This is a genomic window from Mesorhizobium sp. M1227, assembly GCF_040318315.1.
Lineage (GTDB): Bacteria > Pseudomonadota > Alphaproteobacteria > Rhizobiales > Rhizobiaceae > Mesorhizobium.
The window spans coordinates 55,374-106,071 of record NZ_JAMYLZ010000019.1 but is presented as its reverse complement, the minus strand read 5'-3'; the positions used below and the strand labels follow the sequence as shown (position 1 = coordinate 106,071).

57 protein-coding genes and 1 tRNA gene (1 of these 58 running past the window's edge) are annotated in these 50,698 nt (G+C 63.2%); 29 read left to right on the top strand and 29 right to left on the bottom strand.

Annotation, left to right across the window (positions count from 1 at the left end; translation table 11 throughout):
- Positions 1 to 199: 199 nt before the first annotated feature.
- From NKH28_RS21390 to NKH28_RS21380, 3 genes are read right to left on the bottom strand one after another with little or no spacing between them, the layout of a single operon-like run.
- Positions 200 to 997, bottom strand: coding sequence for a C40 family peptidase (locus tag NKH28_RS21390; RefSeq protein WP_352980352.1), 798 nt, complete (start codon positions 995 to 997; stop codon positions 200 to 202).
- A 41-nt stretch (positions 998 to 1,038) separates the two neighbouring features.
- Positions 1,039 to 1,980, bottom strand: coding sequence for a CHAD domain-containing protein (locus NKH28_RS21385; protein WP_352770216.1), 942 nt, complete (start codon positions 1,978 to 1,980; stop codon positions 1,039 to 1,041).
- Positions 1,977 to 2,450 carry a CYTH domain-containing protein gene (locus NKH28_RS21380; RefSeq protein WP_352473606.1) on the bottom strand — a complete coding sequence of 158 codons (474 nt, stop codon included), beginning with the start codon at positions 2,448 to 2,450 and terminating at the stop codon, positions 1,977 to 1,979. Before NKH28_RS21380 ends, NKH28_RS21385 begins: the two co-directional genes overlap by 4 nt.
- A gap of 88 nt (positions 2,451 to 2,538) precedes the next feature.
- Here NKH28_RS21380 and NKH28_RS21375 point away from each other — a divergent pair, with 88 nt between their 5' ends.
- The 4 genes from NKH28_RS21375 to NKH28_RS21360 are packed head-to-tail and all read left to right on the top strand — an operon-like array spanning position 2,539 to position 6,267.
- Positions 2,539 to 3,255: a CerR family C-terminal domain-containing protein gene (locus NKH28_RS21375; RefSeq protein WP_352817952.1), complete on the top strand. Its 717-nt coding sequence runs from the start codon at positions 2,539 to 2,541 to the stop codon at positions 3,253 to 3,255.
- Positions 3,252 to 4,205, top strand: coding sequence for an HlyD family secretion protein (locus NKH28_RS21370; protein ID WP_352817890.1), 954 nt, complete (start codon positions 3,252 to 3,254; stop codon positions 4,203 to 4,205). The genes NKH28_RS21375 and NKH28_RS21370 overlap by 4 nt, the downstream gene beginning before the upstream one ends.
- Positions 4,202 to 5,122, top strand: coding sequence for an ABC transporter ATP-binding protein (locus tag NKH28_RS21365; RefSeq protein WP_023679007.1), 921 nt, complete (start codon positions 4,202 to 4,204; stop codon positions 5,120 to 5,122). The genes NKH28_RS21370 and NKH28_RS21365 overlap by 4 nt, the downstream gene beginning before the upstream one ends.
- Positions 5,123 to 5,130: 8 nt before the next feature.
- Positions 5,131 to 6,267: an ABC transporter permease gene (locus tag NKH28_RS21360; protein WP_352473617.1), complete on the top strand. Its 1,137-nt coding sequence runs from the start codon at positions 5,131 to 5,133 to the stop codon at positions 6,265 to 6,267.
- Between the two features lie 36 nt (positions 6,268 to 6,303).
- Here the strand turns inward: NKH28_RS21360 and NKH28_RS21355 are convergent, their stop codons facing one another.
- The 3 genes from NKH28_RS21355 to NKH28_RS21345 form a co-directional block, all read right to left on the bottom strand.
- On the bottom strand, positions 6,304 to 6,957 hold the full coding sequence (locus NKH28_RS21355) for a glutathione S-transferase family protein (protein ID WP_352980351.1): 654 nt from the start codon (positions 6,955 to 6,957) through the stop codon (positions 6,304 to 6,306).
- Between the two features lie 92 nt (positions 6,958 to 7,049).
- A complete protein-coding gene (locus NKH28_RS21350) occupies positions 7,050 to 8,027 on the bottom strand; it encodes a threonine ammonia-lyase (protein WP_352980350.1) in 978 nt (325 codons plus the stop codon).
- 196 nt (positions 8,028 to 8,223) lie between these two features.
- Positions 8,224 to 8,541, bottom strand: a complete 318-nt coding sequence (locus NKH28_RS21345; protein ID WP_352451855.1) for a hypothetical protein — start codon at positions 8,539 to 8,541, stop codon at positions 8,224 to 8,226.
- Between the two features lie 178 nt (positions 8,542 to 8,719).
- On the opposite strand from NKH28_RS21345, the gene mbfA reads away from it, so the two are divergent.
- A complete protein-coding gene (mbfA, locus tag NKH28_RS21340) occupies positions 8,720 to 9,703 on the top strand; it encodes an iron exporter MbfA (protein WP_352473594.1) in 984 nt (327 codons plus the stop codon).
- 6 nt (positions 9,704 to 9,709) lie between these two features.
- On the opposite strand, the gene NKH28_RS21335 is transcribed toward mbfA, so the two are convergent.
- The 3 genes from NKH28_RS21335 to NKH28_RS21325 all read right to left on the bottom strand — a co-directional run bounded on the left by NKH28_RS21335 (position 9,710) and on the right by NKH28_RS21325 (position 10,695).
- Positions 9,710 to 10,054 carry an antibiotic biosynthesis monooxygenase family protein gene (locus NKH28_RS21335; protein ID WP_352684018.1) on the bottom strand — a complete coding sequence of 115 codons (345 nt, stop codon included), beginning with the start codon at positions 10,052 to 10,054 and terminating at the stop codon, positions 9,710 to 9,712.
- Positions 10,051 to 10,383, bottom strand: coding sequence for an NIPSNAP family protein (locus NKH28_RS21330; protein WP_352684016.1), 333 nt, complete (start codon positions 10,381 to 10,383; stop codon positions 10,051 to 10,053). The genes NKH28_RS21335 and NKH28_RS21330 overlap by 4 nt, the downstream gene beginning before the upstream one ends.
- Before the next feature lie 96 nt (positions 10,384 to 10,479).
- On the bottom strand, positions 10,480 to 10,695 hold the full coding sequence (locus NKH28_RS21325; RefSeq protein WP_352683672.1) for a DUF1127 domain-containing protein: 216 nt from the start codon (positions 10,693 to 10,695) through the stop codon (positions 10,480 to 10,482).
- A gap of 68 nt (positions 10,696 to 10,763) precedes the next feature.
- Between NKH28_RS21325 and NKH28_RS21320 the strand changes: the two genes are divergently transcribed.
- Positions 10,764 to 11,438 (top strand): ArsR/SmtB family transcription factor, encoded by a 675-nt coding sequence (locus tag NKH28_RS21320; protein ID WP_352539797.1) that lies wholly within the window; start codon positions 10,764 to 10,766, stop codon positions 11,436 to 11,438.
- Positions 11,439 to 11,558: 120 nt separating this feature from the next.
- On the opposite strand, the gene ligD is transcribed toward NKH28_RS21320, so the two are convergent.
- The 3 genes from ligD to NKH28_RS21305 all read right to left on the bottom strand — a co-directional run bounded on the left by ligD (position 11,559) and on the right by NKH28_RS21305 (position 15,547).
- A complete protein-coding gene (gene ligD, locus NKH28_RS21315) occupies positions 11,559 to 14,060 on the bottom strand; it encodes a DNA ligase D (RefSeq protein ID WP_352980349.1) in 2,502 nt (833 codons plus the stop codon).
- Positions 14,061 to 14,069: 9 nt separating this feature from the next.
- Positions 14,070 to 14,921 carry a non-homologous end joining protein Ku gene (gene ku, locus NKH28_RS21310; RefSeq protein WP_352980348.1) on the bottom strand — a complete coding sequence of 284 codons (852 nt, stop codon included), beginning with the start codon at positions 14,919 to 14,921 and terminating at the stop codon, positions 14,070 to 14,072.
- Between the two features lie 119 nt (positions 14,922 to 15,040).
- Positions 15,041 to 15,547 carry a YciE/YciF ferroxidase family protein gene (locus tag NKH28_RS21305; protein ID WP_352473615.1) on the bottom strand — a complete coding sequence of 169 codons (507 nt, stop codon included), beginning with the start codon at positions 15,545 to 15,547 and terminating at the stop codon, positions 15,041 to 15,043.
- A 407-nt stretch (positions 15,548 to 15,954) separates the two neighbouring features.
- Here NKH28_RS21305 and NKH28_RS21300 point away from each other — a divergent pair, with 407 nt between their 5' ends.
- From NKH28_RS21300 to NKH28_RS21290, 3 genes are all read left to right on the top strand, one after another.
- Positions 15,955 to 16,101, top strand: a complete 147-nt coding sequence (locus NKH28_RS21300; RefSeq protein ID WP_023718851.1) for a hypothetical protein — start codon at positions 15,955 to 15,957, stop codon at positions 16,099 to 16,101.
- A gap of 194 nt (positions 16,102 to 16,295) precedes the next feature.
- Positions 16,296 to 16,739, top strand: a complete 444-nt coding sequence (locus tag NKH28_RS21295; RefSeq protein ID WP_352473583.1) for a thiol-disulfide oxidoreductase DCC family protein — start codon at positions 16,296 to 16,298, stop codon at positions 16,737 to 16,739.
- Between the two features lie 61 nt (positions 16,740 to 16,800).
- Positions 16,801 to 18,552, top strand: a complete 1,752-nt coding sequence (locus NKH28_RS21290) for a saccharopine dehydrogenase family protein (RefSeq protein ID WP_352980347.1) — start codon at positions 16,801 to 16,803, stop codon at positions 18,550 to 18,552.
- Here NKH28_RS21290 and NKH28_RS21285 read toward each other — a convergent pair.
- From NKH28_RS21285 to NKH28_RS21275, 3 genes are all read right to left on the bottom strand, one after another.
- On the bottom strand, positions 18,441 to 18,824 hold the full coding sequence (locus NKH28_RS21285) for a DUF1850 domain-containing protein (RefSeq protein ID WP_352451865.1): 384 nt from the start codon (positions 18,822 to 18,824) through the stop codon (positions 18,441 to 18,443). The genes NKH28_RS21290 and NKH28_RS21285 overlap by 112 nt on opposite strands.
- Positions 18,821 to 20,917, bottom strand: a complete 2,097-nt coding sequence (locus NKH28_RS21280; protein WP_352980346.1) for a TRAP transporter permease — start codon at positions 20,915 to 20,917, stop codon at positions 18,821 to 18,823. The genes NKH28_RS21285 and NKH28_RS21280 overlap by 4 nt, the downstream gene beginning before the upstream one ends.
- 158 nt (positions 20,918 to 21,075) lie before the next feature.
- Positions 21,076 to 22,035, bottom strand: a complete 960-nt coding sequence (locus NKH28_RS21275; RefSeq protein ID WP_352473580.1) for a TAXI family TRAP transporter solute-binding subunit — start codon at positions 22,033 to 22,035, stop codon at positions 21,076 to 21,078.
- Between the two features lie 253 nt (positions 22,036 to 22,288).
- Here NKH28_RS21275 and NKH28_RS21270 point away from each other — a divergent pair, with 253 nt between their 5' ends.
- Complete coding sequence (locus NKH28_RS21270) at positions 22,289 to 22,642, top strand: YciI family protein (protein ID WP_352684006.1); 354 nt, start codon at positions 22,289 to 22,291, stop codon at positions 22,640 to 22,642.
- Complete coding sequence (locus NKH28_RS21265) at positions 22,642 to 23,898, top strand: RNA polymerase sigma factor (protein WP_352473579.1); 1,257 nt, start codon at positions 22,642 to 22,644, stop codon at positions 23,896 to 23,898. The genes NKH28_RS21270 and NKH28_RS21265 overlap by 1 nt, the downstream gene beginning before the upstream one ends.
- Before the next feature lie 15 nt (positions 23,899 to 23,913).
- Here NKH28_RS21265 and NKH28_RS21260 read toward each other — a convergent pair whose 3' ends face one another.
- From NKH28_RS21260 to hrcA, 6 genes are all read right to left on the bottom strand, one after another.
- Positions 23,914 to 24,537, bottom strand: a complete 624-nt coding sequence (locus NKH28_RS21260) for a glutathione S-transferase family protein (RefSeq protein ID WP_352539792.1) — start codon at positions 24,535 to 24,537, stop codon at positions 23,914 to 23,916.
- Positions 24,538 to 24,711: 174 nt separating this feature from the next.
- Positions 24,712 to 25,692, bottom strand: coding sequence for a cysteine synthase A (gene cysK / locus NKH28_RS21255; protein WP_023718844.1), 981 nt, complete (start codon positions 25,690 to 25,692; stop codon positions 24,712 to 24,714).
- Between the two features lie 165 nt (positions 25,693 to 25,857).
- Entirely contained in the window at positions 25,858 to 26,475 is a 618-nt protein-coding gene (locus NKH28_RS21250) for a LysE family translocator (protein WP_352614746.1), read from the bottom strand.
- 87 nt (positions 26,476 to 26,562) lie between these two features.
- Complete coding sequence (locus NKH28_RS21245; RefSeq protein WP_352473575.1) at positions 26,563 to 27,918, bottom strand: PQQ-dependent sugar dehydrogenase; 1,356 nt, start codon at positions 27,916 to 27,918, stop codon at positions 26,563 to 26,565.
- Between the two features lie 100 nt (positions 27,919 to 28,018).
- A complete protein-coding gene (locus NKH28_RS21240) occupies positions 28,019 to 28,216 on the bottom strand; it encodes a hypothetical protein (protein WP_023678983.1) in 198 nt (65 codons plus the stop codon).
- A gap of 36 nt (positions 28,217 to 28,252) precedes the next feature.
- A complete protein-coding gene (hrcA, locus tag NKH28_RS21235) occupies positions 28,253 to 29,365 on the bottom strand; it encodes a heat-inducible transcriptional repressor HrcA (protein ID WP_502893799.1) in 1,113 nt (370 codons plus the stop codon).
- Positions 29,366 to 29,511: 146 nt separating this feature from the next.
- On the opposite strand from hrcA, the gene rph reads away from it, so the two are divergent.
- Genes rph through NKH28_RS21210 form a run of 5 tightly spaced genes read left to right on the top strand, consistent with a single transcriptional unit; the run spans position 29,512 to position 32,822 of the window.
- On the top strand, positions 29,512 to 30,228 hold the full coding sequence (gene rph, locus NKH28_RS21230) for a ribonuclease PH (protein WP_352684003.1): 717 nt from the start codon (positions 29,512 to 29,514) through the stop codon (positions 30,226 to 30,228).
- Between the two features lie 33 nt (positions 30,229 to 30,261).
- Positions 30,262 to 30,672 carry a VOC family protein gene (locus NKH28_RS21225; protein ID WP_352473571.1) on the top strand — a complete coding sequence of 137 codons (411 nt, stop codon included), beginning with the start codon at positions 30,262 to 30,264 and terminating at the stop codon, positions 30,670 to 30,672.
- A gap of 14 nt (positions 30,673 to 30,686) precedes the next feature.
- On the top strand, positions 30,687 to 31,334 hold the full coding sequence (gene rdgB / locus NKH28_RS21220; RefSeq protein ID WP_352614790.1) for an RdgB/HAM1 family non-canonical purine NTP pyrophosphatase: 648 nt from the start codon (positions 30,687 to 30,689) through the stop codon (positions 31,332 to 31,334).
- Positions 31,331 to 32,494, top strand: coding sequence for a radical SAM family heme chaperone HemW (gene hemW, locus NKH28_RS21215; RefSeq protein ID WP_352770195.1), 1,164 nt, complete (start codon positions 31,331 to 31,333; stop codon positions 32,492 to 32,494). The genes rdgB and hemW overlap by 4 nt, the downstream gene beginning before the upstream one ends.
- 4 nt (positions 32,495 to 32,498) lie before the next feature.
- Positions 32,499 to 32,822, top strand: a complete 324-nt coding sequence (locus NKH28_RS21210; protein ID WP_023678977.1) for a low molecular weight protein tyrosine phosphatase family protein — start codon at positions 32,499 to 32,501, stop codon at positions 32,820 to 32,822.
- 72 nt (positions 32,823 to 32,894) lie between these two features.
- On the opposite strand, the gene NKH28_RS21205 is transcribed toward NKH28_RS21210, so the two are convergent.
- On the bottom strand, positions 32,895 to 33,080 hold the full coding sequence (locus NKH28_RS21205) for a hypothetical protein (protein WP_023678976.1): 186 nt from the start codon (positions 33,078 to 33,080) through the stop codon (positions 32,895 to 32,897).
- 7 nt (positions 33,081 to 33,087) lie between these two features.
- Entirely contained in the window at positions 33,088 to 33,273 is a 186-nt protein-coding gene (locus tag NKH28_RS21200) for a hypothetical protein (protein ID WP_352473567.1), read from the bottom strand.
- Positions 33,274 to 33,449: 176 nt separating this feature from the next.
- On the opposite strand from NKH28_RS21200, the gene rsmI reads away from it, so the two are divergent.
- The 4 genes from rsmI to NKH28_RS21180 all read left to right on the top strand — a co-directional run bounded on the left by rsmI (position 33,450) and on the right by NKH28_RS21180 (position 36,229).
- Positions 33,450 to 34,376 carry a 16S rRNA (cytidine(1402)-2'-O)-methyltransferase gene (gene rsmI, locus NKH28_RS21195; RefSeq protein WP_352980345.1) on the top strand — a complete coding sequence of 309 codons (927 nt, stop codon included), beginning with the start codon at positions 33,450 to 33,452 and terminating at the stop codon, positions 34,374 to 34,376.
- On the top strand, positions 34,369 to 34,746 hold the full coding sequence (locus NKH28_RS21190; RefSeq protein WP_352451879.1) for a YraN family protein: 378 nt from the start codon (positions 34,369 to 34,371) through the stop codon (positions 34,744 to 34,746). The genes rsmI and NKH28_RS21190 overlap by 8 nt, the downstream gene beginning before the upstream one ends.
- Before the next feature lie 192 nt (positions 34,747 to 34,938).
- On the top strand, positions 34,939 to 35,910 hold the full coding sequence (locus NKH28_RS21185; protein WP_352539784.1) for a complex I NDUFA9 subunit family protein: 972 nt from the start codon (positions 34,939 to 34,941) through the stop codon (positions 35,908 to 35,910).
- An 82-nt stretch (positions 35,911 to 35,992) separates the two neighbouring features.
- On the top strand, positions 35,993 to 36,229 hold the full coding sequence (locus NKH28_RS21180; RefSeq protein WP_352926009.1) for a metallothionein: 237 nt from the start codon (positions 35,993 to 35,995) through the stop codon (positions 36,227 to 36,229).
- 322 nt (positions 36,230 to 36,551) lie between these two features.
- Here the strand turns inward: NKH28_RS21180 and NKH28_RS21175 are convergent, their stop codons facing one another.
- Positions 36,552 to 37,802: a flavin-containing monooxygenase gene (locus NKH28_RS21175; protein ID WP_352980355.1), complete on the bottom strand. Its 1,251-nt coding sequence runs from the start codon at positions 37,800 to 37,802 to the stop codon at positions 36,552 to 36,554.
- A 93-nt stretch (positions 37,803 to 37,895) separates the two neighbouring features.
- The gene (locus NKH28_RS21170) at positions 37,896 to 38,702 is read right to left on the bottom strand and encodes an undecaprenyl-diphosphate phosphatase (protein ID WP_352473563.1); all 807 of its coding nucleotides are present in this window, start codon (positions 38,700 to 38,702) and stop codon (positions 37,896 to 37,898) included.
- A gap of 162 nt (positions 38,703 to 38,864) precedes the next feature.
- On the opposite strand from NKH28_RS21170, the gene NKH28_RS21165 reads away from it, so the two are divergent.
- The 9 genes from NKH28_RS21165 to NKH28_RS21125 all read left to right on the top strand — a co-directional run bounded on the left by NKH28_RS21165 (position 38,865) and on the right by NKH28_RS21125 (position 47,565).
- Positions 38,865 to 39,557 carry a glutathione S-transferase family protein gene (locus NKH28_RS21165; RefSeq protein ID WP_352476844.1) on the top strand — a complete coding sequence of 231 codons (693 nt, stop codon included), beginning with the start codon at positions 38,865 to 38,867 and terminating at the stop codon, positions 39,555 to 39,557.
- Positions 39,538 to 40,698 (top strand): tRNA epoxyqueuosine(34) reductase QueG, encoded by a 1,161-nt coding sequence (gene queG, locus NKH28_RS21160; RefSeq protein ID WP_352473562.1) that lies wholly within the window; start codon positions 39,538 to 39,540, stop codon positions 40,696 to 40,698. Before NKH28_RS21165 ends, queG begins: the two co-directional genes overlap by 20 nt.
- A complete protein-coding gene (locus NKH28_RS21155) occupies positions 40,695 to 41,603 on the top strand; it encodes an SDR family oxidoreductase (RefSeq protein ID WP_352614731.1) in 909 nt (302 codons plus the stop codon). Before queG ends, NKH28_RS21155 begins: the two co-directional genes overlap by 4 nt.
- Positions 41,604 to 41,659: 56 nt before the next feature.
- The gene (gene mepA, locus NKH28_RS21150) at positions 41,660 to 42,754 is read left to right on the top strand and encodes a penicillin-insensitive murein endopeptidase (RefSeq protein ID WP_352980344.1); all 1,095 of its coding nucleotides are present in this window, start codon (positions 41,660 to 41,662) and stop codon (positions 42,752 to 42,754) included.
- A gap of 121 nt (positions 42,755 to 42,875) precedes the next feature.
- Positions 42,876 to 43,901 carry a glucokinase gene (locus NKH28_RS21145; protein WP_352473558.1) on the top strand — a complete coding sequence of 342 codons (1,026 nt, stop codon included), beginning with the start codon at positions 42,876 to 42,878 and terminating at the stop codon, positions 43,899 to 43,901.
- A gap of 118 nt (positions 43,902 to 44,019) precedes the next feature.
- Positions 44,020 to 45,879, top strand: a complete 1,860-nt coding sequence (locus tag NKH28_RS21140) for an ABC transporter ATP-binding protein (protein WP_352980343.1) — start codon at positions 44,020 to 44,022, stop codon at positions 45,877 to 45,879.
- Positions 45,876 to 46,709, top strand: a complete 834-nt coding sequence (dapB, locus tag NKH28_RS21135) for a 4-hydroxy-tetrahydrodipicolinate reductase (RefSeq protein ID WP_352683980.1) — start codon at positions 45,876 to 45,878, stop codon at positions 46,707 to 46,709. Before NKH28_RS21140 ends, dapB begins: the two co-directional genes overlap by 4 nt.
- Positions 46,710 to 46,786: 77 nt before the next feature.
- On the top strand, positions 46,787 to 47,407 hold the full coding sequence (locus NKH28_RS21130) for a 2,3-bisphosphoglycerate-dependent phosphoglycerate mutase (protein ID WP_352473555.1): 621 nt from the start codon (positions 46,787 to 46,789) through the stop codon (positions 47,405 to 47,407).
- A gap of 73 nt (positions 47,408 to 47,480) precedes the next feature.
- Positions 47,481 to 47,565, top strand: a tRNA-Leu gene (locus tag NKH28_RS21125).
- Positions 47,566 to 47,694: 129 nt separating this feature from the next.
- Here the strand turns inward: NKH28_RS21125 and NKH28_RS21120 are convergent.
- The 4 genes from NKH28_RS21120 to NKH28_RS21105 form a co-directional block, all read right to left on the bottom strand.
- Entirely contained in the window at positions 47,695 to 48,066 is a 372-nt protein-coding gene (locus tag NKH28_RS21120; protein ID WP_352980342.1) for a DUF4087 domain-containing protein, read from the bottom strand.
- Positions 48,067 to 48,144: 78 nt separating this feature from the next.
- Positions 48,145 to 48,618 carry a hypothetical protein gene (locus NKH28_RS21115; protein WP_352980341.1) on the bottom strand — a complete coding sequence of 158 codons (474 nt, stop codon included), beginning with the start codon at positions 48,616 to 48,618 and terminating at the stop codon, positions 48,145 to 48,147.
- A 142-nt stretch (positions 48,619 to 48,760) separates the two neighbouring features.
- The gene (locus tag NKH28_RS21110; RefSeq protein WP_352473552.1) at positions 48,761 to 49,168 is read right to left on the bottom strand and encodes a lysozyme inhibitor LprI family protein; all 408 of its coding nucleotides are present in this window, start codon (positions 49,166 to 49,168) and stop codon (positions 48,761 to 48,763) included.
- A gap of 100 nt (positions 49,169 to 49,268) precedes the next feature.
- A protein-coding gene (locus tag NKH28_RS21105; protein WP_352980340.1) for a lysozyme inhibitor LprI family protein crosses the window boundary here: on the bottom strand, positions 49,269 to 50,698 show its 3' portion. 865 nt of this gene lie beyond the right edge of the window; 1,430 of the gene's 2,295 nt are visible here — the last part of the coding sequence; the start codon falls outside the window, past its right edge; it ends in the stop codon at positions 49,269 to 49,271.

Here is a 50,698-nt window from a genome sequence, read left to right as displayed (position 1 = left end):
CGCGTCATCCGATGCTGGCCTCCACTCCAGCCAGCATCTTGAATCACAAAACCGACTGATCCGGAATCCCCTTCGATTCCGTCAAATCAGGAACCGCTCTAGGTCAAAATGCAGAACGACCGAGTCCGGGCTGTTGGCGGCAGCCAGTCTGACTGAGCTTCTTACCCCTGAGTATCGGCCGCAACACAAGATCGAGCCGCTATTCGGCGGTCTTGTTCGCCACCTTGTCATCCCAGACCATCTGCCGGTAGTCGAAGCCGTATTCCAGCGTCGGCTTGACAATACGGAAATAGGGCGACAGGTCGAAATCGCGCGGCGTGTAGAGCGAGTGATGGCGGATGTGCAGGATTTCCCTGCGCGAATAGCTCGACTGGGCCGAGGCACGGCCAGGCGCCCGGGTAATCTCCGGCAGGATCGGGTAGCGGATCAGGCCATACGCCTCGGCGATCAGCGACGAGCAGATGGCGCGCGTCGGGTCGCCGGAACCGAAAGCCAGCATGCGGCGGCGCCAGCGCACCGGCACCGGCGGCGTCGGCAAGAAGTAGCGCAGCATGTCGAATATGTTCCTGAGATCGTATCTGAGACCGAGCCTGCCGATCATGAACGCGACGACCGCTTCGCGGTCATCTGGAGCCAGGCCACTCGCACGGCAGATGCGGGTGTTGTAGCTGCGATAGCGCGACAGCGGCACGGCGATGCAGCCATCGCCGAGCGTGACCTCGATCAGGCGCCGCCGCTCCGATCCGTCCTCCGGCTCCGGTAATGCATCGCCGACATAGAAGGCGGCATGCGACCAGGTCGACTGGGTGAGGTATTTGATCGCCGCCGAGATCTTCTGGTTGCCTTCGATGAGCAGGATGTCGCCGGGCTCGAGCGTGCGGCGCAACGTTTCGGCGTCCGACGGCGTGTAAGGCTCGTAGCCGGACGATTCCTCCTGCAGCCGGCCGGCAAGCCAGCGGCCAAGTCGGTCCAGAAGCGTGTCGCCGGGCTCGGTCATGCCAGACGGCGATTACCACAGGGCGGCAAGTTAGACCATGATCAGCCCACGCCAGGCGTGCCGGCGTCTTCGTGCGCAACTGTGAGATCTTCGCGCGCCTTACGGGCGAACTTCCTCGTCGAGCGCTTCGGGCTGTCGCCGAAAAGCTCGGCCGCCTCGGCGAGACAGGTCTTTTTCAGGCTCTTTTCCGAACGCTTCAGCAGCTTGGCAAGCAACCGCGTCTCTTCAGCAGGACCGAGTGGCTGGTCCTCGGCATCGAGAAGCGCGCGCATGACGAACACATCGTGCAGCTCGCCGAGCCGCTCGCCCAATTCGTCGACGGCCCTGCGCCGCGTTTTGATCGGCGTCGGCCACAGCCGGCCGAGCAGCGACAGGTGCATGCCATGCGTCTTGGCCGCCTTGCGCAGGTCGTGAAAGTCATCGGCTTCGCCGCGCGAAGCCGCCTTGTCCAGCGCTTTCCTGGCACGGCGCAAAGTGGTGCGCGCGCCTTCGGCGAGCACGTCGGCAGCCTGCTCCGGCTTGTCGGGCAGAGCGAGCTTGTCGATCCGGGCGACACCTTCCTCGCAAGCGGAAATCGCCGCGCCTATCGCAGCATCGAGGCCTGCTCCGCCATGCAGTTCATGCTGGCGCGCGACGAGCCTGTCACGGACGGCACCGAGGCCATCGCCGGCACTTTGCTCGGGAAAGCTTGCCGCCAGCCGGTCGATTGTTTCGACCAGCGCGGTCGCCTCGCGCGGGCCGGCAAGCAGGGCCGCCACCTGGCGGTAGCACTGATTCTCCGTCACGCAGAATGTTTCGTCTCCGGAACGGACAAGGCGCAGCAAGGCGCGGACGTTCTTCAGCCGTTTGCGGCATTTGTGCAGCCCCGGTTCGGGCCTGTCACGCGCCGCGTTCAGATGGTCGATCACCTTGCCGATCTCCTCGGCGAGGATGCGCCTGACCTCTCCGGTCAGCGACATGCGCGGATCGATACGAAAGCTCATGCGACGATCTCCGGAATCCCCCCAAGGGCGAGCGACGCGTTGTAAAATCTCGGCTCGCCGGTGACTTCACGGCCGAGCCAATGTGGCAGCATTTCGTCCTGTATATCATCCGGCGTCTCGAGCTCGGCGATCACCAACCCCGCAAGCGTCCCGCCGAAGACATCGACTTCGTAGCGATAGCCGCGATGTTTAACATGGTGGCGTGTCTTCTCGATGACATGTCCGATGGCAAAGGCCTGCATCTCCTGCGCCTCCGCCAAAGGTACCGGATATTCGAATTCATCGCGCTCGCGTGCCTGGCTGCCGAACTTGAGCGTCAGCTTGGCGGCCGCATCGTTGCTGATGCGAACACGAACCGTACGGCTGGGTTCGGCGACAAGATAGAATTGACGGATATGAATGTCCGCCTCGACCATTGCCCGCCATTCCTCACCTGAGACCAGGAATTTACGCTCGATTTCCTTGCCCATGGCCAGGCACTAAAGCGCGCACGGCCAGAGTTGGCAAGCCGCTTGACCGCACTTGACTTTAATCATTCGATTGATTAAATTGTTGGCCATGATCAAATCGCCCAGCGCCAGCGGCCTTCCTCATGAGGCGCCCAAGACCGCCGCCGATATGACGCGGGCGGCACTTGTCCGCGCGGCGTTGAAACTGTTCGGACGGCAAGGTTTCGACGGCACCTCGACGCGCCAGATCGCGGCGGAGGCCAAGGCCAATATCGGCTCGATCGCCTATCATTTCGGCGGCAAGGAAGGGCTCCGCAACGCGGCGGCCGACTACATCGTCGACACCATCCAGACCGTTGCCGGCCAGGCGATCGGCAATCTGCAGGCGCCGGTCGCGGCATTGGCCGACACCGAGGCCGCGCGGGCACATTTAGCCGTCGCACTGGAGCGGATGGTCGCCTTCATCGCGGCAAGGCCGGAAGCCGGCGAGATTGTACAGTTCGTCCTGCGCGAGCTGTCGCATCCTACCGCGGCGCTCGACCGTATCTATGACGGCGTGTTCGAACCGGCGCATAACCGGCTCTGCCTGATCTGGGAACAGGCGACGGGCGAGCCGGCCGAGAGCGAGCGCACAAAACTCACCGTGTTCACGCTGATTGGCCAGGTCGTCTATTTCCGCATCGGCCGCGAGGCGGTTATGCGCCGCATGGGCTGGCGCGAGATCGGCAATGACGAGGCCGGAAAGATCGCGGCGGTGGTGACGGATAATCTCAGCGCGATTTTGGCTCGGCGCGATTTGGCTGTCCGGAAGGATCGTGGATCATGAGCCTGCTCTGTTCTTTGCCGCTTGCCGCCCAGCTTTTCAGCGCCTGCGCGCCGGGAGCACCGCTCGCCGTCGGCTACGTCGAGGGCGACTACGTCCTGCTCGCGCCGATCGAGGTGGCGCAGGTCGAGACGATTGCGGTCAAGCGCGGCGACCGCGTCGCGCCCGGCACGCCGGTGGTGACGCTGGAAAACGCCGACGCCAAGATCGCCATCGCACAAGCCGAGGCGGCCCTTGCGCAGGCCCAGGCGCAACTTGCCGACCTGCAGGTCGGCAAGCGGCCTGAAGAGATTGCGGTGCTCAAGGCGCAGCTCGACATGGCCAAGGCGCAAGCCGCCGACGCCAAACGCCGTTACATCCGCGCCAGCGATCTGTTCAAACGCGGCACCGGCACACAGGCCGACTACGACACGGCTTCCGCGACGCTGGAGACGGCCAACGCGCAGGTCGGCCAGGCGGAGGCCAATCTCGCCGTCGGCGGCCTGCCGGCACGGCCGGAGACGATCAAGGCCGCCGACAATCAGGTCAGGCAGGCGCAGTCGGCGCTGGAGCAAGCGCAATGGCGGCTGTCGAAGCGCGTGCTGACGGCGCCCTCGCCCGGCCGGGTCAACGATGTCATCCGCTATCCTGGCGACACGGCCGGGCCGACCGCGCCGGTCATCTCCATGCTGCCGGATGGCGCGGTGAAGCTCAGCGTCTATGTGCCGGAAAGCGCGTTCTCCTCGGTCGACGTCGGCACGCTGCTCAACGTCCATTGCGACGGCTGCGGATCGGGCGTGAAGGCTCGCGTCAGCTACGTGTCGCCGGATCCGGAATTCACGCCGCCGGTGATCTACTCGCTCGAGACCCGGCAAAAGCTGGTCTATCTGGTCGAAGCGCGGCCGGAGGGCGACGCCAGCGCATTGCAGCCCGGGCAGATCGTCGACGTCGATCTGGCGGACATCGGAAAATGAACGTCATCGACGTGCACGGCCTGGTCAAACGCTTCGGCGACAAGACCGTCGTCGATCATGTGACTATGGCTGTGGCCGAGGGCGAGATCGTCGGCTTCCTCGGGCCGAACGGCTCGGGCAAGACGACGACCATCCGCATCATGTGCGGCTTGCTGACGCCGGATGAGGGCGAAGGCACCGTTCTGGGCTTCGACATCCGCACCGACAGCCTGCGGATCAAACGCGAAGTCGGCTACATGACGCAGAGATTCTCGTTCTACGAAGATCTCACGATCGGCGAGAATCTCGAATTCGTGGCACGGCTCTACCGGCTGAAGCCGCTCGACGAGCACGTTGCTAAGACGCTTGAGGAGCTCGGCCTGACATCGCGCAGGAACCAGTTGGCCGGCACCCTGTCCGGCGGCTGGAAGCAGCGGCTGGCGCTGGCCGCCTGCATCATGCACAAGCCGAAACTGCTGCTGCTCGATGAACCGACGGCGGGCGTCGACCCGAAAGCGCGACGCGAATTCTGGGACGAGATCCACCGGCTGGCGAGCGGCGGCCTGACCGTGCTGGTCTCCACCCACTACATGGACGAAGCCGAGCGCTGCCACCGCATCAGCTACATCTCCTACGGCAAGATGCTGGCCACCGGCACGGTCGAGGACGTGGTGAGGAATGCCGGGCTGACCACCTTCGTCCTGCAAGGGCCGCGGCTCGATCAGGTCGCTGCCGCACTTCATGGCCGCCCCGGCGTCGACCAGGTGGCGCCGTTCGGCGCGACGCTGCATGTCGTCGGCTCCGACAGGACGGCACTTCAGGCAGCGCTCGCCGATGTCGAGAAAGAGCACGAGGGCGTTACGGTGACGCCCGGCGAGACCAGCCTGGAAGATGTGTTCATCCAGTTCATGTCCGGTTCGAAGGACAACATGGGATGAAAAATGGGATAGACAGCATCTTTTCGTTCGCCAGGCTAGGCGCGCTGCTGATCAAGGAGTTCATCCAGATGCGGCGCGACCGCATCACCTTCGCCATGATGCTCGGCGTACCGCTGATGCAGCTGGTGCTGTTCGGCTATGCTATCAACAACGATCCGAAGAGCCTGCCGGCAGCGCTGGTGACGATGAGCAGCGATCCTTACACGCGGGCCATGGTTTCGGCGCTGCAGACCACCGGCTATTACCGCTTCGACCATGTTGCGCAAAGTGCCGCCGAAGCCGAATTCCTGATGGCGCGCGGCGACGTCGCCTTCGTCGTCACCATTCCCGCCGATTTTGCCCGACGGGTCGAGCGCGGCGACAGCCCGCAGATCCTGATCGAGGCGGATGCGACCGACCCGGCCGTCGCCAGCGGCGCCATCTCGACGCTCGGCACCGTCGCCAATCAGGCGCTGCTCAGGGCACGCGGTATGCAGGAGACGGCGGCCGAAGCTGCCCGGGGCCAGCTCCAGGTGGTGGTGCACCGGCGCTACAATCCGGAAGCCGTCTCACAATACAACATCGTGCCCGGCCTGCTCGGCGTCATCCTGCAGATGACGATGGTGATGATGACCTCGATCGCGCTGACGCGCGAGACCGAGCGCGGCACGATGGAGAACCTTCTGGCGATGCCGTCCAGCCCGCTCGAGATAATGCTGGGCAAGGTGCTGCCCTATCTGGCGGTCGGCGCCGTGCAGGTACTGGTGGTGCTGGCAGCCTCGAAGCTTCTGTTTGCCATCCCCTTCACCGGGTCGATGTCGCTGCTGTTGACGGCGGTCCTTATCTTCGTCTTGGCGCTGGTGCTGCTCGGCTACACGATCTCGACGATCGCCCGCACGCAAATGCAGGCCCTGCAGCTCACTTTCTTCTTCTTCTTGCCGTCGATCATGCTGTCCGGCTTCATGTTTCCCTATCGCGGCATGCCGGACTGGGCGCAGATTTTCGGCGAGGTGCTGCCGCTGACGCATTTCCTGCGCATCATCCGCGCGGTGATGCTGAAGGGCGCCGAGCTGCCGGCGGTGGCAACGGAAATCGGCTGGCTGGTGGTGTTCGTGGCGCTGTTCGCCGGTATTGCGCTGGTGCGGTTCCGCCGGACGCTGGATTAGGGTCGAACTCGATCCGCTTGTGCAAATGATCGAGATTTACACGGACTTGGCCTGGCCCGGGACCGGTGTCAATTCAGGCGCATTGAGCCCTTCGAAGGGATCGCGCCAGGCGTCGATTTCTTCGAGTTTAAGATACCAGCGACTGACAGAGGGATAGTCATCGAGCGGCAATCGGGCGACATCGTTGAAGGGCAGAAACGTCGCCATTCGAAAGTCGGCATAGGAAACCGAAGCGCCGACCAGCCATTCTCGCTGGGAAAGCTCGGCATCAAGTATGGCAGCGGCCGTGCGGAAGTCGCTCAGGCCCTCCTCAACCCGCGCCTGATCGATCGGGCCGAGCCCATAGCGCTGTTTGGTCCCGCGTTCGAAATGCACGACATCGCAGGCTCTTGCGAAGTTCTCTTTCCCCCAACTCAGCCATCGGATCATCTCGGGCTCGTCGTCGCCAGCGCGCCAGAAATCCGAATGCATATCGCGCGAAAGCCGACAGGCTATGGCGTCGGCCTCCCATAGGCTTTTTCCCGAACCTATAAGGATGGGCAATGAAAGATTTGGATTGAGCGGCCGAAATCGCTCGGCCTGGCCCGGAGCGAAGGGAGAGGCGAATTCAAACTCGACCTTGACGTTGAGATACCGTGCCACCGCGACCGCGAGGCGAGGATTGGGATTGCGGCTGAAGAACAGTTTCATTGATCTCAGTCTTTGAAGGGTACCGGTTCGGCTGGGCGCAACGGAGGCTCGAGCGCCTCGAACCGGCACATGACCTGGAATTGGTTGCTATCTTAGCTGGCAGCAATGATCTCGGCATAGGTGCTGAGATCGACATTGCCGCCGGAGAGCACCACGGCAATGCATTTCCCGGCAAGGTCGATCTCGCCTGACGACAGCGCGGCCAAGCCGACGCAACCGCCGGGTTCGACCACCAGCTTCAGACAAGCCATCGCATCGCGCATCGCCTGTGCCACCGCCTTGTCGGAAACGGCGATGGCGCCCGCGAGATTCTTGCGGTTAATCTCGAAAGTGATGGCGCCCGGCTCGGCGACGAGAAGGGCATCGCAGATCGAGGTGTGGCCGGGCGCGTTCGACACCCTGGCGCCTTTGATAAGCGAGCGGCGTGTGTCGTCGAAATACTCGGGTTCCACGGCCCAGACGGCGGTGCCCGGCGGGACATCCTTGACCGCGATCGAAATGCCGCTGCTCAACCCGCCGCCGCCGCAGGGAACCACTACCGCATCGAGGCTGACGCCAAGCGCTCTTGCTTGGCGCATCAATTCGAGGCCGATCGTGCCCTGGCCGGCGATGATGGCCGGATCGTCGTAGGGCGGCACCAGGACCATGCCCTTTTCCACGTAAGAACGGACGACGGCAGTGCGATCGTCGCGGACCCGGTCAAAGATGATCACTTCCGCGCCCATCTTCCTGACATTGCCGACTTTCATCGCCGGCGCATCGGCGGGCATGGCGATGACGGCCCTGACGCCGAACATCGCCGCTGCGGCGGCAACGCCTTGCGCGTGATTACCCGACGAGAAGGCGACGACGCCGCGGGCGCGTTCTTCCGCCGAGAGCGAGGAGAGCTTGTTGTATGCACCGCGGAACTTGAACGAGCCGGTGCGCTGCAACGTCTCCGGCTTGAACAGGATCCTGGCGCCGAAGCGATTGTTCAACTCCGGCGATTCGATCAGCGGCGTTTCGACGATCAGTCCGGACAATCGCGCTGCTGCACTGTGAATATCGGCGATGCCGGGAGGGCTGATCATGGCTGGGTCCTGCAAGAGATGAGACTGCCTATGGTGCACGGAAAGGGAGGCCGCGCACCAATGAAAAATGTGACCGTTACAATTCGACTTGGAGGCAGGAGTGGGGCGTGACTGTCACCCACCTCTCCTCCGCCCTCCGCCATGCATTCGTCATTTCGACAAATCGCTGCCGATTTACCGGCATTGCCGGCCGCCCCTACCCCAACAGCGTCTTTTGCCGTTTGGGGCCGCCGATCTTGCGCCAGGTGTTGAAGCGATGGGTGGCAGCGGCGAAGGAGATCTTCATCTGTTGGGCGACCGAATAGCGCGACTTGCCCTCGTCGAACAGGCGATAGCAGCACTCGACGCCCTCCTCGGTCAACTTGCCGTCGGGAGCCTTGTTATGCGGATTGGCGGGATCAAATTTTTCGACCTGCTGCTCGACCAGCCCTTTCAGGCGCTGCAAGTCCGCCTCGATGTTAGCGATCAGGTCGAGAACCGGCTTGGGGTCAAACGGCTGCTGTTTTTCCAGCATCTGCGGGTTCCTTTCTCTTGGTTCAGATTCGATTATATAGGTGAACGTTTGCCGATAGCAACGATGCCTCGTTCGGTTTCGAAGTCGATACTTTTGAGCAGATGAGTGGAGCGCACACGATTGACCGGCGACGCGCGAAGCCATAGTTAGAACTATTCTAAACTAGGGTGAATTTCTCATGCTTTCCCGCGTTTTCGGCTTCGGCCGCCGTCCCTTCGAATCGCTCTCGGAACAGGAGATCCTGGCGCTCGCCATCTCCTCCGAGGAGGATGACGGGCGCATCTATCGCGCCTATGCCGACGGGCTGGCGGAGAGCTTTCCGCAATCGGCCAAGGTGTTCGAGGAGATGGCGGAGGAGGAGGACGGCCATCGCGATTCGCTGATCGAGCTTTACCGCAAGCGCTTCGGCGAGCGCATACCGCTGATCCGGCGCGAACATGTGAAGGGCTATTACGAGCGCAAGCCGGACTGGCTGGTGAGGCCGCTCGGCATCGATCATGTGCGCAGCCAGGCCGAGGCCATGGAGCGCCAAGCCTACCTGTTCTATATCGAGGCGGCCAAACGCACAGGCGATGCGTCGACGCGAAAGCTGCTCGACGACCTGGCGATCGCAGAACAGGGCCACGAGACACTGGCGCAGCGGCTGGAGCAAAAGCATGTGCCGGGCGCGGTCAAGGACGAAGAGGCGGCGGCCGAGCAGCGCCAGTTCATCCTGACCTATGTGCAACCGGGGCTGGCCGGGCTGATGGATGGCTCGGTGTCGACGCTGGCGCCGATCTTTGCCGCCGCCTTTGCCACGCATGATACGTTCCAGACCTTTCTGGTCGGGCTTGCCGCCTCGATCGGCGCTGGCATCTCGATGGGTTTCACCGAGGTGGCTTCCGACGACGGCAAATTATCTGGCCGCGGCTCGCCGGCAAAACGCGGGCTGACTGTCGGCGTCATGACGACGCTGGGCGGGCTCGGCCATGCACTGCCCTATCTCATCCCGCTTTTTTGGACGGCGACCATTGTCGCCGCCGTGGTGGTTTTCTTCGAGCTGTGGGCGATCGCCTTCGTGCAGAACCGCTACATGCAGACACCATTCTGGCGCGCCGCCTTCCAGGTGGTGCTAGGTGGCGCGCTGGTGTTTGCGGCAGGGGTGCTGATCGGGAATGCTTAACAGTCCTTAACCATTCATCGCCTGGCTGTCCTGAGGCGCCTCGGCGCGTTCGGTCAGGCCGTAATCGCGCACGACATGAGCGATGCGCAAACGATAGTCCGCAAAGATACCGCCGCGCCCGGCCTTCTGCGCCTGCCGATGTTCCTGCGTGTTGCGCCAGGCCTTCACCGCATCCTCGTCGCGCCAGAAGGACAGCGACAGGATGCGGTTCGGATCGGCAAGGCTCTGGAAGCGCTCGATCGACAGGAAACCGTCGATGCCGTCGAGCAGTGGGCGCAGATCGGCGGCGATGCCGAGATAGGCATCGCGCATGCCCGCCGCCGGCTCGACCTCGAAGATGACGGCGATCATGGCTTCACCAAAGGAGCATGTGGCCCGGAGGCCAGCTTGAGGAAGGTGCGGTCCTCCTTCAGGATGAATTTTTCCCGCCGGGCGAACTCGTAATTCGCCTTACCGGCGGGATCGGCGGCGAGCCGGGCGCGGTAGGCTTCGTAGGCCGCAAGACTGTCGATGTTGTAGGCGGCATAAGCCGTGGTGGCCGAGCCTTCGTGCGGCGCGAAATAGCCGATCAGATCGGCGCCGCAGCGCGGGATCGCCTGCCCCCAATTGCGTGCATATTCCTCGAACGCCGCCTTGCCGAACGGATCGATCTCGTAGCGGATGAAGCAGGTGATGGTCATTTTCGCCTCCTTGGCGGTGGATGTTTTCTTGCGGTCACAGTTCGAGCCGGATCGAAACGTTCCGAAGATCGATATGCTAGGCAAATCCTTCGCTGATCATGCCTGCCAGAACGATTTCGCGCATTCGCGGCGGACGTCTTCAGGTGTCAGGCCAAGGTCCCGCAGCAGATGATCGTCGATCTCGGCGAGGTCGAGACGCTGCAGATGACGGTCGTACCACCGCTTCAGGAGCCGCAGCCGCAAGCGCCGCAAGACAATGAACGGGAACGGCCGGCGAGCAGGCGCGGCGCCGAGAATGGTCCTTGCAGGCATCGTTGTCTCCTTGATTTGCATCGAGACTAATGCTTTTCTGACGAGGATGCTTCGATGAGGAACGAACCATGCGCGAAGGACCTGACATAGCCCGCATTGCCAGCCTGGTGGGCGATCCAGCGCGGGCAAACATGCTGTCCGCACTGATGGGCGGCACGGCACTGACGGCGAGTGAACTGGCACTCGAGGCCGGGGTGTCGCTTCCGACAGCGAGCTCCCATCTGTCGAAGCTGATGGAAGGCGGGCTGCTGACGCTGGCAAGCCAGGGACGGCATCGCTACTACGGCCTCGCCGGCCCGCAGGTAGCAGGCATGATCGAGGCGATCACAGGTGTTGCCGCTGCGGCCGGGCCGCAACGAGTGCGGCCTGGCCCACGCGACGCGGCCATGCGCGTGGCGCGGGTCTGCTACGACCACCTCGCCGGCGAGCAGGCGGTGGCGATGCTGGACCGTCTCGTCGCTCGACAAGTGCTCCTGCGAGATGATGAGGAGATTCAGCTTGGGCCGTCGGCCGCCTCGCATTTCGCCGCGATCGGCATCGATGTCGAGGGCAAGGCGCGGCGACCGGTGTGCCGGGCCTGCCTCGACTGGAGCGTGCGGCGTTCGCACCTCGCCGGCACGCTGGGCGCCGCCATTCTCGACAAGATCCTCGCCGAGAAATGGGCGCGGCGCGAGAAGGACAGCCGTGCGGTGATTTTCTCGCCGACAGGCAAGCAGGCGTTCGAGAAGACGTTTCTCGCCTGACGGCTCGCTTCGACGCACTAGAACGGCTCGTCGTTTCACGGAAACACCGAACCGCTCTATCTTTTTTGTTTTGACGCAATCCCAGACGGAAAACCGTTCCACACTTTTCCTGGAATTGCTCTAGCCGCGCTTGAGCGGCTTGGCCTGCTTGAAAAAATCCTCCCAGGGATCGGCTTGCCCAAGCCGCTTCAGCGTCGTCTTGTCGCCGATCGGAAAGGCGTTCGGCGGCAATCCGGCCTCGATTTCCGCCCAGGTCACCGGCATTGATACCGTGGCGCCTTTTTTGGCGCGCGACGAATAGGGCGCGACCGTGGTCGCGCCACGGCCATTGCGCAGATAATCGACGAATATCCTGCCGGTGCGCGCCTTCTTAGACAGCGTCGCCGTGTAGCGGTCGGGTGCGGCTTGCTCGAGCGCTCGGGCGAACTCATGGGCGAAGCCTTTGACCTCGTCCCAGTCCGCCGACGGCTTCAGCGGGACGAGGACATGATAGCCCTTGCCGCCCGAGGTCTTGACGAAATTAGGCAGGGACAGTTCGTCGAGCCGGCTGCGGATATCGAGCGCCGCGGCACGCACCGCCTTCACGTCGACACCCTCGTCGGGATCGAGATCGAAGATGATCTGGTCTGGTTTTTCCAGCTCGTCCGTGGTCGAGCCCCAGATGTGGATCTCGACGACGCCGAGTTGAACGAGGGCCACGACACCGTCGAAATCGCGGATGAACAATATCTCCTCGCCGTCGGTGGGGTCCTTCATCACGGCGATCTTGTCGTGCATGCCGGCCGAGGCATGCTTCTGGAAGAACCGTTGGCCGCCAACACCGTCCGGCGCCCGCACGAGGCTGAGCGGCCGGTTGATGACGAATTGCTTCATGCGCGGCCAGACCAGCGCGTAGTGATCGACCAGATCCTGCTTCGATACGTTCTCCTGCGGCCACAGAAGCTTGTCGGGGCGGGACAGCGTAACCGAGGTTTTCGCCGTGGCCGCGGGTTTGGCGGGCTTTGGCGTCGACTCTGCCGGAGCTGAGCGTGCTTTCGGTTTCTCCTGCACGACTTCCTCCGCCGGCTTGTCCTCGCGCAATCCCTGGAACGACGCGTGGCGTATTATACGGTCCGACGTCCAACTGCGAAACTCCACTTCGCCAACAAGTTCGGGCTTGACCCAGACCAGCCCCTTGCCCCTTGGCACCGCCCTGTCGAAGGGCGAGGTTGTCGTCTTCAGCGCATCAAGCCTCCTCTTCAGCTCGTTGGTGCTTTTGGCCGTGAAGCCGGTGCCGACGCGGCCGGCATAGCGCAGCTTGCCGCCCTCGTGATAGCCGACCAGCAGCGAGCGCAGGCCCCGCCCGGTCTTGTCCGACGGCATGTAGCCGCCGATGACGAATTCCTGGCGCGCCGTACATTTCGACTTCACCCAGGACGGGACACGGCCGCTGCGATAGGGCGCATCGGCGCGCTTGGAGACGACGCCTTCGAGCCCCAGCCGGCAAGCATGCTCCAGCATGATCTTGCCGGGCTCGGCAAAGTGGTCGCTGAAGCGCACGGCCTGATCCTCGGCCTGTCCGGCGAGCAAAGTGCGCAGCCTTTCCTTGCGCTCGACCAGCGGCTCTGAACGGATATCCTCACCGTTGAGACGCAACAGGTCGAAAACGTAGTAGATGAAACGATCCGTACGGCCCGCCGACAGATCTTGCTGCAGCAGCGAGAATGACGACACGCCATTATGCGCCAGCACGACGATTTCGCCGTCGATGATAGCATCGGTGCATTTCAGGCCGCCAAGTGCCGCGACAATTGCGCCACCGAATTTGTCGGTCCAGTCGAGGCCGGCGCGTGTCAAAAGCCGCACCTCGGTGCCGGCAAGCTGCGCCTGCATGCGATAGCCGTCGAACTTCACCTCATGTAGCCAGTCCTTGCCAGGCGGGGCGTCCCGCTCCAGCGTTGCGAGCGCCGGTTCGATGAATTCCAGCCGCCTTGCCGCGACGGCCTTCGCTTTGCTGGCGGCCGGCCTGTCGGACTGCCAGACGCTTGGCTTCTTGCCGTCGGCGGTCTTGCCTTCGCCGACCTCTTCGATGGTCAGGCCGGATTTCACCGATTGCGGCGCCTCCTGCAAAATGTCCTCGCCCGGACGCGCGGCGGCATCGTCGGATTTGATCAGCAACCAGTTGTCACGCTTTTCGCCCCGACGCGGCTTCAGCCGCACCAGATGCCAGGCGCCATGCAATTTGTGGCCATACAGTTCGAAACTGATATGGCCTTTCTTCATCGCCCTTGCCGGTTCGCCATCGGGGACCCAAGTTCCCTCGTCCCAGACAATGACCGAGCCGCCGCCATATTGGTCCTTCGGGATAGTGCCTTCAAACGGCGCATAGTCGATCGGGTGGTCCTCGACGTGCACGGCGAGCCGCTTTTCGTGCGGGTCGAGGCTCGGGCCTCGCGTCACGGCCCAGCTCCACAGCACGCCACCATGCTCGAGACGAAGGTCGTAGTGGAGCCTGGTGGCGGCATGCTTGTGGATGACGAAGATGCCACCCGCCACGGCTTTCTTGCCGCGCGAAACCTTGCCGGCTGGTTCGGCCGTCTTCTTGAAATTGCGCTTGGCGTGATACTGCTCGAGGCTGGCCATGGGCGGATCCTAAGCAGATTTGCGCCGGGCGGCTTTGGACTTGGCGCCTTTTCCCGGGCGTCCGGTCTTTGCCGGCGCACCGGCTTCCGACGAAAGGCTCTTCTTCAGCGCATCGAAGAGGTTGACGACGTTGGAGGGCCGTGGTTCCGCCTTGGCCTTCGGTGCCTTCTTGCCGGCCTTCTTGGCGCGGACCAGCTCGATCAGGGCATTTTCGTATTTGTCCTCGAATTCGGAAGGATCGAATGCCGCCTGTTTCTCATCGACGATGTGTTCGGCCAGCCTGATCATCTCGGCGTCGGTCTTCACCGTCTTGATGTCGCCGAACACTATCTCGGGCCTGCGAACCGTATCGCCATAGCGCAAGGTCGTCAGCAGCAGACCCTTGCCCAACGGCTCGATGACCACCGGACGTTCGCGGCGATAGAGCACAATGCGGGCTAGCCCCGCCGTCTTCTTGGCGGCCATGGCGTCGCGGATGACGGCGAAGGCCTCTTCCGAGACCTCGTCCGCAGGCGTCACATAATAGGGCGCGTCGAGATAGATCTGTTGGATCGAGGATTTTTCGATGAAACCATCGAGGCTCATCGTGTGCGAGGATTCGATCTGCACGGCTTCGATCTCCTCCTCCTCGATTTGGACGAAGTCGCCGTCGCCGATTTCGTAGCCCTTGATCTCGTCGCCTTCATCGAGCGGCTTGCCGCTTGCCGAATCGACATAGACGCGCTTGACGGTATTGCCGGTCTTGCGGTTGAGCACGCGGAATGAGACTTTCTCCGCGTGGGTGACGACATTGGTCAGTTCGACGGCGCAAGTGACCAGCGAAAGCTTGAGATACCCTCTCCAGGCCGGGCGCGGCGCCATGACAAACTCCCTGCACGACAATGTTCAACCGAGAACGGGCAAAGTCCGTTCCGGTTCCGGCGGCGCAAAAGGCAAGTCCGGGCTTTCAACCCAGCCTTGCCTTGTTCTCGCTCACTGCGCTACTCGGCGGCTTGCAGGTTGACCTTGCTTTCCGCTATCTCGGTAAGCTTGCGGTCGGTTGCCTGCTCCTCCTTGAGGTTGTTGGCCAACACATTGGCGCAGTCGCTGCGGCCCAGTTGCTTGGCCCAAGCAATCAGGGTGCCGTAACGGGTCATCTCATAATGCTCGACCGCCTGGGCGGAGGCGATCAGCGCAGCGTCGAGGACCTCCTTGTCGGCGATGTCGCCGCTGACGTCGTCGGCTTCTTCGAGAATGCCGTCGATGGCTGGGCAGTCGACCTGCTTGGCCTTCACGCCGTGCAGTTCGAACACCTGCTCGACACGCTGGATATGACCCTTGGTCTGAGCGAGATGTTTCTCAAAGCCGGCTTTCAGCTGCGGATCACTCGCCTTGTCGATCATCTTCGGCAGCGATTTCTCGATCTGTTTTTCAGCGTAATAGATGTCGCGCAGCGTGTGCACGAAGAGGTCGTCGAGGGTTTTGATATCCTTCGAAAAGAAACCCATGGCCTTTGCCTTTCCATTGCTCTTGCGGTTTCGGATTTTTTGGCTGCGGCCCACCCGAGCACCACAGCCTGCGGAGCCGGTTCGTCCCGGCACTGGGAAATCAACGTGCGGCTGACGGGCCGGTTCCTGGTTTTCCGGCCGCGTGCACGGAAATTTCGCGGTCCGGCAAAACCTGAAACAAAACCGCGCCTCTGCGACATTCAGGCGAAACATATGTGATGCAAAAGTCACACTGGACGAAATGCCGACGGACTGCATGGAAACACCGCGAATCAGCCGCATTCCAGCCATGAACAAAGGCATTTTCGACCAGAGATTAACATCGCGTTCACCGACTATTCACGCCTGGACGCTATGATCCCCGCAATTCGGAAGGGACATCCGAAGCGGGACAGGGACCGAGTAAAATGAGCTTCTGGAATCAAATCGCCGGCTATGCCGCCGCCATCCGCGAATTCGTCGCTCCGACCTATCGGCCTGAGCGCTATTATATGCGCGGCCCAGGCCCCGCCTGCGCGCGCCGTGGCAACACGCTTGGGATCAGCGTGCACTGATGATGACCACGGAAAGCCGTCACGACAGCCGGATCTGCCGGCCCGACGCCGACAACCGGTCAACGACCTATCGCGCCGAGCGCCCTGCGCTGACCGACAGACGGCGTGCGACAACGCCAAGGCCCTGACATTCCGGGCTTTGATCCAGCCGCCGGCAGGCCTAGTTTCATCTGACACCAGCTGTCAGGCGCCACGTGACCGTCAAGCCGAACCATTCTCCTGAACCGCCGGAATTCGATGCAAGTCGCCCGTTGATCGTGTTCGACGGCGTCTGCGTGTTGTGCTCGGGCTTTGTGCGCATGGTGGTGAAGCTCGACCGCAAGGGCCACTTCCATTTCGTAACGGCGCAGTCACCGTTCGGCGAGGTGCTGTTCAAGAAATACGGGCTGCGGACGGATCGCTACGAGACCAATCTCGTCATCGTCGATGGCGCGGCTTTCACCCGCCTGGACAGTTTCGTTGCCGTCATGGCCGAACTCGGCTGGCCGTGTCGGTCGGCGCGGATCCTGCTGCTGTTGCCGCGCCCGCTTCGCGACTGGCTCTACGGCCGCATCGCAAAGAACCGCTACGCCCTGTTCGGCAAGAAAGACAATTGCGAAATCCCTTCCGCCGAGGTGAGGGCAAGATTGATCGGCTAGATTCGTTGCCGTGGCCGGGAGCGGGCGGGGCATTTTGGGGGAACTGTTGGGGGAACTGCGGATGAAGGTTCTTGTCGTCGGCGGCTATGGCACCTTTGGCGGTCGCACTGTCGAGCTTTTGGAGGGCGAGCCGCATCTGATCCTCTTTGTCGCCGGGCGCTCGCTCGCCAAGGCTGACGCGTATTGCAAGAAGCGCGCCCCGACAGCAGCCCAGCTGGTGCCGGCACTGTTCGACCGTGACGGCGATCTCGCCGCGCAACTCGCTGCATTAGAGCCTGATATTGTAGTCGACGCGAGCGGTCCGTTCCAGGCCTATGGCGAGGGACGCTATCGCCTGATCGAGGGCTGCATCGCCCGGCGCATCAACTATCTCGATCTAGCCGACGGCTCGGATTTCGTCGCCGGTGTCTCTGCGTTCGACGAGGCGGCGCGAAACGCCGGCGTCTTCGTGCTGTCCGGCGTGTCGAGCTTTCCGGTGCTGACGGCGGCAGTGGTGCGTCGCCTGTCTTCGGACCTGACGCGGGTCGACGGCATTCGCGGCGGCATCGCGCCGTCGCCCTTTGCCGGAGTCGGCGAGAACGTCATTCGGGCTATCGCCGGTTACGCCGGTCAGCCGGTGCGGCTTGTTCGTAATGGCCGTCCCGAACAAGGCCATCCGTTCACAGAGCAATTGCGCTACTCCGTCGCGCCGCCGGGCCGGCTGCCGCTTCGAAACACGCTGTTCTCGCTGGTCGACGTTCCGGACCTGCGCGCTCTGGCCAAGCTTTGGCCGGAGGCGAAGACCATCTGGATGGGCGCCGGGCCGGTTCCCGAGACGCTGCACCGCGCCCTGATCGGCCTCGCCTGGCTTGTACGCGCCGGATTGATCGGTTCGCTTTCGCCACTGGCGCCGCTGATGCATCAGGCAACGAACCGGCTGCGCTGGGGCGAGCATCGCGGCGGCATGTTCGTCGAGGTGGAGGGATCGGACCGGGCGGGCGCCATCGTCAAGCGCTCGTGGCATCTCGTGGCCGAGGGCAATGATGGGCCGCTGATCCCGTCGATGGCGGTCGAAGCGCTGGTCCGCAAAGCGCTGGCCGGACATCAGCCCGCGCCGGGCGCACGGGCGGCGATGCGCGATTTGGAGCTCCGGGATTATGAAGCCCTGTTCGCCGGGCGGACAATCTACACCGGCTTCAGGAACGGGGCGGCGGACGAGGACAAGCCGCTTTATGCCGAGCTGCTCGGTGCCGCCTGGCAAGGCCTTCCCGAGGCAATTCGGTCAATGCATGACCGTACGATCACGGCCGCAGGCCGCGCGCGCGTCGAACGCGGGCGCAATGTTCTTGGCCGGCTAATGGCCTGGACGGTCGGCTCCCCCGGGGCAAGCGAGGACATCCCGGTTCATGTCCGCTTCGACACCGACAAGGACGGCGAGACCTGGACCCGGACATTCGGCAAGCACAGTTTTTCGAGCCTACAGTCCGCAGGCCGGGGTCGATCGCAGCGCTTGCTGTGCGAACGCTTCGGCCCGCTGACCTTCGCGATGGCGCTGGTTGCAGCAGACGGCCGGCTGGCGCTGGTCTTGCGCCGCTGGAGTTTTTTTGGCCTGCCGCTTCCGATGTGGCTCGGTCCACGCTCGACTTCCTACGAAACGGTGAAGGATGGCCGCTTCCGCTTCCATGTTGAGATCTCGCATCCGCTTGCCGGCATGATCGTCCGCTACCGCGGCTGGCTGGAGCCCTCCGGCCCGCACGGCTCCAGCGAGATCGTGCCGCCTGCCAGCTTGGCCAATTCGCGACAGTCCTGCGCCGTGCACAGCGTCCAGCCCTGACCCGTTGCGCCCGAGGCGGCGAGCGCGAGGCGCCGCTGTGGCCCGACCTTGGGCGCATAGACCCACCAGCCGTTTCTCAGCACCGAGCCTTGCGGCGGCTCCATCCCGGCGCCCGATCCCTTGATGCGGGCCTCGACCAATTGCAGGCCGGACGGCAGCACCTTCCAGTCTTCCTGCCACTGGGTCTTCTCCACCGAATGCACCCAGGAGAGCGTGAAGGCAGCGACCGCGAGCGTCACCGTCTTGCCGGCCGCGACGATGCAGAGGCTCATGCTGAATTAGCCAGCGAAGCCTGCCGCGCGCGCCAGCAGTGCCAGCCGATCCAGGCAAGGGATAGCGCCCAGCCCGCCTCGTCGGTGAGCGGCAGCGCCGCAACCAGCAGCACGCCGGCGGCGAAGGCGACGAGGCGTTCCCACCAGGCCATGCGCCGGGCGAGAAATCCGACGGCCGCGGCGCCCCACAGGACGATACCCATGCAGGCTTTGATGACGATATAGGCGACCTCGACGGGATAGCCGAACTGGGCGGCGATCGGGCCGGGGTCCTGCAGCATCAGCGCCGGGGTATAGACCGCCATGAACGGCACAACGAAGCCGGCAATGGCAAGCTTGGTGGCCTGGACGCCGATCTTGAGGCCGCTTTCCTTGGCCATGGGTGCGGCGGCGAAGGCGGCCAGCGCCACAGGCGGGGTGAGATCAGCCATGATGCCGAAATAGAAGACGAACATATGGCTGACCACCAACGGCACGCCGAGCGACAGCAGCGCTGGCCCGGCCAGCGACGAAGTGATGATGTAGTTGGGAATGGTCGGTATGCCCATGCCGAGCACCAGGCAGGTGAGCATGGTCAAAAGCAGCGACAGGAACAGATTGTTCTCGCCGATCGAGATGATCCAGCCGATGAAGGTCGAGCCGATGCCGGTAAGCGTCAACGTACCGATGACGATGCCGACAATGGCGCAGGCAATGCCGACCGGCAGCGCGTTCTTTGCTCCTTCGGCAAGGGAATCCACGCATATGCGCAGCGTCTCGCGCCCGCCCTTGAAGGTGAGGCAGGCGGCGACCAGCACTGCGATGACCAGGCTGAGGATGTTGACGCCGAATTTCATGAAGGAAGCCGCGGCAAGTCCGAGCGCCAGCCAGAAGACGATGCGGAAGGCGAGAGGCCCGATCGATGCTGCCAGCGGCGTGCCGAGGATAAGCACAATGGTCAACGCCAGACCCATGGTGCCGGCGAACACCGGTGTGTAGCCGGCAAACAGCAGGTAGATCAGTGCTGCGAGAGGCAGTACCAGCGGCCAATGTTGTCTCACCGCATCCCACGGATTGGGCAGGTCGGCATTGGCCATGCCGTGCAGGCCGGCCTTGCCGGCTTCCAGGTGCACCTGCCAGAAACAGGCGCCGAAATAGAGCAGCGCCGGAATGATCGCCGCCTTGACCACAGCGGCATAGGGGATGTTCAGGGTCTCGGCCATGATAAAGGCAACCGCTCCCATCACCGGCGGCATGATCTGACCGCCCATCGACGAGGTCGCCTCGACGGCGCCGGCGAAAGCCGAGCGGAAACCGAAGCGCTTCATCAGCGGGATGGTGAACTGGCCGCTGGCCACCACATTGGCGACGCCGGAGCCGGAAATGGTGCCCATCAGCGCCGAGGACAGCACGCAGACTTGCGCCGGGCCGCCGCGCCATGAGCCGACCAGGCCAAGCGCAAAATCGTTGAACAGCGCGATCATGCCGGCGCGCTCAAGAAAGGCGGCGAAAACGACGAAGATGAAGATGTAGGCGGCCGAGACATAGATCGGCGTGCCGTAGATGCCTTCGGTACCGTAGGCGAAGGTGTCGACGAGCTGGGCGAAATCATAGCCGCGATGGATGAACGGCGGTGGCAGATGATTGCCGGCGAATGCGTAGGCGAGAAAGATGAAGGCAATGACGGCAAGCGGCAGCCCCATCAACCGCCGCGCCGCCTCGAAGACCAGCACGACCAGCACCGCGCCGACGATCAGGTCAGGCGTGGTGAGAAAGCCGGAGCGGCGGATGAGGTCGGCATAGAACACCCAATTGTACAGACCGGTGGCGAAACCAAGCAGGCCGAGCGTCCAGAACACTGCTTTCGCCGGGACGCTTTTGGCGCGCAGATTGGCGATTAGGGCAAAGCCGAGCAGCAGCAGGAAGCCGACATGCATGGCGCGTATGACCTGGCTCGGTAGGCTGCCGTAGGCGGCGATGTAGATTTGGAAGATGGAGAAGGCGATGGCGATAAAAAAAGCCGCCTTGCCAGCGATGCCTTCGCCGAAGCCAGGCGGCAATCCTTCGACAGGAGCTTCCGCTGTGGGGGAAAGAACGGTCGGGGTTGCGGTCATTAGCGGGGTTCCTGGCGGGGCGCTCCCCTCCCCGAGGGAGGTGCGAGCGAAGCTAGGCGGGTGGGGTCGGTGCGGCAGTGTACGGCCTCAACCGACCCTACCGGTCCATTCGCCTTCGGCAGCTGTTCACCTTTTCCTCAAGGGGGAGGGATGGCTCCTTACTTCACCAATCCCTTTTCCTTGTAATACCTCTCGGCGCCTGGATGCAGCGGCACTGGCATGCCGTCGAGCGCCTTGGCCGGGTCGATCGCCTTGGCGGCGGCGTGGGCAGCGGTGAGCTGGTCGAGATGCTCGAACAGCAGTTTTGTCATCTGGTAGGCGGTCTCGTCGGAGACATCGGCGCTGGTGATCAGGAAATTGCCGACGGCGGCGGTCGCAACATCCTCGGTCTGGCCCTCGTAGGTGCCCTTGGGGATGACCACGGAAAGATAGGGCAAGCCGATCTTGGCGACGTCCTCCGCCGGCACGGCAACGATGTTTACCGGCAATGAGGTGGCGAGGTCACGGATCGACGCGACCCCAAGGCCAGCCGACTGAAGCGTGGCGTCGAGCTGTCGGTTCTTGATCAGCTCCACCGATTCGGCGAAGGGCAGATATTCGATCCGCCCGAGGTCTTCGTATTTCAGCCCGGCAGCGGCAAATATCGTGCGGGCGTTGAGCTCGGTGCCTGAGGCCGGCGCGCCGACCGAAAGGCTCTTGCCCTTGAGATCGGCGAGCGTCTTGATGCCGGATTCCTTGCTGGCGACGATCTGGATGTAGTTGGGATAGATGGCGGCAATGCCGCGCAGCTTGTCGAGCTTGCCTGGGAAGCCTGCTTCAGTATTGCCTTCGGCGGCCAGCTTGACGGAATCGCCGAGCGCAAAGGCGATCTCGCCCTTGCCCTGCTGAAGCAGGTTGAGGTTTTCGACCGACGCTTTCGTCGCCTGCACCTGAGTACGCGCGCCTTCGATGCCCTTGCCGTAGATTTCCGACAGCGCGACGCCGAGCGGATAGTAGACGCCGGACGTGCCGCCGGTCAGCACGTTGATGAATTCCTGTGCCTTGACCGATACCGCGCCAAGGCCAAGCGACAGCGCCAGCACGCCGGCTGCAACAAATTTCGTTCTGAAATTGAGCATGCGATTTCCTCCCTGAAAATTCGCCGCCGTGCCCTCCTCGGCGGCACGAAGCGAGTTTAGACAGCGGGCGGGAAATGCCAACCCGCAATAGCAGCGATTAGACGAACGGCTAAGCAGTGCCGCAACACGTTGGCGCTTGCGCGAGGTCGCATCGCGGCAGAAAGATTTTTCCAGCGCTTGTCGAAATCCGGCAGGGCCGCGCGACATAAGTCCGGCTCGCAACGATGCGGCCTTCGAGAAACGGGAGAAGACCATGCGATACATGCTTTTGATCTATGGAAACGAAGCGGGGATGGCAGCCGCGCCAGCAGATGCGGTGACACAGATGTCGAGCGCGTACGTCGCCTACACCGAAGCGCTGAAGAAATCCGGCGCCTGGCTCGCCGGCGACCGGCTGAAGCCGACGCAATCCGCTACCTCGGTGCGGATGGCCAATGGCAAGACCAACGTGCTCGACGGCCCCTATGCCGACACCAAGGAGCAGCTTGCCGGCTTCTATATGATCGAAGCGGAGGACGTCGACGCCGCCATCGCCTGGGCGGCGCGCTGCCCGGGCGCCGGCACCGGCACGGTAGAGGTGCGGCCGATCTGGGAACTCACCATGTGATGCCGGAATTGCCCGATACTGCGCGGGCGGCGGCGGAAGCGGCCGCCCGGCAAAGCTACGGCAAGCTGGTCGCTTATCTCGCCGCACGCACGCGCGACGTGGCCGCTGCCGAGGACGCATTGGCCGATGCCTTTGCAGCGGCGCTCGAGCGTTGGCCACAGGCGGGCGTGCCCGACAAGCCGGAAGCCTGGCTGCTGGCGGTGGCACGCAAGCGCCGCGTCGACGCGGTCAGACGGCGGCTGACACGCGAGGCGGGCCGCGACCACCTCAGACTGATCGCCGAGGAGATGGAGGCGCGCATGGCCGAGGAAGACCTGCCGGACGAGCGGCTCAGGCTCATGTTTGCCTGCGCCCATCCCGCGATTGAGGCCGGCGTGCGAGCACCGCTGATCCTGCAGACGGTCCTGGGCTTCGACGCAGCGACCATCGCCTCGGCTTTTCTTGTCTCGCCAGCCACGATGAGCCAGCGCCTGGTGCGCGCCAAGACGCGAATTCGCGAGACAGGCATTCCGTTCCGCGTGCCGGAGCGGGCCGAACTCGGCGAGCGGCTGGGCACCGTTCTGGAAGCGATCTACGCGGCGTTTGCCGAAGGTTGGTCCGACCCGGCCGGCACCGAAACGCGGCGCCGCAATCTCGCGACCGAAGGCATCTGGCTCGGCCGTTTGATCGCCTCGCTGATGCCGGATGAGCCGGAAGCACTCGGCCTGCTGGCGCTGATGCTGTTCGCCGAGGCGCGGCGTGCAGCCCGGCGCAATGCGGCGGGTGACTATGTGCCGCTGGCCGAGCAGGATCTTGCATTGTGGGACGATACCCTGATCGATGAAGCGGAGGCGCTGCTCGGGCGCGCGGCCGCCGAGGGTGTTGTCGGCCGCTACCAGCTCGAGGCCGCCGTGCAATCCGCCCATACGACACGGCGGCTGACCGGTTGTACCGACTGGGTCGCGATCAAGGAGCTCTACGACGCGCTGTCGGTGATTGCCGGCTCGCCGGTGGTGTCGATCAACCGTGCGGTGGCGATTGCCGAGGCCGAAGGTGCTTCAGAAGGATTGGGCGCGCTTGATCAACTCAGCGGCGACAAGCGGCTGTATGACTATCAACCTTACTGGGCCGCCCGCGCGGGCCTGCTGGCCAGACTCGGCAAAGTTCCACAAGCGAGCGAGGCCTATGACCGGGCTATCGGCCTCGAACGAGATCCGGCCGTGCGCCGGTTCCTGCAGGAACGACGGGCAGGGCTCGGCCGCGCGGAAAGACACTGAGACAAGGCGGAGTGCTTAGGCCGGCCACATGTCGTGGGAAGCATTCAGCCTCTTCATCACCCGATGTTCCCGCAAATTGGCCCACAGGCGTTCGATGTTCGGCCAAGCGGTTGGAACCTTCGCGACCTCCGGATGCCAGGCCACCAGCATGACGAGATAGATGTCGGCCAGCGAGAGTTGGTCGCCGGCCAGCCAGTCGCGGCCGTCGAGGGCGGCATCGAGAATGGCGAGGCTGCGATCCATTTCCGAGACCGCCGCCTGTTTGACAGCGTCCACGCCCCGGGGATCGGTCGTGTAGCGATGAGCGTAGAAGAACCGCAGGTCAGCCGAATAGATGACGGAGGACATGAAAAACATCCAGCGCAGGAAGTCGGCGCGGTCAGCCGAACTTGCTGCGGGCGCCAGTCCTGCTTCGGGGTGGCGCTCGGCCAGCAGGATGCAGATCGCCGCCGATTCGGTCATCGAGCGTCCGTCCGGCAAGATCAGGACCGGCACCTGGTTCAAGGGGCTGATATCTAAAAAGGCCTGGTCGGGTCGGCCCTTCGGAACGTCGATCTGGTCGAAAGGCACGCCCGCCAAAGCGAGCGCCGCCTCGACGACAAAGCCGCCGGTATTGGCACGCGTATAGAGCTTGTACATAAAGTCCTCCACCTGCCGGGCAGCGACGATTGATACGGAAGTGACCCGCCGCTCAAGCGAACGACGCCCGCCACAGGTGGTTTTTCAGCGGTCCACGCCGACGCGTGATACTGAGTATTTGATGTCGGAGGGCATCGCGAAGGATCGCTACTGACCGGTCAAAAACGCTCGTGTCTAAGCGCCCAATCCCTCGAACAGGATCGTCGAGAGATAGCGCTCGGCGAAGGAGGGGATGACGACGACGAGGTTCTTGCCCTTGTTCTCGGGCCGCGAGCCGACGACGATCGCCGCTTGCAGGGCGGCCCCCGACGAGATGCCGACCGGCACACCTTCGAGCCGAGCGACGAGCCGTGCATTGGCAACCGAATCCTCGTTCGAGACCTTGACGATCTCGTCATAGATCGTCGTGTCGAGGATTTTTGGCGCGAAGCCGGCGCCAATGCCCTGGATCTTGTGCGGGCCTGGCTGGCCGCCCGACAGCACCGGCGAGGCTTCCGGTTCGACGGCGACGACATGCACCGAGGGCTTGCGCTTCTTCAGCACCTGGCCGACGCCGGTGATGGTGCCGCCGGTCCCGATGCCGGCAACGAAGATATCGACTTCGCCATGGGTGTCGTTCCAGATTTCCTCGGCCGTGGTGCGGCGATGGATTTCCGGATTGGCCGGGTTTTCGAATTGCTGCGGAATGACAGCGTCGGGCAGCGTTGCCGCCAGCTCGTCCGCCTTGGCGATGGCGCCCTTCATGCCTTTCGGCCCTTCGGTCAGCACCAGTTCGGCACCGAGCAGAGCCAGCATCTTGCGGCGTTCGACGGACATGGTTTCCGGCATGGTCAGGATCAGCTTGTAGCCCTTGGCAGCGGCGGCAAAGGCGAGCGCGATGCCGGTATTGCCCGAGGTCGGCTCGATCAGGGTGGTCTTGCCGGGCGTAATCCTGCCGGAAGCCTCCAGTGCCTCGATCATCGACACGCCGATGCGGTCCTTGACCGAGGCGATCGGGTTGAAGAATTCGAGCTTGGCCAGCAGATTGGCGACGACACCCTTCTCCCTGGCGAATTTATCAAGCCGCACCAGCGGCGTGTCACCGATCGTCTCGGTGATCGAATTGTAGATGCGGCCGCGGCCGGGCACGTGTGTGGGGGTGGCGGGCTTGTTCATTGATTTCCTCCCAGAGGTAAAGCGGCAAGAGTCGCGCGGGCATAGGATAGAGCCATCCACCGCGCAAGATAGGCTGTCGATCGAAAAATATCCGAGTGAAGTTCGTGCTGAGTACCCCCGCCTTTGCAAGGGGTGGCAATCCTTGGGCGGATTGGCGAAAGAGATCTATTGGCGGGCGGCAATTGCCGCCGCCGCGCCGACCATAAAGCCGGCGGCGGTGCGGTTGAGTGCCCTCAGCGCCCGCGGCGACTTCAGGAACCAGCGCGCCTTGGCCGCCAGCGCCAGATAGGGCACCAGCACGACGAGCAGGACGACGATGGTGAGCGCGACGAGGATGCCGTAATCGGCCAGCGTGATCGTCTTCAGATCGACGATGGTCGGGGTGATGGCAAGATAGAAGATCATCGTCTTCGGATTGCCGAGCGTGACGGCAAGGCCGGCTACAAAGCTGGATGCCAAGCCGCCCTTGCCTTTCTTCGCCTCCACCGTTTCGGGCGTGATGCCGCTCGTCCAGAAACGCCAGCCAAGAAAGGCGAGGTAGGCGACGCCCAGCCATTTGATGGCCAGGAAGACCATGCCGAAAGTCTGTGCGACGAAAGCCAGGCCGAGCACCACGGCAGTGAGATAGGTCAGGTCACCGAGCATCAGCCCGAACGACATGGCCAGCGACGAGTGGAAGCCGGAACCCAGAGCACGCGCAACAAGCGCGGTGACGCCTGGGCCGGGGATGGCCGCGGCGATGCCGAGGGCAGCACTATAGGCGAGGAACCCGGTGAGTGTCATGATTGGCGCTTGTCGCACAATGTTGAAGTTGGGTGAATTCCCTCGGGCCGGATTCGATTGCGCCAGCGCAGCAGGCGACACCGCCGTTCAGGAGCGGCCGTCTTCGTAGGTAACGCGCCAGATGGTGCCGTTACCGTCCTCTGTGACGATCAGGGAGCCGTCCTTGGCCATCGCGACACCGACCGGGCGGCCCCAGACGGCGTCGTTCGAGATGACGAAGCCGGTCATGAAGTCCTCATATTCGCCTGTCGGCTTGCCATCCCTGAATTTGAGCCTCACCACCTTGTAGCCGGTCCTGGCGCCACGGTTCCACGAACCATGCATGGCGACGAAGGCGTCACCCTGATAATCCGCCGGGAAGTTCTTGCCGTCGTAGAAGGCTATATTCATCGGCGCCGAATGCGCCTGCATCAATACATCGGGGACAGTGGCCTTGCCGGCGAGGTCTGGCCGCTCGCCCTGATGGCGCGGATCCTCGTTATTGCCGATGTAGTACCAAGGCCAACCATAGAATCCGCCGTCCTTGACCGCCGTTGCAAATTCGAACGGCACATTGTCGCCGAGTTCGTCGCGCTCATTGACGACGCACCACAATGCGCCGGTGGCGGGCTGCACGGTCATGCCCGTACAGTTGCGCAGGCCAGTGGCGACAGTTCGGGGATTTTTCCCATCCGGGTCAAAGGCGAGCACATCGGCACGGCCGTCCTCGGAGCCCCAGGCCGCCCCGAGCGGCTTTGATTTGGCCCAGGCGTCGAGGCCGCTATCCGGCTCCTTGCCTATATCCTCGGCTACGTTCGAGGCGGAGCCAACCGACAAATAAAGCGTTTTGCCGTCCTGCGAGAAGGCGATGTCGCGGGTCGTGTGACCACCCGACGGGATTTGGGCGACAATGGTTTCTGGTTTGCCGGATGTCTTCAGGTCGCCATCGCGATAGGGGAAGCGGACGATGCTGTCGCTGTTCGCGACATAAACCCATTGCGGTTTGTCTCCTGGCGGATAGAAGGCGATGCCGTAGGGATAATTGAGCCCCTTGGCGAAGATCGCTTTCTCGATGGGCCTGGCGCTGCCCTCGGCGAGACGATAGACGCGTATTTGGTCGGCATGGCTGTTGGCAACAAACAGGTCGCCATTCGGAGCGACGCGCACGACACGTGGATTGACGATGCCGGATGCGATCATTTCAGCCGAAAAGCCCGACGGCAATTCTGGCTTGGCGCTTTCGGGCCGTTCCGCCACGCCGGCGCCGTTCGAAGCGGATTGGGCGGGGTCGGCTGCCGGCATGTCTCGCGGCCCAATCAGGCGTCGGACGCCAGGCCTGTCGGCGTGCCAATCGCCAAACGCGGCTTCGCCTTTGAGCACATTCTGGTCCGCCTGCTGGGCGGCTGCCGGTGTCGCAACAAGGAGGGCAGCGGCCAAGGCCGCAAAGCCGCCAGGTCGGATCATCAACGTCCTCCGGGATTCGCCTCGAACAGGGGCAAACGGCATCAGGCATTGATCGTTCCAAGCGGCCGTCCAGCACACGAGGATTTGAAGCCGAACCCGTTCAGTTGCCAGAGGCGTAAAAGTCGTCGTCGAGGCGCTTTTCCAGCGCGACCAGATCGGCCGGCAGCGGTAAACCCATCGCCCGCATCTCTTGCAGCTTCTCGCGCAACTGCTCTTGTACCTCGTGCTGATCCTCTGGCTGGTTGATCATTTCTTCGAGCAGCAGACTGATCTGGGCCTTGAACGATTCCAGCGCCATTCTTTTCTCCTCCTTGCGGCAGGCCCGCGGCGGCTCCTAGCTCAGCATGCGCGAAATCAGCTGCGCCGTATAGTCGACCATCGGTACTATGCGCGCATAATTCAGCCGCGTCGGCCCGATGACGCCGAGCGCACCGACGACACGCGCGTCCTTGTCGCGATAGGGTGCCACCACCAGCGAGGAGCCAGACAGCGAAAACAGCTTGTTTTCCGAACCGATGAATATGCGCACGCCTGGGCCTGCCTCGGCGAGGTCGAGAAGCTGGATCAGCCCATCCTGCGTCTCCAGATCCTCAAACAGATGCCGCAGCAATTCTATGTCGGCCTGGGCAGTGACGTTTTCCAGGAGATTGGCGCGACCGCGCACGATAAGCCGCCCAGGCACGCCGCTTTCAGCGCCTGCCCAGACCGCCAGGCCCTTCTCGACCAGATCCTGCGACAGCGTGTCGAGGGCCGCCCTGGTCTCTTCCTTGATGCGGGCGATCTCGACCCGCGCCTCGGCCAGGGTGCGACCGCGGATATGGGCGTTGAGGAAGTTAGAGGCTTCGTGCAATTGCGAGATGGTGATCCCGGCGGGCAGATCGATGACGCGATTTTCGACGTCGCCGTTCTGCGAGACCAGCACGGCCAGCGCCTTGGTCGGCTCGAGCTGGATGAATTCGATGTGCTTAAGCGCCGCCTCATTCTTGGCGGCGAGCACGAGGCCGGCGCCGCGCGACATCCCGGACAGCATCTGGCTGGCCTCGGTCAGCATATGCTCCAGAGTTGCGCCCGAGCCGGAGGCGCGCACCTGGGCCTCGATGGTGCGGCGCTCCTCGTCGGAGAGGTCACCAAGTTCCATGAAAGCATCGACGAAGAAGCGCAGGCCTGCCTGGGTCGGCAGCCGGCCAGCCGAAATGTGCGGCGCATAGATCAGGCCGAGATGCTCAAGGTCGCTCATCACGTTGCGGATGGTGGCCGGCGACAGCGACGACGGCAGGATGCGCGACAAGCTGCGCGAACCGACCGGCTCGCCATCCCTCAAATAGGAATCGACGATACGCCGGAAGATGTCGCGCGAACGCATGTCGAGCGATTGAAGCGCGGGCGATTGCAGCGCGTGCGACGGGAGCACGTGCGACTGCAAACCGGGATCGACTGCCTTTGTCATTTCGAGCCAAAAACCTCCGCCCCGAAGATATAGACTTCCGCGGTGTCGGCGCAACCGGTCCATTTTCCTTTGCGCCTCACGCCCCGTGCGGCTACAAGCCGGCCAAGATTCCCCGGCCAAGATTCCGAAGAAAGAAAGAAGCCTGAATGCGCCCTTCCAAACGCCAATTCGACGAAATGCGCCCCATCTCCTTCGAGCGCGGCGTCTCCAAGCATGCGGAAGGCTCGTGCCTGGTGAAGTTCGGCGACACGCATGTGCTGTGTACGGCCAGCTTGGAGGAAAAGGTGCCGGGCTGGATGCGCAACTCCGGCAAGGGCTGGGTGACGGCGGAATACGGCATGCTGCCGCGTTCGACCGGCGAGCGCATGCGCCGCGAGGCTTCGTCCGGCAAACAAGGCGGCCGCACGCTGGAAATCCAGCGGCTGATCGGCCGCTCCCTGCGCGCCGTGGTCGATCTGCAGGCGCTCGGCGAGCAGCAGATCACCGTCGACTGCGACGTGATCCAGGCCGACGGCGGCACGCGCACCGCTTCGATCACCGGCGGCTGGGTGGCGCTCTACGACTGCCTGCGCTGGATGGAAGCCCGCCAGATGGCGAGCCTGAGCAAGGTGCTGAAGGATCACGTTGCGGCAATCTCCTGCGGAATCCATGATGGCCAGCCGGTCATCGACCTCGACTACATCGAGGATTCCTCGGCCGGCACCGACGCCAATTTCGTCATGACCGGCAAGGGCGGCATCGTCGAGATCCAAGGCACGGCCGAGGGCGAGCCGTTCTCGGAAGAGCAGTTCGCGGCGCTGATGGGGCTCGCCAAGAAAGGCATTCAGCGCCTGGTCAGCTTGCAGCAAATGGCGGTGGCTTAGCTGCGGTCCAATATTGATGAGATTGGCGATCCTGTGACTCCTTCCGCAATCCTGGAATCAGCACTCTACGTGACCGACCTTGCTGCCGCGGAACGGTTCTATTCGGGCGTGCTCGGGCTCGATCTGCTCGGTAAAGTCGATGGCAGGCATCTCTTCTTCCGCTGCGGCGACGGCGTGCTGCTTATCTTCAATGCCGAGGCCACCAAAGTGCCGCCGCGGGCCGACGCCAAGCTGCCCGTGCCGCCGCATGGCGCGGTCGGCCAGGGCCATCTTTGCTTCGCCGCAAGCGCGGATGAAATCCCACGCTGGAAAGCGCATCTTGAGGCGAAGAAAATCGCCATCGAAAGCGAGTTCGAGTGGCCGCAAGGCGGCCGCTCGATCTATATTCGCGATCCCTCCGGCAATTCGATCGAATTCGCCGAGCCACGAATTTGGGGCATCTGATGCATTCGCCAACTATTCATTCGCTTGATGGGCATAAGATCATCGTCGCAAGCCACAACGCCGGCAAATTGCGAGAATTCGCCGATCTGATGGCGCCATTCGGCATTGAAGCGAAGTCCGCAAAGGAATACGGCCTGCCGGAACCGGACGAGACCGGCACCACTTTCGAGGAGAACGCCCTCATAAAAGCCTTGGCCGCCGCCAAGGCCACTGGATTGCCGGCGCTGTCGGACGATTCCGGCCTGTGTGTCGATGCGCTCGACGGCGCACCCGGCGTCTACACCGCCAACTGGGCTGAGACGCCGGACGGCTCCCGCGACTTCGGCATGGCCATGCAGCGCACGGAAGTGGCCTTGCAAGAAGTTGGCGCGATCACGCCTGCCCAGCGCAAGGGCCGCTTTGTCGCGGTCATCTGCCTGGCCTTCCCCGATGGCCAGGCGGAATATTTTCGCGGTGAGGTCGAGGGCACGCTGGTATGGCCGCCGCGCGGCGAGCTCGGCTTCGGCTACGATCCGGTGTTCTTGCCCGATGGGTTCGAGAAGACCTTCGGCGAGATGAGCGCGAAGGACAAGCATGGCTGGAAGCCCGGCCAGCCAACCGCATTGTCGCACCGTGCCCGCGCCTTCCAGAAATTCGCGCAAGCCCGATTGGCCGCCGTATGACCATGCTGCTCGACCGCAGGCCTGGTTTCGGCGTCTACGTCCACTGGCCGTTCTGCGCGGCCAAATGCCCGTATTGCGACTTCAACAGCCATGTCCGCCACCAGCCGGTCGACCAGGAGCGTTTTGCCCGCGCCTTCGAGACCGAGCTGGCGACGATGCGCGGCCGCACCGGGCCGCGCGAGGTGACCAGTATCTTTCTTGGCGGCGGCACGCCATCGCTGATGAAACCGCAGACCGTGGCGGCGGTGCTGGATGCAGTGGCGAAGAACTGGACGGTGCCTGATGGCATCGAGGTGACACTGGAGGCCAATCCCTCCTCCGTCGAGGCCGAGCGCTTTCGCGGCTATCGCGCGGCCGGCGTCAACCGGGTATCGCTTGGCGTGCAGGCGCTGCACGACAAGGATCTGCGCTTCCTCGGCCGTTTGCACAATGTCGATGAGGCCCTGCATGCGATCGGCCTGGCGCGCGAGATATTCCCACGGCTGTCGTTCGACCTGATCTACGCGCGGCCCGGTCAGACGCCGGAAGCGTGGCAGGCGGAGCTCGAGCAGGCGATCGGCCACGCCGCAGACCATCTGTCGCTCTATCAGCTGACCATCGAGGAAGGCACGCCGTTCCATGCGCTGCATGCGGCAAGGAAGTTCATCATTCCAGACAATGAGCTTGCCGCCGATCTCTATGCGTTGACACAGGAGATCACCGCCGCGCGCGGACTGCCGGCCTACGAGATTTCCAATCATGCCAGGCCCGGCGCCGAAAGCCGGCACAATCTCACCTACTGGCGTTATGGCGAATATGTCGGCGTCGGTCCCGGCGCGCATGGCCGGTTCGTCGAAAATGGCCGGCGCGTGGTGACGATCGCCGAGAAAATGCCGGAGACCTGGGCCAATCTGGTCGAGGCCAAGGGCCATGGCGTTACCGGCGGCGAGATCCTGACGCGGTCGGAAGAGGCCGACGAGTTCCTGCTGATGGGGCTGAGGCTGGCGGAAGGCATCGACCTTTCCCGCTACGAGGCATTTTCAGGGCGCGGCCTGTCGACGGCACGGCTGTCGGTGCTGCAGGACGAAGGCCTGGTGGCGCCGATCGGCAATGCCCGCCTGCGTGCCACGCCGGCCGGCATGATCGTGCTCGATGCGGTCGTGGCGGATTTGGCCAGATAGCGCGTTGAAGAACGTTCTCTTCATCTGCAGCCAGAATCGCTTGCGCAGCCCGACGGCGGAGCAGGTGTTTTCCAAGCGGCGGGACATCGAGGTCGCTTCGGCCGGCACTAATCACGATGCCGACATTCCGTTGACGCATGAACTCGTCGCCTGGGCCGACATCATCTTCGTGATGGAAAAAACGCACCGCGCCAAACTGCAGCAGAAATTCAAGACAAGCCTGAAAAAGGCTCGAGTAATCTGCCTCGATATTCCCGACGACTATGCATTCATGGACCCGGCTCTGGTGGGCCTGCTGGAGGCGCGTGTCTCGAAGTATCTGGGTTGAATGATACATCGCGGAGCATGCGCAACCGCGCTTTCGAGAGCTGTCTCGACCAATCGCGAAGGTCTGCGGTGGTCAAGCCTCGTGCTTGTGGCGGTGTTTGGCGCGATCTTTTTCGCTGGTCTCTCCGGAACGGGCCGGCTTGATCTCGCTTTTGTCGCGTGAGGCATGGTGCTGGTCGTCTGTGGAATGTGACGCTGCGCCATCGCGGGCGCTTTTTGTTTCGAGGCGGGTGATGAAAATGTCGAAGCGATTGGGCATCGTCCGGTCAGTGCTCCATCGTGCGGGCGGTTTCGTTTGCGGGCTTGCTCTCTGCCGATCGCTGGCGTGCAAGCGGCTTCTTGGCTCTGCCATCTGCGGCTTCGGCAGGCAGGTTCTTGTCGCATGGCGCGGCGAAGCGTTTGCGGCCGGCATAGTAGGGTTCGAAAACGTCCTGTATCGTCAGGCTGTTCATCCTGCTCCTCCCGAGATCAGGTGTAAAATTCGCCGGCAACGGTTTCGTTCCCTACTATGGCGAAGGCATGGCGGCTGGTTCACGTCGGCATCCCTTTTGGAACCAGGGCCTTTGCAACCCAGGCTTTTGCAACCAAGCGTGAGCCGTGCCAAACAGGGTCGAACGGAGTTGTGCAGGTGACCGGCGAATCGGCCAAACGCAGTTACGTGGTCGGGCAGACCGAAATCGCCGCCCGGCCGCTCGAGCCGGCGCTCTACCTGGTGGCGACGCCTATCGGCAATCTCGCCGACATCACGCTGCGCGCGCTGGAAACGCTCGCCGCCGCCGATATCGTCGCTTGCGAGGACACACGTGTCAGCCGCGTGCTGCTCGACCGCTACGGCATCCGCCGCCGCACCACCGCCTACCACGAGCACAATGCCGGCGAGGCCGGACCGAAGCTGATCGCGGCGCTCGAGGCCGGCCAAAGCGTAGCGCTGAGCTGGGATGCCGGCACGCCGCTCATCTCCGACCCCGGCTACCGGCTGGTCGGTGAGGCGCTGGATCGCGGCATTCGTGTCGTGCCGATCCCCGGACCGTCGGCGCCACTTGCCGCGTTGACGGCATCCGGCCTGCCCTCGGACGCGTTTCTGTTTGCCGGCTTCCTGCCGGTGAAGACCGGGCAGCGGCTGACGCGGCTGGAAGCGCTGAAGGCGGTGCCGGCAACGTTGATCTTCTTCGAATCGCCGCGCCGGCTGGCCGAGACGCTCAGTGCCATGGTCGAGGTGCTGGGCGGTGCCCGCAAGGCGGCGATCGGCCGCGAGCTGACCAAGACCTTCGAGGAGATGCGGACCGACACCCTGCAATCGCTCGCCAGCCATTATGCGGGAGCCGATACGCCCAAGGGTGAAATCGTCATCTGCGTCGGCCCGGCCGATGCGGTCGCTGATGAGCCAGAAGACATCGACCGGCTGCTGCTTTCGCTCGCCGCCGAGATGCCGGCCTCCAAGGCAGCGGCGGAAGCCGCCAAGATGACGGGTGGCCAGAAGCAGGCGCTCTATCGTCGGCTCCTCGACCTCAAGAATGCCGGAAGAGACGGGACCGGCGGAGACGGCGATGGCTGAACGGCCGAGCGCCAGCCGACAAAAGGCCTACCGGCGCGGCCATCACGGCGAATGGCTGGCGGCGGCGGCGCTGATGCTGAAAGGCTACCGAATTCTGGCCCGCCGCCACCGCACCAGGTTCGGCGAGATCGACCTGATCGCGCGGCGCGGCGATCTGGTGCTGATCGTCGAGGTCAAGGCGCGCCGCACGCTGATGGAGGCAATGGAAGCAGTCGGCCGTGAATCGGAGCGCCGCATCGAAGGCGCCGCCGATTTCTGGCTGTCGCGCCAATCCGACTACGGAAAATTATCGGTGCGCTTCGACATGGTGGCGGTGCTGCCGTGGCGCTGGCCGGTGCATGTCGAGAACGTTTTCTACGGGCGGAACTAGGCTATTCCCGAAGTGGGGCCGTTTTGCTGCGCCTGCGGTTCAGATCATGGTTTGCCGATCTGTCAAGCATCCGCCCAGCGCTGACTGGAACAAAAGCGTTCCTGCGTTGTTCCCCAATCGTCCTGATGTTCGACGGGCTGGTTCAAATGCCGGCCAGGGCAATCCTCGTGGCAGCTATGCGAGGACAAAGGGATGGCGAGGCAAATGGATCCCGACGATCTCAACCCGGTACGGATCGTCACCGTGTTCGGCGGAACCGGCTTTCTCGGGCGCAGGATCGTGAAGCGGCTCCTGGAAAGAGGTTTCACGGTGCGCGCTGCATCTCGCCATCCAGCTCGCGTGGCCCTGGTCTTTTCCTCGATTACAAGGATGCCCGAGGCAGTCGAGGCGGATATATTGGATGCGTCCTCGATCGGGTCGGCCATTACCGGATCACAGGCGGTCGTGAATGCTGTCAGTCTTTACGTCGAGCACGGCGTCCAGACCTTTGAACGCGTGCATGTGAAAGCCGCGGCCGATCTCGCTGCCGCGTCGCGCGACCGCGCGATCGACCAGTTCGTCCTGATTTCAGGGATCGGCTCCGATCCTCAATCGGATTCGAATTACATAAGGGCGCGTGGGCGCGGAGAAGGTGCCGTGGAAAGCGCATTTCCCGGCGCTTTCATTGTGCGTCCCGCCGTCATGACAGGACCTGACGACGCTTTCCTCACGACCATTGTGAGGATGATACGCCTCCTGCCGGTCTATCCGCTGTTCGGCGATGGTGGCACACGGCTTCAGCCGGTCCATGTGGCAGACGTCGCCGAAGCAGTGAGCCGGCTGATCGACGGGCGAACCCACACGGGTTCATCCATATTCGAATTCGGTGGCCCGCGCATCTATACCTATAAGGAACTGCTTCGGGAGATCGCCCGACAGCTCGATACGCACGTCAAGCTGATGCCGGTGCCGTTTGCGGTATGGAACGCCTTGGCTGGCGTCGCGGAACTCCTCCCGGCTGCCCCCATAACGCGCAACCAGATCGATCTTATGCGTCAGGACAATGTGGCAGCAATCGACGCGCCTGGCCTGAAGGAACTCGACATCGAGCCGCGGGATATCGACGAGGTGATCCGTGCGATCGAACAGCGCCGTGGCGTAGGCTCGCGCTCGTCTCCGCCTTAGGACGGCCCCCTGATCCTGGCGGGAACCTATCGCCGCGCGACAGGTTGGTCGAGCTTGAAGCCGTGAAAGAAGGAAACGAACTATGGCCAGATGCGATCAATGCGGGAATGACTACGACAAGGCTTTCAAAGTGACGATGGCCGAGGAGACCTACACGTTCGACAGCTTCGAATGCGCGGTCCAGAAACTTGCTCCGATATGTCCGCATTGCGGATGCCGGATCATCGGACATGGCGTCGAACAGGATGACATCATCTACTGCTGCGCACATTGCGCCGCGGAGGAAGGTGCGAACGCGCTGACCGATCGCGCGCCTTGATGCACCTCCTTTGGCGTCTCCGGGTCGACCATTCCGAACGACTGCGCCGGCTCACCCCATATTGCCAGTGCTGTCAGCACGACGACGACCAGCCGAGGTCAAGACGCCGAGGTCAAGGCCGCCGCACGTTGATGGAGGCAATGGATGCAGTCGGCCACGAATCGGAGCGCCGTATCGAAGGTGCCGGCGATTTCTGGCTGTCGCACCAATCGGACTACGGAAAATTGTCGGTGCGCTTCGACAAAAGGCAGCGTGCGTCGTCTTGATCGCGCCAGAGCTGTCATGTTCTTGCACGTTCAAGAACCCGCGTTCGACGGCTCGTTTAGACGTCGTTCCGTGGCAAGTCGGCTCCCGCTTGGACGAGTCGCTCCACGACGGCGGCCGCCTCCTCTGGAATGGCCGGTATGGTGCCCGACTTCCGCGTCGATCCGAAATCGAGGCCGGCGAAAAAGAGACCTGGAACAACGCCGACGCCATCCTCGTGGACGGGCTGGCCGGCTGCATCGAGCGCGCCGGGAAGCCGAACCCATGAGAAATCGCCGGTGAAGCCGGTGCACCAGATCACTGATCTGATGCCGCTCGCCGTCCAGTCGAGGGAGCGGATCGGAGGATCGGGCAAGCGCGGTTCAATCGTCTCGGCTGGATCATCCTCGGCCAGTGGCGCTTCGAGGCCGGCGCGCTCGATGTACTCGTCAACCAGGCGCTTGGCATTCGCGGAGACCTCGTCGGCAAACCGCATATGGTCGTCGAGCTCGTCGCCGAAGACGAGGTTGCCGTTCTCCACACCCCTGAAGCGGCCGAGCAGCACCACGCCCTGTGCACTCAGCGATTGCAGGCTGATCGTATGGGTCGCGCCGACCAGCGCGCGGGCCTGCAGCTTGCCGGAGGGGAGGACGAGTTCCTTGCGCGGAACGTCGAGAAAACCGGACAGCGTCAGCCATTTAAGTATGTTGCCCCCGCGGTAGCGCCGCACCCAACGGCCGTTGCGGCTGGTCGCCAAAAAGACCGCACGTCCGGCCAGCGCCAGATCCTCGGCGATCTGGCCGCCCGACTGACCGCTGCCGACCACCAGCACCGCGCCACTCTCTAACTCGGCCGGGTTGCGATAAGCCGAGGAATCGACTTGACGAATTGCGGTTGGCAAATCCGCCGACCCTGCTGGCCGGACCTGCCGATTCTGGTCGCCGGTGGCGATCACCACATTGCGCGCCAGAAATGCCCCGTCCGTCGTGGTGATGCGAAAGATCCCGTCGTCTCTCGTCAGCTCTTGCGCCGGAGTTTGGGTGCTTACCGGCAGGCGGTGCCGCTCGGCATAGCCTTCGAGATACGCGACAAATTCGTGGTGGGTTATCGCGCCCCACGGCTCGGGCCCCTCGTAGGAATCACCGGGTAAGATGGAGCGAATGGTCGGCGAATTCAGTCGAAACGAGTTCCACCGCTGCGTTCGCCACGTTTCGCCAATCCGGCCTCGATCGAGCACACGGTGGTCGCGGCCCTGCCGTTTCAAGAAGTAGCTGACGCCGAGTCCCGCCGGACCGGCGCCAATAACGAGGGCATCAAGAACTTCGCTCATGCATTCCCCTGCCAACCATACGTCCACAAGATCGTGTGGCTCGGCTTCGGGCAAGAATAGAGTTCCGGCTGGGATTGCGCTATCCGCGCCGGCTCATCCCCAGATGGCCAGCCCCGCCAGGCCGACGATGCCGACGACCAGACGCCACCAGCCGAACAGCGCATAGCCGTGGCGCGAGACGTAGTCGAGCAGGAAGCGCACGACGATTAGCGCGGTGACGAAGGCGGCGACGAAACCGACGGCGATGATGGGCAGGTCGGCGCTGCTCAGCACATTGCGGTTCTTGAACAGGTCGAAGGCGAAGGCGCCGACCATCGTCGGGATGGCAAGGAAGAAGGAGAATTCCGCCGCCGCCCGTTTGTCGACGCCGAGCAGCAGCGCGCCGACGATGGTCGAACCCGAGCGCGACGTGCCGGGGATCAGCGACAGGCACTGAAACAGCCCGATCTGCAGATAAAGCCTGGTCGGAAACCGCTCGACATCGTGGTAATAGGGCTTCGGCTTCATGCGATCGACCAGCAGCAGGATGACACCGCCGATGATCAGCATGATGCAGATCAGCCGCGGCGATTCGAACAGCACCGTCTTGATGAAATCGTGCGCCAGCGCGCCGATAATGGCCGCCGGCAGGAATGCGATGAGGATGCCAAGGACGAAATGCCGCGTCAGCCGATCGTAGGGCAGCTCGAGCAGCATCTTCCAGAGACGGCGGAAATAGACGCTGAGAATCGCCAATATGGCGCCGAGCTGGATCAGGATCTCGAAGGCCTTGCCGGTCGAATGAAAGCCGAGGAAATGGCCGGCAAGCAGGATATGACCGGTTGAAGACACCGGAATAAACTCGGTCAGGCCCTCGAGCATGCCGAGCAGCAGCGCTTCGACGACGGTCTGGCTTTCCATGGCAACCTCGGCGTTGGAGTGAGGGCGTGAGAAAAGGGCTTGCTTGTCACGGCGCGGAACTCCCCCTATAGGACGCAGCACCCTGACAGCCCGCTGAATCGGGCGGCCAAGACTTACCGGCGCAGCCGGCGATTTGCCAGTGCGCTCTATTATCGCGGGACCATGCTGACGCTTTTCCACCATCCGATGTTCGCCAGCTGCCGCTTCGTCCGCCTTGCCTTTGGCGAGTATGGCGAGGAACTGGCGCTGATCGAAGAGAAGCCGTGGACGCGGCGCAAGGAGTTCCTGGCGCTGAACCCGGCCGGCACGCTGCCGATCCTGCTCGCCGAAGGCGACGTGCCGATCGTCGGCGCGATGGTTATCGCCGAATATCTCGATGAGACGCGCGGGGTACTCAAGCGCGACAAGCGGCTGTTCGCCGAGGATCCGATGGAGCGCGCCGAAATCCGACGGCTGACCGACTGGTACCTCAACAAGGCGGAAAGCGAGGTTACCCGGCACCTAGTGCGCGAGCGCGTCCTTAAGCCGGTCATGCCGGAAACGGCAGGCGGCGGCTCGCCCGATTCGGCGGCGATCCGCGCCGCCCGCGCCAATATCCGCCAGCACATGAAATACACCAACTGGCTGGCCGGCACCCGTCATTGGTTGGCCGGCAACAAGGTCACCTATGCCGATCTCGCGGCGGCGGCGGCACTGTCGGTGCTCGACTATCTCGGCGAGATCGACTGGCGCGAACACAGCGCCGCGCGCGAATGGTATACAAGGGTGAAATCACGGCCTTCGTTCCGGCCGCTTCTGTCCGACCGGGTGCGCGGCCTGTCGCCGGTGTCACATTATGCGGATCTCGATTTCTGATACGGCAAAGCTGCGCGCGCTGATCGACCGCGAGGCGCGGAATGCCGGCTTCGACGCCGTTGCCGTCACCACGCCCGATGCGATTCCGCAGGCGCCGGAACGGCTGGCCGAATTCGTTGCCGACGGCTTTCACGGCTCGATGGGCTGGATTGCCGAAACGCTCGAGCGGCGAGGCAAACCGACGACGCTTTGGCCAGAGGTCCGCTCGATCATCGTGCTGGCGATGAATTACGGCCCCGACCACGACCCACGCGACATCCTGGCAAAGCGCGACCGTGGCGCGATCTCGGCCTATGCGCAGAACCGCGACTATCATGACGTGATGAAAGGCCGGCTGAAGGAGATCGCCGGCAAGATCGTGGCGCGCGCCGGCGGGGACGTGAAAGTGTTTGTCGACACCGCGCCGGTGATGGAAAAGCCGCTGGCCGAGGCGGCCGGCCTCGGCTGGCAAGGCAAGCACACCAACCTGGTCAGCCGCGCGCATGGCTCCTGGCTGTTCCTCGGCACCATCTTCACGACGGCCGAGCTGGTGCCGGACGCGCCTGAGAACGATCATTGCGGCTCCTGCCGGGCCTGCCTCGACGCCTGCCCGACGGACGCCTTTCCGGCGCCTTACCGGCTCGATGCGCGGCGCTGCATTTCATACCTCACCATCGAGAACAAAGGACCGATCCCGCATGAGTTCCGGGAAAAGATCGGCAATCGCATCTATGGCTGCGACGACTGCCTGGCCGCCTGCCCGTGGAACAAGTTCGCCCAAGCCGCTTCGGAGGCAAAGCTTGCCGCCCGCGCGGACTTGCGCGAACCGCCGCTCGCCGAGCTGCTGCGTCTCGACGACACTGCCTTCCGCACGCTTTTTTCGGGCTCGCCGATCAAGCGCATCGGCCGCGACCGTTTTATCCGAAACGTGCTGATAGCGGCCGGCAATTCCCAGGACTTGTCGCTGGCCGGCGCCGTTCGCGCGCTGCTCGACGACGCCTCGCCCCTGGTTCGCGGAGCTGCGGTATGGGCGCTGTCGCGGCTGGTGCCGGGTCGGGAGTTCGCCGAACGTGCCGCAGCCGCTTTGCAAGCAGAACATGACGAGGCGGTGAGGGGCGAATGGCTTCTGGCCCTGCCAAAGCCGATCGAGGCGCATACATGACAAAAAAGCAGATTTTCATCTTCGGCGCCGGTTATTCGGGCAAGGCCTTCGCCCGCGCCAACAGGGATGCCGACACAACGATCTTCGGTACAACACGGTCGCTGGAAAAATTCGCGGCGCTGCGGCAAGCCGGTATCGTGCCGCTGCGTTTCGATGGCACGCTGACCTCCGAAATCGGCGATGCCCTTGGGAAGACAACCCATCTCGTCGTCTCGGTCGCGCCGGACGAGGCCGGCGACCCGATGCTGGGCGCGGCACGCGAGGAGATCGCGGCCAACATGCCGGAGCTCGAATGGATCGCCTATCTCTCCACCGTCGGCGTCTATGGCGACCGTGGCGGCAATTGGGTGGACGAGGCCGCCGAATGCCGGCCGTTGTCGAAGCGGTCGGTGATGCGTGTCGCAGCCGAGCAGGATTGGCTACAATTGGGCCATGACATCCACCGGCCGGTGGCGATCCTGCGGCTTTCCGGCATTTACGGGCCGGGCCGCAACGCCCTGGTCAACCTGGAAAACGGCACTGCGCGGCGGCTGGTCAAGCCGGGCCAGGTGTTCAACCGCATCCATTGCGACGATATTGCCGGTGCGCTCTGGCATCTCGCCGAGGGCAATCGCGGCGGCATCTTCAACGTCACCGACGACCTGCCGGCGCCGCCGCAGGACGTCGTCGCCTATGCCGCCCAATTGATGGGCATCGAGCCGCCGCCCGAAATTCCGTTCGAGACCGCCCAACTTTCGCCCATGGCGCGGTCTTTCTACGGCGAGAACAAGCGTGTCGCCAACGCGGCAATCAAGGCGGCCGGTTATGGTTTTCGCTTTCCCGACTATCGCTCGGCGCTCGATGCCATGTGGGCGAGCGGCGACTGGCGCGACGGCGAGGCGCGCAGCCCGATGAAACGGTCATGATCGATACGTTGCGCGGGCTATGGTATGATGCGGTTCAAATCGCGGAGGGGTCCAGCTTGGGGAAGACGTTAGCGCGAGCCTTGCCGGGCAAAACGCTGCTGCTGACGGCAGTACTGGCCATCGCCGGCTTGGCGGCGCTTGCAACGCAGCCAGGGAGCGCCGAGCAACGGGCAAAGGACCTGTTCGGCGCCAAAAAGCTGCCGGCACTCGCAGCAGCGCAATCGATCGGCTTTTATTCCAAAGGCTGTTTTTCCGGCGGCGTCGCCCTACCCATGGACGGCCGGCACTGGGAGGTGATGCGACCGTCGCGCAACCGCCGCTGGGGTCATCCCGCAATGATCGCGCTGATCGAGAAACTGTCGCGCGATGCCGCTGCCGACGGCTGGCCGGGCTTGCTGATCGGCGACATCTCGCAACCGCGCGGCGGTCCGATGCTGACCGGCCATGCCTCGCACCAGATCGGCCTCGACGCCGACATCTGGCTGACGCCGATGCCCGACCGTAAGCTCTCGGCCGAAGAGCGCGAAAACATCAGCGCTACCTTGATGGTCGATGAAAAGACCCATTTGGTGAAGGACGGGCTGTGGACGCCGATGCACACGCGGTTGTTGCAGCGCGCCGCGAGCTATCCCGAAGTCGAGCGCATCCTGGTCAATCCAGGGATCAAGAAGAAGCTCTGCGACACGGTCAAAGGCGACCGCGGCTGGTTGCGCAAGGTCAGGCCGTTCTGGGGCCACGACTACCACTTCCACATTCGCATCGGCTGCCAGGCTGGATCACCCGACTGCAAGGCGCAGGAAGCGACGGCGCCGGGCGATGGCTGCGACCAGGCGCTGGCCTGGTGGTTCACCGAGGGGCCGTGGCGCCCCAACAAGAACCCGGACAAGCCGAAGGCACGCGACGTGATGACGATGGCGAACCTGCCCAGACAATGCCAGTTCGTGCTCGACGCGCCGGCTCCGCCCTCGGCCGAAGCAGTCACCTACTATGGTGACGGCGTACCGATCGCAGCAGAACCCGCTCTCGCGGCAGAGTCTTCGCCGCCGCCGACGGTCGCAGCCGGCGCGGCAGCGCTTCCGGCCTCGGCGAACGCCTTTGTGGCGACCCCCGAGATCGGCATTCCGCTGCCGCGGCCACGACCGGGGCACTGATGCGGGCAGCGTGTTTGCTGTCTGCATCCGTGCATCTCCACTTCGAAAACCGATTTCCCTTTTTGCGGTCATGCGCTAGTCAACGAGAGAACGGCGATACGCGTCGGGAACGGACGAGAGCATGCCAGGCGTAAGCGACGACGACACTCTGTTGCGATTTCCGATCCTGATCGGCGACATAGGCGGCACCAATGCGCGCTTCTCGATTGTGCTCGACGCAAATTCCGAGGCCGGCGAGCCGACGATCGTCCAGACCGCCAACTTCAATACGATAGACGAGGCGATCCAGTCGGCCGTGCTCGACCGCTCGTCGGTCCGGCCGAATTCAGCTGTGCTGGCGGTAGCCGGTCCTGTCGAAAGCGACGAGATCCCGCTTACCAATTGCCCATGGATCGTCAAGCCGAGACAGATGTTCGCCAGTCTCGGTCTCAGCGACGTCGTGGTGCTCAACGACTTCGAGGCGCAGGCGCTGGCTGTCGTCGCGCTCGGCGAAGAGCATATGGAAAAGATCGGCGGCGACGAGCCGGAACCGAATTCCGGGCGGGTGGTGCTCGGCCCGGGAACCGGGCTCGGTGTCGCCGGGCTGGTTTATGCGCTGCATCACTGGATACCGGTGCCCGGCGAGGGCGGCCATATGGATATCGGCCCGCGCTCACCGCGCGATTTCCAGGTGTTTCCGCATATCGAGAAGCTCGAGGGCCGCATCTCCGGCGAACAGATCCTGTCCGGACGCGGCCTGGTCAATGCCTACCGGGCGGTGGCCAAGGCGGACGGCAAGCCGTCGCCCTTTACAACGCCTGCCGAGGTCACCGCCGCGGCGCTGGCAAAGAACGATCCGGTGGCCGAAGAGGCGCTGTCGATCTTCGTCACTTGCCTAGGGCGCACCGCCGGCGATCTCGCTCTGGTGTTCATGAGCCGCGGCGGCGTGTTTCTCACCGGCGGCATCGCGCAAAAAATCCTGCCGGCGCTGCGCACCGGCAATTTCCGCGCCGCCTTCGAGGACAAGGCGCCGCACAGCGCCCTGATGCGCGGCATGCCGGTCTACGTCATCACCCATCCGCTTGCGGCGCTTTTAGGGCTGGCCGCCTATGCCAGAAATCCGTCGCTGTTCGGCGTGCAGACGGCGGGGCGGCGCTGGCGGGTTTAGGACACAAGCTGCGCCGCGACGAAGTTTCCCGTCCCCGGCCATAGGCAAGCCGCCATCGGGGCGTTAAGAGGTTGCCGAATTGCAGTCCGGCCAAACCGAAACCACAAAGCGCTCCAACGTGACAATTCCAGCACCAACCAAAGGGAAAGTCCGTCCCAGCGAGATCGTGGCGGTGATCCGCCGCATCATCGCCGAGAACAGCCGCGATTATCGCTGGTACTATGCTCTTGCCGTGCTGTGCCTGGTGACGATCGCGGCGACGACCGCCTTCACAGCCTGGATCATGAAGGATGTCATCGATCAGATCTTCTACCAACGGCGCGGCGATCTTATCGCGCTGATCAGCGTGTCGATCCTGGCCGCCTTTATGCTGCGCGGCCTGGCCAGCTACGGCCAGGCAGTGACGCTGGCCAAAATCGGCAACAATCTGGTGGCGCGCTATCAACGCCGCATCTTCGACCATCTGATGAAGCTCGGCGTCGGCTTCTTCAATGACACCCGCTCGGGCCGGCTCGCCGCGCAGATCAACGAGAACGTCAACGGCATCCGCGATCTCCTGTCGATGACGCTGACATCGCTGGCGCGCGATGCGGTATCGCTTGTCGCGCTAGTCGGCGTCATGATCTGGCAGGACCCGATGCTCTCGGCGATGTCGCTGCTGATCGGCCCGCCCTTGATCTACAGTGTCACCTATCTGATGCGCCGGGTGCGTCGCATCACCCGTGAATCGGTGCAGATCAACTCGCGGCTGATCGGCGCCATGCAGGAAGCGACGCAAGGCATCGCTATCGTCAAGGCCTTCACCCTGGAAGACGAGCTGTCGCGCCGCATCGGCGGCCTCGTCGCGGGCGCCGAGCAGCGGGCAAACAAGATCGCCCGCGTCTCGGAACGGCTGACGCCTATCTCCGAAATGCTGGCCGGCTTCGCCGTCGCCGGCGTCATAGCCTATTCCGGCTACCGGGCGACCGTCGGCGGCCAGCCGCCGGGCGCGGTGTTTGCCTTCATCACCGCCCTGCTGCTTGCCTATGATCCGGCCAGGCGGCTGGCGCGTATGCAGGTTGGCATGGAAAAGTCGCTGGTCAATGCGCGCATGATCTACGAGCTTCTCGACCTCGAGCCGCAGCAAGGTGACGTGCCGGGAGCCGCCGAGGCGAAATTCACCTCTGGCGAAGTGCGCTTCAACAACGTGTCCTTCCGCTATGTCGAAGAGGCGCCGGTCCTGCACGATCTGACCTTTGTCGCCGCCGCCGGCAAGGTGACCGCCATCGTCGGCGCCTCGGGCGCCGGCAAGACGACGCTGGTTGCGCTGCTGCAGCGCTTCCATGACGTCGAGTCGGGCAGCATCGAAATCGACGGCCAGGACATTTCAAAGGTCACCAAGCATTCGCTGCGCGGCTCGATCGCCTATGTATCGCAGCAGCCCTATCTGTTCGAAGGCACCATCCGTGACAACATCCGCTACGGCAGGCTGAGCGCCACCGACGCAGAGATTGAACGCGCCGCCCAACAGGCCGCGGCACACGATTTCATCCGCCAGCAGCCGCAAGGCTACGACACGCCGGTCGGCGAGAACGGCGTGACGCTGTCGGGCGGCCAGCGCCAGCGCGTATCGATTGCACGCGCCATCGTTCGGCAGGCGCCGATCCTGCTGCTCGACGAAGCCACCTCGGCGCTCGACAACGAGGCCGAGGCCCGCGTCCAGGAAGCGCTGACCCATGTCATGGAAGGGCGCACCACCATTGTCATCGCGCACCGGCTGTCGACGGTGGTCAATGCCGATCATATCATCGTGTTGGAGCAGGGCCGGCTGGTCGAACAGGGCACGCATGCCTCGCTGATGGCCGACCCGCACAGCGTCTATGCGCGGTTCCATCGGGTGCAAGGCAGGAAAGGGCTGGGGCTTGTCGATGACGCCAAGCCAATCCAGACTGCGGCGCAAAATGATCACGCGAAAAAGGCGGTCGGGAGACATTCATGAGCGACACGCCGACCGTGAGTGAAATGGGCCTGGTGGTGGTGGGCGCGGCTGGCCGCATGGGCCAGGCGCTGATCCGCGCCATCCACACGATACCGGGCGCGCGTGTCGCCGGCGCCATCGCGCCGGCCGGTTCGCCACATCTCGGCAAGGATGCCGGCGAGCTGGCCGGCGTCGGCAGGCTCGGCGTGGCGATCGGCGACGATCCGCTGCCGGCCTTCGCCAAGGCCGACGGCGTGCTCGATTTCACCACGCCGGCAGCGACCGTCGAATTCGCCGGCTATGCGGCGCAGGCGCGCATCGTCCATATCATCGGCACCACCGGCTGCTCGGCTGAAGACAATGCCAGGATCGCGGCGGCGGCGCGGCACGCGACGGTGGTCAAGTCAGGCAATATGAGCCTCGGCGTCAATCTGCTGGCGGTGCTGGTTGAGCAGGCGGCGCGCGCGCTCGATGCCGACGATTTCGACATCGAGATCCTGGAAATGCACCACCGGCACAAGGTCGATGCTCCGTCGGGCACGGCGCTGCTGCTCGGCGAGGCCGCCGCTGCCGGGCGCGGCGTAGCACTTGCCGGCAACGATGTTCGCGTGCGCGACGGCCATACCGGCGTGCGCAAGGCAGGCTCGATCGGTTTCGCCAGCTTGCGCGGCGGCTCGGTGGTCGGCGACCACAGTGTGGTGCTGGCCGGTACCGGCGAGCGCATCACGCTTGCCCATCATGCCGAGGACCGGGCGATCTTTGCCCGCGGCGCGGTCAAGGCAGCCCTGTGGGCGCGCGGCCGCAAGCCGGGCCTCTATTCGATGCGGGACGTGCTCGGCCTGACAAGCTGATCCACAGATTTGGCTGATCCACAAGATTTGGCTGATCCACAAGATTTGGCTGATCCACAAGATTTGAAGGAGCAAATATGTCGAGAACTCTCGTGCTCGTGCGCCACGGCCAGAGCGAATGGAACCTGAAGAACCTATTTACCGGCTGGCGCGACGTCGACCTGACCGAACTGGGCCATGCCGAGGCCAAGTCGGCCGGCGCCAAGCTCAGGGCGCGCGGCATGAAGTTCGACATCGCCTTCACGTCGTCGCTGATCCGGGCGCAGAAGACCTGCCAGCATATTCTCGACGCCGTTGGCCAGAGCGACCTCGAGACCATTCGCGACCAGGCGCTGAACGAGCGCGACTATGGCGATCTCTCCGGCCTCAACAAGGATGATGCGCGCAAGAAATGGGGCGAGGAGCAGGTGCATGTCTGGCGCCGCTCCTATGACGTGCCGCCGCCCGGCGGTGAAAGCCTGAAGGACACCGGCGCGCGCGTCTGGCCCTATTACCTGCACGATCTGCAACCGCATGTGCTGCGCGGCGGCACCGTGCTGGTGGCGGCGCACGGCAATTCGCTGCGCGCGCTGATCATGGCGCTGGACGGCAAATCGGGCGAGGAGATCGTCAAGCTCGAGCTCGGCACCGGTGTGCCGATCATCTACACGCTCAACGCCGATTCCACGGTGGCGTCGAAGGAAGTGCTGGAGCATTGAGCCGGAGAAGGAACGCGGCTTTCAAAAAAGCGCGTTGACACTCATCCCTCGCCCGCTTAATGAGCGCGCACCAGCCCAGATGGCGGAATTGGTAGACGCGCACGGTTCAGGTCCGTGTTCCGCAAGGAGTGGAGGTTCGAGTCCTCTTCTGGGCACCAAATTCCCGTTTCGAACCGATTGATGCGGTTTCAGAGACCCAAGAAAAAGCCCGGTTTGCCGGGCTTTTTCTTGATCCAATGCTCTAAGCTGCCTACCGTCAGCCATGGTATCCACAAGATATCCAACAATTATCCGTCCGGGTTAGGCAGCGATCTGTCGTTGCGACAGCGCAGCAGCGGAAGGATTTGGCCCGAGATCACTCTGGTGATCTTCTGTTGCTTGGCGTTGGTTACGACGTTCACGCACGCACATCCGTAGCCGTGACCCGAACCAGGCACATTGGTCTCGACGAATTGCCGCTCGTCAAAGGCCGGCACATTGTCGATGCCCTTGGGATCCGGGCGTCCCTGCATCTGGATCCACCAATCCCCGTCACTGTCGGTCAGGACGAGGTTGCCGGGGGTCGGGCTGGAGTACCAGCCACAACGGCGCTCGGCATGGGCGGCTGCAGACAAGGACATGATAGCCAGGCAGACACAGATAGCGAACAGTGGGCGCATGAATATCTCCTCCCTGAAGTAGGTCAGGTCGTGCCGCCGATCCGTTGGCGCCGGGGACGCGCATGACTTTTGCGAGCCTTATGGCTTCAACTTCGTGTCCACATGTTCTTCGATCAATCCGCAATGAAGCGTCACGGGCGCCCTTTGGACGTTGCTGAGTGGACCGTCGATGAAATCGCAGCCGAGCAGATTGACCGAGCTGCTCTTGCGCGCCGACGCAACGTTGACGTTGACATCGGGAGGGCCGGCAAGCCAGTCGAGACGCTTTGCGTCGACCTTGGCGCCGCTGATGCGGGCGTGGCCGCCTGTGCCCGGTATCTCCACCTCTTCGTCGTGCGGTGTGAGATCGATCAGGCCGACTTCGTTGGCGTGCTTCGCGGCGCTCGGCTTGGGGTCGCCGTAATAGGAGGCGAAGACGACGATTCCCTCCTTTTCAGCCGCGAGCTTGGCGGCTGCTTTCTTGGACAGCGTGACGTTGACGTCGAAGCCCATGTCATCCTGGGCTGTTGCCGGCACGGCAGATGCCAGCAGCACAGATGCCGCAATCGCCATTGCGAGCGATGATCCGCAGCGTTTCACAATCCACCTCCTTCAAGTCCCCACGCAGTGATGATGCCCCTCGCATTGTTCATATCTGGCAGCGACGTCATGCTCGCCGCCGGCTTCATCATGATCAAATAAGTTGCAGCACGTGTCAGTTCGCGGCCGGAACGGGGCAACTCAGATCGCCTTCCTTGCAATTCAGGTAACCCTCGAAGGCTTTGACACGGGATTGCGTCAGGCCGTCCATGCACTGCGCGATGAGCATCGGTATTACGCTTCCTCCGGCCGATCCAGCAGTCTGAAAACTGCACTCCGCGTCGCGAAACTTGCCCCAATCCCGCTGTGCCTGAACAAGAAGCTTCTTGGTATCCGCATCGTCCTTCAGGCGGGCTTCGATCTGCTTGTAAAGCTCATTGAGCTTCTTGTCGGATTTCTGGAACTCGGCACCGAAGCACTGATTCATGGTGGCCTGATCCTTGGCATCGGCGCACTTGTCCTTGGCAAGGGCGAATGTCGGCGCAGCCAGAACCACGGCAGCAGTCAATATCGCTATTTTCATCGATTTCCCTTTCCGATTGCAGTCAAGCTCTTAAGTTGCTCAGCCCCGCCCTATGTTCTCGTCAGCTGTCCGTTATTGCCACGATCGGCCCATGGCCCGATTATCTGGTTTTCATTGGATCAGCTTTGCCACCTTCGGCGACCGTGACGTTGCCGACCTTTCCTGAGCCGGTCAGCGTGCCGCCCTCCTTGACCATGACTTCGCCGGAGACCTCTCCGTCAACGACAAGCAGTCCCGAGACGGAAACGTCACCGGTCAAAGAGCCGGTCACGTGCAACTCCGCTCCCGCCACCACTTCCGTCATGCCCGAATATTTGTTCTTGCCGCTCAGCGTCAGCTTGCCACCGGCAACAACGAGGCCGCCGCTGTCGCCGGCGTCATCAAAGTCCGCGATGGTTCCGTCAAATTGCCCGTCGGCTGCTGTCAGGATCAGTCTGCCCGCGCCCAGATAGACCTCGCCTTTACCGCCAAGGTTGCGAATGGCCGTATCGTTCAGGGAGTGCGCCACTCCCCAGGGCTTCAGGTGGTTTCCTTTCTGATCGATGTTGAGCACACCGTCGACTATGACGCGCGAGGAATGCTCGATGCTGCCCGGCCCGGCCAGAGTAAGATAGCCATCGGCCGCGATGTGGGTTGTGCCCGTGTAGGTATTGGCCCCGGTCATGCGCACGTCCGCGTCCTTCTCGATCGTGAAGTCGCCGGCGCCGAAGATGTTCCCGGCCAATCCGAGCCATCCGTCGCTGCCCATTTCGCCGTTCACTCGGTTGAGCTGCACTTGATCCTTGACAGCCGCGTCTGTCGTAAAGTCGGCAGCGCTGACAAAATAGGGTGAATAGGCGGTTGTTTTGTTCTCCAGATCATACATCACGGAATTGGACTGAAAGAAGGGTAGGCCGACCCAAATTCCATGGCCTCTCTCCTCATCGCTTTGGCGATCGATAACGACATCGCTGTATTCCCTGTTGTTGAAACTATCGTCAAATCCAAAAAACTTGAAGTTTATTATGCCAGAACTGTATTTATCAATTTTAAAACCTTTCGACTTTAGCTTATTTAAAGTATCTTCATTCGTAATATGAACAAATGTCGCTGTTCCTGTATCCAATAAGACGGGTCCGCTGAAATCAACCGATTGCTTCTTTCCCTTATGGTCAAAAGAAATCGTATAACGGTAAGACCCTTCGTACTCATTGGATGCATTCGCGCCTGATCGCGGGAATCGTCTCTGGTAAGCCTGAAAATCCCCTTCGCCCCACGGCGTCAGGGCCGTAAACTGGGATCTCAGACTGGGGGACAAATTCAGCGTCAGGCACGGACCGCAGCCCGGTGTCGTCTTCCTTTTTCCAAGATTTGCATTGGCAGAGACCACATAGCCGCTTCGGGTTTGACCGCCGGGGGCACTGGTCTGGTCTCCTGGAAAGATAAAATCGGCGGCTCCAAAGATGCCGTAAAACGTCGTCGAACCACCGGGTTCGCCTTTCTGCATTCTCTCGCGCGCATTAAGATCCGCATAGACTGGCGTATCGCCGT

Excerpts from the sequence above, each read along its gene's own strand:
- NKH28_RS21390 (WP_352980352.1), bottom strand. The coding sequence starts at position 997 with ATGACCGAGCCCGGCGACACGCTTCTGGACCGACTTGGCCGCTGGCTT.
- NKH28_RS21385 (WP_352770216.1), bottom strand. The coding sequence starts at position 1,980 with ATGAGCTTTCGTATCGATCCGCGCATGTCGCTGACCGGAGAGGTCAGG.
- NKH28_RS21380 (WP_352473606.1), bottom strand. The coding sequence starts at position 2,450 with ATGGGCAAGGAAATCGAGCGTAAATTCCTGGTCTCAGGTGAGGAATGG.
- NKH28_RS21375 (WP_352817952.1), top strand. The coding sequence starts at position 2,539 with ATGATCAAATCGCCCAGCGCCAGCGGCCTTCCTCATGAGGCGCCCAAG.
- NKH28_RS21370 (WP_352817890.1), top strand. The coding sequence starts at position 3,252 with ATGAGCCTGCTCTGTTCTTTGCCGCTTGCCGCCCAGCTTTTCAGCGCC.
- NKH28_RS21365 (WP_023679007.1), top strand. The coding sequence starts at position 4,202 with ATGAACGTCATCGACGTGCACGGCCTGGTCAAACGCTTCGGCGACAAG.
- NKH28_RS21355 (WP_352980351.1), bottom strand. The coding sequence starts at position 6,957 with ATGAAACTGTTCTTCAGCCGCAATCCCAATCCTCGCCTCGCGGTCGCG.
- NKH28_RS21350 (WP_352980350.1), bottom strand. The coding sequence starts at position 8,027 with ATGATCAGCCCTCCCGGCATCGCCGATATTCACAGTGCAGCAGCGCGA.
- NKH28_RS21345 (WP_352451855.1), bottom strand. The coding sequence starts at position 8,541 with ATGCTGGAAAAACAGCAGCCGTTTGACCCCAAGCCGGTTCTCGACCTG.
- mbfA (WP_352473594.1), top strand. The coding sequence starts at position 8,720 with ATGCTTTCCCGCGTTTTCGGCTTCGGCCGCCGTCCCTTCGAATCGCTC.
- NKH28_RS21335 (WP_352684018.1), bottom strand. The coding sequence starts at position 10,054 with ATGATCGCCGTCATCTTCGAGGTCGAGCCGGCGGCGGGCATGCGCGAT.
- NKH28_RS21330 (WP_352684016.1), bottom strand. The coding sequence starts at position 10,383 with ATGACCATCACCTGCTTCATCCGCTACGAGATCGATCCGTTCGGCAAG.
- NKH28_RS21325 (WP_352683672.1), bottom strand. The coding sequence starts at position 10,695 with ATGCCTGCAAGGACCATTCTCGGCGCCGCGCCTGCTCGCCGGCCGTTC.
- NKH28_RS21320 (WP_352539797.1), top strand. The coding sequence starts at position 10,764 with ATGCGCGAAGGACCTGACATAGCCCGCATTGCCAGCCTGGTGGGCGAT.
- ligD (WP_352980349.1), bottom strand. The coding sequence starts at position 14,060 with ATGGCCAGCCTCGAGCAGTATCACGCCAAGCGCAATTTCAAGAAGACG.
- ku (WP_352980348.1), bottom strand. The coding sequence starts at position 14,921 with ATGGCGCCGCGCCCGGCCTGGAGAGGGTATCTCAAGCTTTCGCTGGTC.
- NKH28_RS21305 (WP_352473615.1), bottom strand. The coding sequence starts at position 15,547 with ATGGGTTTCTTTTCGAAGGATATCAAAACCCTCGACGACCTCTTCGTG.
- NKH28_RS21300 (WP_023718851.1), top strand. The coding sequence starts at position 15,955 with ATGAGCTTCTGGAATCAAATCGCCGGCTATGCCGCCGCCATCCGCGAA.
- NKH28_RS21290 (WP_352980347.1), top strand. The coding sequence starts at position 16,801 with ATGAAGGTTCTTGTCGTCGGCGGCTATGGCACCTTTGGCGGTCGCACT.
- NKH28_RS21285 (WP_352451865.1), bottom strand. The coding sequence starts at position 18,824 with ATGAGCCTCTGCATCGTCGCGGCCGGCAAGACGGTGACGCTCGCGGTC.
- NKH28_RS21280 (WP_352980346.1), bottom strand. The coding sequence starts at position 20,917 with ATGACCGCAACCCCGACCGTTCTTTCCCCCACAGCGGAAGCTCCTGTC.
- NKH28_RS21275 (WP_352473580.1), bottom strand. The coding sequence starts at position 22,035 with ATGCTCAATTTCAGAACGAAATTTGTTGCAGCCGGCGTGCTGGCGCTG.
- NKH28_RS21270 (WP_352684006.1), top strand. The coding sequence starts at position 22,289 with ATGCGATACATGCTTTTGATCTATGGAAACGAAGCGGGGATGGCAGCC.
- NKH28_RS21265 (WP_352473579.1), top strand. The coding sequence starts at position 22,642 with ATGCCGGAATTGCCCGATACTGCGCGGGCGGCGGCGGAAGCGGCCGCC.
- NKH28_RS21260 (WP_352539792.1), bottom strand. The coding sequence starts at position 24,537 with ATGTACAAGCTCTATACGCGTGCCAATACCGGCGGCTTTGTCGTCGAG.
- cysK (WP_023718844.1), bottom strand. The coding sequence starts at position 25,692 with ATGAACAAGCCCGCCACCCCCACACACGTGCCCGGCCGCGGCCGCATC.
- NKH28_RS21250 (WP_352614746.1), bottom strand. The coding sequence starts at position 26,475 with ATGACACTCACCGGGTTCCTCGCCTATAGTGCTGCCCTCGGCATCGCC.
- NKH28_RS21245 (WP_352473575.1), bottom strand. The coding sequence starts at position 27,918 with ATGATCCGACCTGGCGGCTTTGCGGCCTTGGCCGCTGCCCTCCTTGTT.
- NKH28_RS21240 (WP_023678983.1), bottom strand. The coding sequence starts at position 28,216 with ATGGCGCTGGAATCGTTCAAGGCCCAGATCAGTCTGCTGCTCGAAGAA.
- hrcA (WP_502893799.1), bottom strand. The coding sequence starts at position 29,365 with ATGACAAAGGCAGTCGATCCCGGTTTGCAGTCGCACGTGCTCCCGTCG.
- rph (WP_352684003.1), top strand. The coding sequence starts at position 29,512 with ATGCGCCCTTCCAAACGCCAATTCGACGAAATGCGCCCCATCTCCTTC.
- hemW (WP_352770195.1), top strand. The coding sequence starts at position 31,331 with ATGACCATGCTGCTCGACCGCAGGCCTGGTTTCGGCGTCTACGTCCAC.
- NKH28_RS21205 (WP_023678976.1), bottom strand. The coding sequence starts at position 33,080 with ATGCCCAATCGCTTCGACATTTTCATCACCCGCCTCGAAACAAAAAGC.
- NKH28_RS21200 (WP_352473567.1), bottom strand. The coding sequence starts at position 33,273 with ATGAACAGCCTGACGATACAGGACGTTTTCGAACCCTACTATGCCGGC.
- NKH28_RS21190 (WP_352451879.1), top strand. The coding sequence starts at position 34,369 with ATGGCTGAACGGCCGAGCGCCAGCCGACAAAAGGCCTACCGGCGCGGC.
- NKH28_RS21185 (WP_352539784.1), top strand. The coding sequence starts at position 34,939 with ATGGCGAGGCAAATGGATCCCGACGATCTCAACCCGGTACGGATCGTC.
- NKH28_RS21180 (WP_352926009.1), top strand. The coding sequence starts at position 35,993 with ATGGCCAGATGCGATCAATGCGGGAATGACTACGACAAGGCTTTCAAA.
- NKH28_RS21175 (WP_352980355.1), bottom strand. The coding sequence starts at position 37,802 with ATGAGCGAAGTTCTTGATGCCCTCGTTATTGGCGCCGGTCCGGCGGGA.
- NKH28_RS21170 (WP_352473563.1), bottom strand. The coding sequence starts at position 38,702 with ATGGAAAGCCAGACCGTCGTCGAAGCGCTGCTGCTCGGCATGCTCGAG.
- NKH28_RS21165 (WP_352476844.1), top strand. The coding sequence starts at position 38,865 with ATGCTGACGCTTTTCCACCATCCGATGTTCGCCAGCTGCCGCTTCGTC.
- queG (WP_352473562.1), top strand. The coding sequence starts at position 39,538 with ATGCGGATCTCGATTTCTGATACGGCAAAGCTGCGCGCGCTGATCGAC.
- NKH28_RS21155 (WP_352614731.1), top strand. The coding sequence starts at position 40,695 with ATGACAAAAAAGCAGATTTTCATCTTCGGCGCCGGTTATTCGGGCAAG.
- NKH28_RS21145 (WP_352473558.1), top strand. The coding sequence starts at position 42,876 with ATGCCAGGCGTAAGCGACGACGACACTCTGTTGCGATTTCCGATCCTG.
- dapB (WP_352683980.1), top strand. The coding sequence starts at position 45,876 with ATGAGCGACACGCCGACCGTGAGTGAAATGGGCCTGGTGGTGGTGGGC.
- NKH28_RS21130 (WP_352473555.1), top strand. The coding sequence starts at position 46,787 with ATGTCGAGAACTCTCGTGCTCGTGCGCCACGGCCAGAGCGAATGGAAC.
- NKH28_RS21120 (WP_352980342.1), bottom strand. The coding sequence starts at position 48,066 with ATGCGCCCACTGTTCGCTATCTGTGTCTGCCTGGCTATCATGTCCTTG.
- NKH28_RS21115 (WP_352980341.1), bottom strand. The coding sequence starts at position 48,618 with ATGGCGATTGCGGCATCTGTGCTGCTGGCATCTGCCGTGCCGGCAACA.
- NKH28_RS21110 (WP_352473552.1), bottom strand. The coding sequence starts at position 49,168 with ATGAAAATAGCGATATTGACTGCTGCCGTGGTTCTGGCTGCGCCGACA.